The 57,671-nt window shown below is 72.4% G+C and carries 48 protein-coding genes (1 of these 48 only partly in view); 15 read left to right on the forward strand and 33 right to left on the reverse strand.

Going from position 1 to position 57,671, the window contains the following annotated elements; all coding sequences use genetic code 11:
- Positions 1 to 16, reverse strand: partial view of an LVIVD repeat-containing protein gene (locus ACZ6R6_RS03510; protein WP_470089852.1) — the start only. It extends 1,409 nt beyond the left edge of the window; only the first 16 of its 1,425 coding nucleotides appear in the window; it begins with the start codon at positions 14 to 16; its stop codon lies off the left edge, out of view.
- A gap of 181 nt (positions 17 to 197) precedes the next feature.
- Here ACZ6R6_RS03510 and ACZ6R6_RS03515 point away from each other — a divergent pair, with 181 nt between their 5' ends.
- Complete coding sequence (locus ACZ6R6_RS03515; protein ID WP_470089854.1) at positions 198 to 830, forward strand: DUF305 domain-containing protein; 633 nt, start codon at positions 198 to 200, stop codon at positions 828 to 830.
- Between the two features lie 79 nt (positions 831 to 909).
- Here the strand turns inward: ACZ6R6_RS03515 and ACZ6R6_RS03520 are convergent, their stop codons facing one another.
- A complete protein-coding gene (locus ACZ6R6_RS03520) occupies positions 910 to 2,151 on the reverse strand; it encodes an adenosylhomocysteinase (RefSeq protein ID WP_470089856.1) in 1,242 nt (413 codons plus the stop codon).
- A 61-nt stretch (positions 2,152 to 2,212) separates the two neighbouring features.
- The gene (ahcY, locus tag ACZ6R6_RS03525) at positions 2,213 to 3,640 is read right to left on the reverse strand and encodes an adenosylhomocysteinase (protein ID WP_470089858.1); all 1,428 of its coding nucleotides are present in this window, start codon (positions 3,638 to 3,640) and stop codon (positions 2,213 to 2,215) included.
- A 216-nt stretch (positions 3,641 to 3,856) separates the two neighbouring features.
- Between ahcY and ACZ6R6_RS03530 the strand changes: the two genes are divergently transcribed.
- The gene (locus ACZ6R6_RS03530) at positions 3,857 to 4,192 is read left to right on the forward strand and encodes a MerR family DNA-binding transcriptional regulator (protein ID WP_470089860.1); all 336 of its coding nucleotides are present in this window, start codon (positions 3,857 to 3,859) and stop codon (positions 4,190 to 4,192) included.
- Positions 4,193 to 4,385: 193 nt separating this feature from the next.
- On the opposite strand, the gene ACZ6R6_RS03535 is transcribed toward ACZ6R6_RS03530, so the two are convergent.
- Genes ACZ6R6_RS03535 through ACZ6R6_RS03555 form a run of 5 tightly spaced genes read right to left on the reverse strand, consistent with a single transcriptional unit; the run spans position 4,386 to position 8,409 of the window.
- Entirely contained in the window at positions 4,386 to 5,315 is a 930-nt protein-coding gene (locus tag ACZ6R6_RS03535) for a cation diffusion facilitator family transporter (protein WP_470089861.1), read from the reverse strand.
- A 42-nt stretch (positions 5,316 to 5,357) separates the two neighbouring features.
- Positions 5,358 to 6,464, reverse strand: coding sequence for a bifunctional phosphoglucose/phosphomannose isomerase (locus ACZ6R6_RS03540; protein WP_470089863.1), 1,107 nt, complete (start codon positions 6,462 to 6,464; stop codon positions 5,358 to 5,360).
- Entirely contained in the window at positions 6,461 to 6,634 is a 174-nt protein-coding gene (locus ACZ6R6_RS03545; protein WP_012888128.1) for a Trm112 family protein, read from the reverse strand. The genes ACZ6R6_RS03540 and ACZ6R6_RS03545 overlap by 4 nt, the downstream gene beginning before the upstream one ends.
- A gap of 4 nt (positions 6,635 to 6,638) precedes the next feature.
- A complete protein-coding gene (locus ACZ6R6_RS03550; RefSeq protein WP_470089865.1) occupies positions 6,639 to 7,991 on the reverse strand; it encodes a phosphomannomutase/phosphoglucomutase in 1,353 nt (450 codons plus the stop codon).
- 49 nt (positions 7,992 to 8,040) lie between these two features.
- Positions 8,041 to 8,409, reverse strand: a complete 369-nt coding sequence (locus ACZ6R6_RS03555) for a DUF3499 domain-containing protein (RefSeq protein ID WP_043651503.1) — start codon at positions 8,407 to 8,409, stop codon at positions 8,041 to 8,043.
- A gap of 227 nt (positions 8,410 to 8,636) precedes the next feature.
- Between ACZ6R6_RS03555 and ACZ6R6_RS03560 the strand changes: the two genes are divergently transcribed.
- Positions 8,637 to 9,032 (forward strand): metallopeptidase family protein, encoded by a 396-nt coding sequence (locus ACZ6R6_RS03560; RefSeq protein ID WP_470089869.1) that lies wholly within the window; start codon positions 8,637 to 8,639, stop codon positions 9,030 to 9,032.
- A 30-nt stretch (positions 9,033 to 9,062) separates the two neighbouring features.
- Here ACZ6R6_RS03560 and ACZ6R6_RS03565 read toward each other — a convergent pair whose 3' ends face one another.
- The 4 genes from ACZ6R6_RS03565 to ACZ6R6_RS03580 all read right to left on the reverse strand — a co-directional run bounded on the left by ACZ6R6_RS03565 (position 9,063) and on the right by ACZ6R6_RS03580 (position 16,170).
- On the reverse strand, positions 9,063 to 10,478 hold the full coding sequence (locus ACZ6R6_RS03565; protein WP_470089870.1) for a DUF5719 family protein: 1,416 nt from the start codon (positions 10,476 to 10,478) through the stop codon (positions 9,063 to 9,065).
- Positions 10,475 to 13,339, reverse strand: a complete 2,865-nt coding sequence (locus tag ACZ6R6_RS03570; RefSeq protein ID WP_470089872.1) for a glycosyltransferase family 2 protein — start codon at positions 13,337 to 13,339, stop codon at positions 10,475 to 10,477. Before ACZ6R6_RS03570 ends, ACZ6R6_RS03565 begins: the two co-directional genes overlap by 4 nt.
- A gap of 163 nt (positions 13,340 to 13,502) precedes the next feature.
- A complete protein-coding gene (locus ACZ6R6_RS03575) occupies positions 13,503 to 13,763 on the reverse strand; it encodes a WhiB family transcriptional regulator (RefSeq protein ID WP_012888122.1) in 261 nt (86 codons plus the stop codon).
- 223 nt (positions 13,764 to 13,986) lie between these two features.
- Entirely contained in the window at positions 13,987 to 16,170 is a 2,184-nt protein-coding gene (locus ACZ6R6_RS03580) for an ABC transporter permease (RefSeq protein WP_470089873.1), read from the reverse strand.
- Positions 16,171 to 16,408: 238 nt separating this feature from the next.
- Here ACZ6R6_RS03580 and cofD point away from each other — a divergent pair, with 238 nt between their 5' ends.
- Both cofD and ACZ6R6_RS03590 read left to right on the forward strand, forming a co-directional pair.
- On the forward strand, positions 16,409 to 17,389 hold the full coding sequence (gene cofD / locus ACZ6R6_RS03585) for a 2-phospho-L-lactate transferase (RefSeq protein WP_470089874.1): 981 nt from the start codon (positions 16,409 to 16,411) through the stop codon (positions 17,387 to 17,389).
- Entirely contained in the window at positions 17,386 to 18,705 is a 1,320-nt protein-coding gene (locus ACZ6R6_RS03590; RefSeq protein ID WP_470089875.1) for a coenzyme F420-0:L-glutamate ligase, read from the forward strand. The genes cofD and ACZ6R6_RS03590 overlap by 4 nt, the downstream gene beginning before the upstream one ends.
- Positions 18,706 to 18,943: 238 nt before the next feature.
- Here ACZ6R6_RS03590 and ACZ6R6_RS03595 read toward each other — a convergent pair whose 3' ends face one another.
- The 8 genes from ACZ6R6_RS03595 to ACZ6R6_RS03630 all read right to left on the reverse strand — a co-directional run bounded on the left by ACZ6R6_RS03595 (position 18,944) and on the right by ACZ6R6_RS03630 (position 29,320).
- Positions 18,944 to 19,192, reverse strand: a complete 249-nt coding sequence (locus ACZ6R6_RS03595) for a hypothetical protein (protein WP_470089876.1) — start codon at positions 19,190 to 19,192, stop codon at positions 18,944 to 18,946.
- A gap of 299 nt (positions 19,193 to 19,491) precedes the next feature.
- Positions 19,492 to 21,246 (reverse strand): substrate-binding and VWA domain-containing protein, encoded by a 1,755-nt coding sequence (locus ACZ6R6_RS03600; RefSeq protein ID WP_470089878.1) that lies wholly within the window; start codon positions 21,244 to 21,246, stop codon positions 19,492 to 19,494.
- Between the two features lie 77 nt (positions 21,247 to 21,323).
- Positions 21,324 to 23,918 (reverse strand): bifunctional FO biosynthesis protein CofGH, encoded by a 2,595-nt coding sequence (locus tag ACZ6R6_RS03605; RefSeq protein WP_470089879.1) that lies wholly within the window; start codon positions 23,916 to 23,918, stop codon positions 21,324 to 21,326.
- A 368-nt stretch (positions 23,919 to 24,286) separates the two neighbouring features.
- Positions 24,287 to 25,156: a DNA-3-methyladenine glycosylase family protein gene (locus tag ACZ6R6_RS03610; protein ID WP_470089881.1), complete on the reverse strand. Its 870-nt coding sequence runs from the start codon at positions 25,154 to 25,156 to the stop codon at positions 24,287 to 24,289.
- 76 nt (positions 25,157 to 25,232) lie between these two features.
- A complete protein-coding gene (gene manB / locus ACZ6R6_RS03615; RefSeq protein ID WP_470089882.1) occupies positions 25,233 to 26,327 on the reverse strand; it encodes a mannose-1-phosphate guanylyltransferase in 1,095 nt (364 codons plus the stop codon).
- Positions 26,328 to 26,344: 17 nt separating this feature from the next.
- Positions 26,345 to 27,466 (reverse strand): glycosyltransferase family 4 protein, encoded by a 1,122-nt coding sequence (locus ACZ6R6_RS03620; protein ID WP_470089884.1) that lies wholly within the window; start codon positions 27,464 to 27,466, stop codon positions 26,345 to 26,347.
- Between the two features lie 91 nt (positions 27,467 to 27,557).
- Positions 27,558 to 28,484, reverse strand: coding sequence for a lysylphosphatidylglycerol synthase transmembrane domain-containing protein (locus tag ACZ6R6_RS03625; RefSeq protein ID WP_470089885.1), 927 nt, complete (start codon positions 28,482 to 28,484; stop codon positions 27,558 to 27,560).
- Complete coding sequence (locus tag ACZ6R6_RS03630) at positions 28,481 to 29,320, reverse strand: class I SAM-dependent methyltransferase (protein ID WP_470089887.1); 840 nt, start codon at positions 29,318 to 29,320, stop codon at positions 28,481 to 28,483. The genes ACZ6R6_RS03625 and ACZ6R6_RS03630 overlap by 4 nt, the downstream gene beginning before the upstream one ends.
- Positions 29,321 to 29,434: 114 nt before the next feature.
- On the opposite strand from ACZ6R6_RS03630, the gene ACZ6R6_RS03635 reads away from it, so the two are divergent.
- Complete coding sequence (locus ACZ6R6_RS03635) at positions 29,435 to 30,400, forward strand: lysylphosphatidylglycerol synthase transmembrane domain-containing protein (protein ID WP_470089888.1); 966 nt, start codon at positions 29,435 to 29,437, stop codon at positions 30,398 to 30,400.
- Here ACZ6R6_RS03635 and ACZ6R6_RS03640 read toward each other — a convergent pair.
- The 4 genes from ACZ6R6_RS03640 to ACZ6R6_RS03655 form a co-directional block, all read right to left on the reverse strand.
- Entirely contained in the window at positions 30,355 to 31,428 is a 1,074-nt protein-coding gene (locus ACZ6R6_RS03640) for a glycosyltransferase family 4 protein (protein WP_470089890.1), read from the reverse strand. The genes ACZ6R6_RS03635 and ACZ6R6_RS03640 overlap by 46 nt on opposite strands.
- Positions 31,429 to 32,358, reverse strand: coding sequence for a glycosyltransferase family 2 protein (locus ACZ6R6_RS03645; RefSeq protein WP_470089892.1), 930 nt, complete (start codon positions 32,356 to 32,358; stop codon positions 31,429 to 31,431).
- Positions 32,359 to 32,530: 172 nt separating this feature from the next.
- Positions 32,531 to 32,734 (reverse strand): type II toxin-antitoxin system Phd/YefM family antitoxin, encoded by a 204-nt coding sequence (locus ACZ6R6_RS03650; RefSeq protein ID WP_306859104.1) that lies wholly within the window; start codon positions 32,732 to 32,734, stop codon positions 32,531 to 32,533.
- 175 nt (positions 32,735 to 32,909) lie between these two features.
- Complete coding sequence (locus ACZ6R6_RS03655; protein WP_470089894.1) at positions 32,910 to 35,033, reverse strand: hypothetical protein; 2,124 nt, start codon at positions 35,031 to 35,033, stop codon at positions 32,910 to 32,912.
- A gap of 119 nt (positions 35,034 to 35,152) precedes the next feature.
- On the opposite strand from ACZ6R6_RS03655, the gene ACZ6R6_RS03660 reads away from it, so the two are divergent.
- The 4 genes from ACZ6R6_RS03660 to ACZ6R6_RS03675 all read left to right on the forward strand — a co-directional run bounded on the left by ACZ6R6_RS03660 (position 35,153) and on the right by ACZ6R6_RS03675 (position 42,040).
- Positions 35,153 to 36,541: a hypothetical protein gene (locus ACZ6R6_RS03660; RefSeq protein ID WP_470089896.1), complete on the forward strand. Its 1,389-nt coding sequence runs from the start codon at positions 35,153 to 35,155 to the stop codon at positions 36,539 to 36,541.
- 157 nt (positions 36,542 to 36,698) lie between these two features.
- Positions 36,699 to 38,291, forward strand: a complete 1,593-nt coding sequence (locus tag ACZ6R6_RS03665; RefSeq protein WP_470089898.1) for an LCP family protein — start codon at positions 36,699 to 36,701, stop codon at positions 38,289 to 38,291.
- Between the two features lie 457 nt (positions 38,292 to 38,748).
- Positions 38,749 to 40,869: an acyltransferase family protein gene (locus ACZ6R6_RS03670; RefSeq protein WP_470089899.1), complete on the forward strand. Its 2,121-nt coding sequence runs from the start codon at positions 38,749 to 38,751 to the stop codon at positions 40,867 to 40,869.
- A 49-nt stretch (positions 40,870 to 40,918) separates the two neighbouring features.
- Complete coding sequence (locus tag ACZ6R6_RS03675) at positions 40,919 to 42,040, forward strand: glycosyltransferase family 4 protein (protein WP_470089901.1); 1,122 nt, start codon at positions 40,919 to 40,921, stop codon at positions 42,038 to 42,040.
- Between the two features lie 12 nt (positions 42,041 to 42,052).
- Here the strand turns inward: ACZ6R6_RS03675 and ACZ6R6_RS03680 are convergent, their stop codons facing one another.
- Positions 42,053 to 42,631, reverse strand: a complete 579-nt coding sequence (locus ACZ6R6_RS03680) for an RNA polymerase sigma factor (RefSeq protein ID WP_470089984.1) — start codon at positions 42,629 to 42,631, stop codon at positions 42,053 to 42,055.
- 48 nt (positions 42,632 to 42,679) lie between these two features.
- On the opposite strand from ACZ6R6_RS03680, the gene ACZ6R6_RS03685 reads away from it, so the two are divergent.
- Complete coding sequence (locus ACZ6R6_RS03685; protein ID WP_470089903.1) at positions 42,680 to 43,417, forward strand: acetoacetate decarboxylase family protein; 738 nt, start codon at positions 42,680 to 42,682, stop codon at positions 43,415 to 43,417.
- A gap of 86 nt (positions 43,418 to 43,503) precedes the next feature.
- On the opposite strand, the gene ACZ6R6_RS03690 is transcribed toward ACZ6R6_RS03685, so the two are convergent.
- Entirely contained in the window at positions 43,504 to 44,379 is an 876-nt protein-coding gene (locus ACZ6R6_RS03690; RefSeq protein ID WP_470089904.1) for a sugar kinase, read from the reverse strand.
- Between the two features lie 288 nt (positions 44,380 to 44,667).
- On the opposite strand from ACZ6R6_RS03690, the gene ACZ6R6_RS03695 reads away from it, so the two are divergent.
- Complete coding sequence (locus ACZ6R6_RS03695; RefSeq protein ID WP_470089906.1) at positions 44,668 to 45,501, forward strand: aldo/keto reductase; 834 nt, start codon at positions 44,668 to 44,670, stop codon at positions 45,499 to 45,501.
- A 58-nt stretch (positions 45,502 to 45,559) separates the two neighbouring features.
- Here ACZ6R6_RS03695 and ACZ6R6_RS03700 read toward each other — a convergent pair whose 3' ends face one another.
- The 6 genes from ACZ6R6_RS03700 to ACZ6R6_RS03725 all read right to left on the reverse strand — a co-directional run bounded on the left by ACZ6R6_RS03700 (position 45,560) and on the right by ACZ6R6_RS03725 (position 51,608).
- A complete protein-coding gene (locus tag ACZ6R6_RS03700; protein WP_470089986.1) occupies positions 45,560 to 46,441 on the reverse strand; it encodes a glycosyltransferase family 2 protein in 882 nt (293 codons plus the stop codon).
- Positions 46,442 to 46,637: 196 nt separating this feature from the next.
- On the reverse strand, positions 46,638 to 47,405 hold the full coding sequence (locus ACZ6R6_RS03705; RefSeq protein WP_470089908.1) for a CDP-alcohol phosphatidyltransferase family protein: 768 nt from the start codon (positions 47,403 to 47,405) through the stop codon (positions 46,638 to 46,640).
- The gene (locus ACZ6R6_RS03710; protein WP_470089988.1) at positions 47,383 to 48,423 is read right to left on the reverse strand and encodes an iron-containing alcohol dehydrogenase family protein; all 1,041 of its coding nucleotides are present in this window, start codon (positions 48,421 to 48,423) and stop codon (positions 47,383 to 47,385) included. The genes ACZ6R6_RS03705 and ACZ6R6_RS03710 overlap by 23 nt, the downstream gene beginning before the upstream one ends.
- A 5-nt stretch (positions 48,424 to 48,428) precedes the next feature.
- Positions 48,429 to 49,163 carry a phosphocholine cytidylyltransferase family protein gene (locus ACZ6R6_RS03715; protein ID WP_470089910.1) on the reverse strand — a complete coding sequence of 245 codons (735 nt, stop codon included), beginning with the start codon at positions 49,161 to 49,163 and terminating at the stop codon, positions 48,429 to 48,431.
- A gap of 103 nt (positions 49,164 to 49,266) precedes the next feature.
- Complete coding sequence (locus ACZ6R6_RS03720; RefSeq protein WP_470089912.1) at positions 49,267 to 49,890, reverse strand: DUF5941 domain-containing protein; 624 nt, start codon at positions 49,888 to 49,890, stop codon at positions 49,267 to 49,269.
- Positions 49,891 to 49,988: 98 nt separating this feature from the next.
- Positions 49,989 to 51,608, reverse strand: a complete 1,620-nt coding sequence (locus ACZ6R6_RS03725) for a CDP-alcohol phosphatidyltransferase family protein (RefSeq protein WP_470089914.1) — start codon at positions 51,606 to 51,608, stop codon at positions 49,989 to 49,991.
- A gap of 156 nt (positions 51,609 to 51,764) precedes the next feature.
- Between ACZ6R6_RS03725 and ACZ6R6_RS03730 the strand changes: the two genes are divergently transcribed.
- Together ACZ6R6_RS03730 and ACZ6R6_RS03735 are read left to right on the forward strand one after the other, a co-directional pair.
- On the forward strand, positions 51,765 to 53,177 hold the full coding sequence (locus tag ACZ6R6_RS03730) for a bifunctional cytidylyltransferase/SDR family oxidoreductase (protein ID WP_306859130.1): 1,413 nt from the start codon (positions 51,765 to 51,767) through the stop codon (positions 53,175 to 53,177).
- Positions 53,178 to 53,227: 50 nt separating this feature from the next.
- Positions 53,228 to 55,018: a CDP-glycerol glycerophosphotransferase family protein gene (locus ACZ6R6_RS03735; RefSeq protein ID WP_470089916.1), complete on the forward strand. Its 1,791-nt coding sequence runs from the start codon at positions 53,228 to 53,230 to the stop codon at positions 55,016 to 55,018.
- Positions 55,019 to 55,039: 21 nt separating this feature from the next.
- Here ACZ6R6_RS03735 and ACZ6R6_RS03740 read toward each other — a convergent pair whose 3' ends face one another.
- Complete coding sequence (locus ACZ6R6_RS03740; protein ID WP_470089990.1) at positions 55,040 to 56,071, reverse strand: glycosyltransferase family 2 protein; 1,032 nt, start codon at positions 56,069 to 56,071, stop codon at positions 55,040 to 55,042.
- A gap of 65 nt (positions 56,072 to 56,136) precedes the next feature.
- On the opposite strand from ACZ6R6_RS03740, the gene ACZ6R6_RS03745 reads away from it, so the two are divergent.
- Positions 56,137 to 57,657 (forward strand): LCP family protein, encoded by a 1,521-nt coding sequence (locus ACZ6R6_RS03745; RefSeq protein ID WP_470089918.1) that lies wholly within the window; start codon positions 56,137 to 56,139, stop codon positions 57,655 to 57,657.
- Positions 57,658 to 57,671 lie beyond the last annotated feature (14 nt).

Raw genomic sequence — 57,671 nt, forward strand, 5'->3', positions numbered from 1 at the left:
GTAGGGGGGTGAACACTCGGAAACCTCCTTGCCATATGTGCCGTAAAGGGCACATAAGTGACTAGATCGTTCATCCTGAGCGGTCGATCAGGCAAGGTGTCACTGTGTCAGCAAGTTTTTCCGACCTGATGTCTTTACTCGCCTGGCCCGCGAAGATTAGGGTCTCTCGTCACATGCAGCTTGGAAAGGGAGGTCGGGTGCGCGTCGCGCTCGTTGTCGCGGCCGCCGCCGCTCTGTCCCTCACCGCGTGCAGCGCCGACCCTCCGCCGCCGCCCTCCGCCCAGTCGACCGCGCCGGTCATCGCGCCCGGCAGGCCCGGCGAGCCGGCCCGGACGATCAGCCCGAGCGAGGCGGCCACCGCCGTGCCCTCGCCCACCGCCAACGCGGCGGACGTGAAATACATGAAGGACATGATCGCCCACCACCGGCAGGCGATCGACATGGCGGTCCTGGCCCCGTCACGGGCCGACTCCGACAAGCTCAAGGGCCTCGCCTCGCGCATCAAGGACGCCCAGGGGCCGGAGATCCAATACATGACGTCCTGGCTGCAGCAGCAGGGCCTGCAGGCGCCCGGCCACCACGCCGACCACACCGGCATGCCGGGCATGGCCACGCCCGAGCAGCTGGAGGCCCTCAAGAACGCCTCGGGCAAGGACTTCGACCGGCTCTTCCTCACCCTGATGATCGCCCATCACCAGGGGGCGATCACGATGTCCGAGCAGGTGCTGACCGACGGCTCGCACATCAAGGTCGAGGAGCTGGCCAACGACGTCGCCGCCACCCAGAGCGCGGAGATCCGCCGGATGCTGGAGATGCAGGCCGGACGGTGAACCCGTCCCCGGGTGACGCCCGGTCCCGTGAGGGGTGCGGGCAAGATTCCAGCCGGTCCCGCCCCGTCCCCGGGTGACGCTAGGAGCCGAGCCGCCAGGAGTGGAGATACTTCTCCTGCTCGGGGGTCAGGGCGTCCACCTCGATCCCGGCGGCGGCCAGCTTGAGCCGCGCCACCTCGACGTCGACCTCCTGCGGCACGTCGTAGACGCCGGGCGCCAGCCGTACCCGCTCACGGGCCAGCCAGGCGACCGCGAGCGCCTGCGCGGAGAAGGACATGTCCATGACGGCGGCCGGGTGGCCCTCGGCGGCCGCCAGGTTCACCAGCCGGCCCTCGGCGAGCAGCAGGAGCCTGCGGCCGTCGGCGAGGACGTATTCGTCGGTGTTCGGACGTACCCCGTGATGCACGGCCTGGGCCAGCTCGTCCAGGGCACGGACGTCGATCTCGACGTCGAAATGGCCGGCGTTGGCCAGGATCGCGCCGTCCTTCATCACCGTCAGATGCTCGCCCCTGATCACGTCGCGGTTGCCGGTGACCGTGACGAACACGTCTCCGGTCCGGGCGGCGCGGGCCATCGGCTGCACGTCGTAGCCCTGCAGCGAGGCGTCCAGGGCCTTGACCGGGTCGATCTCGGTGACCACCACCCGGGCGCCCAGGCCCCTCGCCCGCTCGGCGACGCCCCGGCCGCAGTAGCCGAACCCGGCGACCACCACGGTCTTGCCCGCCAGCAGGGTGTTGGTGGCGCGCGTGATGCCGTCGATGGTGGACTGGCCGGTGCCGTACCGGTTGTCGAACATCCGCTTGGTCCGGGTGTCGTTGACCGCCACGACCGGGAACCTCAGCGCCTGCTCGGCCGCCATCTGCCGGAGCCGGATGATCCCGGTCGTGGTCTCCTCGCAGCCCCCGGTGACCGTCTCCAGCAGCTCGGTCCGCTCGGTGTGCAGGATGTTGACCAGATCGCAGCCGTCGTCGAGGACGATGTGCGGGCAGATGTCCAGCGCCTGGTGGATGTGCCGGTAGTAGACCTCCCGGGTGACCCCGGCCCGCGCGTGCACGCCGACGCCGTAGTCGCCCAGCGCGGCGGCGACGTCGTCCTGCGTGGACAGCGGGTTCGAGGCGGCCAGTGCGATCTCGGCCCCGCCCGCCTTCAGCGCGCCCATGAGCACCGCGGTCTCGGCGGTCACGTGCAGGCAGGCGGCGATCCGCAGCCCGTCGAGGGGCCGCTCGGCCGCGAAACGCTCCCCGATGGCGGTCAGCACGGGCATCGACCGCGCCGCCCATCCGATCCGCCGCTCGCCCGCGGCCACCAGCGCGCTGTCCACGTTTCTCCCCAGATTGCCCGAAGGCCCCCGCAGCACTGCGGGGGCCCGGTGGAACGGTCGATCAGTAGCGGTAGTGGTCGGCCTTGTAGGGGCCCTCGATGTCCACGCCGATGTATTCCGCCTGCGCCTTGGTGAGCTTGGTGAGCTTCACGCCGAGGGCGTCGAGGTGGAGGCGGGCGACCTTCTCGTCCAGGTGCTTGGGCAGCACGTAGACGCCGACCGGGTACTGCTCGGTCTTGGTGAACAGCTCGATCTGGGCGATCACCTGGTTGGTGAAGGAGTTGGACATGACGAACGAGGGGTGGCCGGTGGCGCAGCCCAGGTTCATCAGGCGGCCCTCGGCGAGCACCAGGATCTGGCGGCCGTCGGGGAAGGTCCAGGTGTGGACCTGCGGCTTGATCTCGGTCTTGACGATGCCCGGGATCTTCGCCAGGCCGGCCATGTCGATCTCGTTGTCGAAGTGACCGATGTTGGACACGATGGCGTTGTGCTTCATCTTCGCCATGTGAGCGGCGGTGATGATGTCGAAGTTGCCGGTCGTGGTGACGAAGATGTCGGCGATGCCGACGACGTCGTCCAGCGTGGTGACCTGGAAGCCGTCCATGGCGGCCTGGAGCGCGCAGATCGGGTCGATCTCGGTGACGATGACGCGGGCGCCCTGACCCCGGAGGGCGTCGGCACAGCCCTTGCCGACGTCGCCGTAGCCGGCCACGACCGCGACCTTGCCGCCGATCAGCACGTCGGTGGCGCGGTTGAGGCCGTCGATGACCGAGTGGCGGCAGCCGTACTTGTTGTCGAACTTCGACTTGGTCACCGAGTCGTTGACGTTGATCGCCGGGAAGAGCAGCGAGCCCGCCTTGAACATCTCGTACAGGCGGTGGACGCCGGTGGTGGTCTCCTCGGTGACGCCCTTGATGCGCGAGGCGATCTCGGTCCACTTCTTCTCGTCGGTGACCGTACGGCGGAGCAGATCAAGGATGATCTTCCACTCCTCCGGGTCGTCCTCGCCGGCGCTGGGGACGGCACCGGCCTTCTCGTACTCGGCGCCCTTGTGCACGAGCAGGGTGGCGTCGCCGCCGTCGTCGAGGATCATGTTGGGGCCGTCACCGCCGGGCCATACCAGCGCCTGCTCGGTGCACCACCAGTATTCCTCCAGGGTCTCGCCCTTCCAGGCGAAGACCGGGACGCCCCTGGGGTCGTCGACGGTGCCCTCCGGGCCGACGACGACCGCGGCGGCCGCGTGGTCCTGGGTGGAGAAGATGTTGCAGCTCACCCAGCGGACCTCGGCGCCGAGCGCGACCAGCGTCTCGATGAGCACGGCGGTCTGGATGGTCATGTGCAGCGAGCCCATGATCTTCGCACCGGCCAGCGGCTGGGCCTCGGCGTACTCCTTGCGGATGGCCATCAGCCCCGGCATCTCGTGCTCGGCGAGCTGGATCTCCTTGCGGCCGAAAGCCGCAAGGGAAAGGTCGGCGACCTTGAAGTCCATGTGTTACCCCTCTGGTAGATGGTCGCGCTTCTGGTTGATGGTCGCGCTCGCCTCGTGGCCCTCGCCGGTCTCGCGACCCTGCTTCGCTCTCGGACCCGGCTCGCCGCTCCACCGGAAAAGTCGACGATGCGAGTTTAGGCGGCCCGGATGCCTCCGCGCACCTTCCAGACGGCTAACCTGACACAAGAATGTAAGACTCTGCGGAAAGGCCCGAGAATGCGGATCACCGAGGCCGCCCGGCGGCTGGGCATGTCCCCCCGCATGCTCCGTTACCGCGAGGCGCTCGGCCTGCTCCCTCCCGTCAGGAGCCAGGGGGCGCACCGGCGCTTCGGCCCCGAGGAGCTGTCGGCCGTCGCCCAGGGCGTGGAGCTGGAGAAACGGTTCGACATCTCCCCCGCCGAGCTGGCCTTCGCCCTCCGGGTGCTGAGCGAGCCCACCGTGGCGCAGGCCGTACGCGATCTGGGCCTGCGGATCGGCCGCCTGCAGGCCCCGCGCCGGGCGCTGGACTTCGAGAAGGAGAAGGCGCTGCGCCTGCTCCAAGGTCGCCCCTAGGCCTCCAAGGTCGCTCCTGGGCGGATCGCCGACGGCGGCCCGGCCCCTCGGAGAGACCTCCAGCGGGCGGACCGCGCCCCCGACAGGGCCCCGGCGCGTCCGGCGGTGCGGGGTGATCCGGCCTGCCGCGCCTCCGGACGCGGAAGGGCCCCGGCGCCGCACGGCGCCGGGGCCCTTCCGCGGGCGCTGCGGCTCAGACCGAACCGTTGACCTTGGACCTGTCGAGGTCCGGCTCAAGGTAGATGACGCGGGCCTCCGGCACGGCGGCGCGGATGCGCTGCTCGGCCTGGTCGATCCCGCGGGCCACCTCGGTGGCCGTGTCGTCGTGGTCCACCGCGATCTTGGCGGCGACCAGGATCTCCTCCGGCCCCAGGTGGAGCGTGCGCATGTGGATGACCCGGGCGACCTCGGGCGTGCCCTCCAGGGCGGCGCAGATCTTCCGCTCGACCTCCGGGCCCGCGCCCTCGCCGATCAGCAGCGACTTGGTCTCGATCGCGAGGATGACCGCGATGACGGCCAGCAGGACGCCGATCGCCATCGTGCCGACGCCGTCCCAGACGCCGTCACCGGTGATCACGGCCATCGTCACGCCGAGCAGCGCGAGGACCAGGCCGACCAGCGCGCCGAGGTCCTCCAGCACGATGACCGGCAGCTCCGGCGACTTGGACCGGCGGATGAACTGCACCCAGGACTGGCTGCCGCGGATCGGGTTGGACTCCTTGATCGCGGTGCGGAAGGAGAACGACTCGGCGATGATCGCGAAGATCAGCACACCGAACGCCACGATGGGCGTCTCCACCGGATGCGGATCACTGATCTTGTGCCAGCCCTCGTAGAGGGAGAACAGCGCACCGATCGTGAACAGCACCACCGCCACGACGAAGGCGTAGAAGTATCGCTCCCGGCCGTAGCCGAAGGGATGCTCCGCCGTCCGCTTCCGCGCCGCCCGCTTCCCGCCGACCAGCAGCAACACCTGGTTGCCCGAGTCGGCGAGGGAGTGGATCGACTCGGCGAGCATCGACGATGAGGTCGTGATCAGGAAGGCGACGAACTTGGCCGCCGCAATCGCGAGATTGGCGGACAGTGCCGCAATGATCGCCTTAGTACCGCCGCCCGCGCTCACGGCAGCCTCCGCTCATTAATTCCGAAAAAGACGGACGGAATCCTAATGGGAAATCCGCGCCTTCAGCTCTGTGATAGCCGACACAGGGGTCGGGTCGATCCCGTACCCCAGCGCGAGGTACGTACTCGCGTAGTCGCCCAATTCAATCAGCGCCGCGAGCCGTTCCAGCGGGTGCAGCCCCTCGGCGGCGAGCTGGGTGACCGGCACGCCCCGGTCCTCGGCCATCCGGACCGACACCTCGCGCCGCCGCGCCACCTGCGGATGCTCCTCCACGTCACGCAGCACGAACAGCCGCAGCGACCGTCCGCCGTCGTCGGCGAAGATGTCGCGGGTGGCCAGCGGACCGTCGAAGGCCACCACCTGGTTGTGGTTCACCTCGGGGATCTCACCCCAGACGGCCGGATATTTGCCGTTCTCGTTGAGCTGGCAGGCCCACCGGTAGGCCGCGACCGCGGCCAGCGAGGAGGATCCCCAGATCATCGGCACGGTCTCGGCCAGCTCCATGGCCAGCGTCTTGCCCGGGTTGATGAACGACTCGCTCGCCGGGCGGCACCGGTGGGCGATGTCCTCCAAGCGCTTGGCCGTGCCCTCGAACACCTCCTCGTCCGCCTGGAGCAGGCCGAGCTCGGCGGCGGCGACGATCAGCGGGATCGACAGCGCCCAGACGGCGGCACGCGGCTGCCCGCCGGTGGTGACGGGCACGAACGGCGCGCCCGCCTGCCTGGCGATCGCCTGCAGCGGCGAGTCGGGCGCGCCCAGCACCAGCAGGCGGCAGCCACGGCGGACGGCCTCCGCCGCCACCGCGAGCGTCTCCTCGGTCCGGCCCGAGCACGACACCACGATCACCAGGTCGGTCGCGCCGACCCAGCCGGGCAGGCGGTAGGACCGCACGGTCGTGATCGGCAGCGGGGCGCCGTGACCGCACACCGCGTTGAGGACGTCACCGGCGATGCCCGAACCGCCCATGCCTGCGACCACGATGCTCCTGGGCCGGCCGTCCGCGCTCAGCGCCGAGAGGTCCGCCTCGCGCGCCGTCCGGTGGGCGGTGCGGACCTGCGCCGCCGATGCCGCCACCGCGCGCAGCATGCCCGACGGATCGCCCTCGGTCAGCAGCGTCTGATCGTCGAGCCGATCGGGCTCCCAGTTCACGACTTCCGCGCCTCGTCGACCAGCAGCACCGGGATGTCGTCCCGGACGGGATAGACCAGGCCGCAGCTGGCGGAGGTGCACGACAGCTCGTCCACCTCGGGCTCGGCGCGCAGCGGGGACTTGCAGTTGGGACAGGCCAGGATCTCAAGCAGCCAGTCGTCGATCTTCACTCGTTCAGCTCCTCACGACAGCGAGAACTTCGTCCCTGATCGCTGCCATCTGAATCTCGTCGGCCGCCTCGGCGTTCAGCCTGAGCAGCGGTTCGGTGTTGGACGGACGAAGATTGAACCACCATCCGGGGCCGGAGACGGTCAGGCCGTCCAGCTCGTCGAAGGTGACGCCGTCGCGGCCGGCGAACGTCTCGCGGACCCGCGCCGCCGCCTTCGCCTGGTCGGCGACCGTGCTGTTGATCTCTCCGGAGGCCGTGTAGCGGGCGTAGTCCGTGAGGATCTCCGACAGCGGCCGGTCCTGCCCGCCCAGCGCGGCCAGCACGTGCAGCGCGGCCAGCATGCCGGAGTCGGCGGACCAGAAGTCCTTGAAGTAGTAGTGCGCGGAGTGCTCGCCGCCGAAGACCGCGCCGGTCCTGGCCATCTCGGCCTTGATGAAGGAGTGTCCGACCCGGGTGCGGACCGGCTCGCCGCCGTGCTCGGCGATGATCTCCGGGACGCCCCGCGAGGTGATCAGGTTATGGATGATCATGGCACCGGGGTTCTTGGCCAGCTCGCGCACCGCGACCAGCGCGGTGATGGCGGAGGGGGAGACCGACTCGCCGCGCTCGTCGACGACCCAGCAGCGGTCGGCGTCGCCGTCGAAGGCCAGGCCGATGTCGGCGCCGGCGTCGATCACGGCCTTCTGCAGGTCGCGCAGGTTCTCCGGCTCGATCGGGTTGGCCTCGTGATTGGGGAAGGTGCCGTCCAGCTCGAAGTAGAGACCGGTCAGCTCCAGCGGGAGCCCCTCGAACACCACCGGGACGGTGTGGCCGCCCATGCCGTTGCCCGCGTCGACCACGACCTTCAGCGGCCGGATGCCGGACAGGTCCACCAGCGTGCGCAGGTGGTCGGCGTAGCCCCGCAGCAGGTCACGCCCGGTCACGGTGCCGCCGCCGGCGCCGCCCACCCCGGACTTCAGCAGCTCGGCCGCCCGGTCGCGGATCTCCGCCAGGCCGCTGTCGCCACCGATCGGGACGGCACCGGCCCGGCACATCTTCATGCCGTTGTATCGGGCCGGGTTGTGGCTGGCGGTGAACATCACGCCGGGTAGGGCGAGGCTGCCGCTGGCGTAGTAGAGCAGGTCGGTGGAGGCCAGCCCGGCGTGGACGACGTCGGCCCCCCGGGAGGTGGCCCCGCGGGCGAAGGCCGCGGCCAGCGGTCCGGACGAGGCGCGCATGTCGTGGGCCACCACGGCGGTCTCGGCGCCGGTCACCTCTACGAAGGCGGCGCCGACCGCCTCCGCGGCCTCCTCGTCGAACTCGTCCGGCACGACGCCTCGAACGTCGTACGCCTTGAAGATCTTGGCGAGGTCGCCCACTCCAGCTCCGCCCTTTTACGTCGTGTCTGCTGACCCCAGCCTAGTCGGGTCAGCGGTCGCGCTGGGGCTGAGCGGAACGGAGCACCCTCAGATGGCCGCGGCGCCCGACCTCGACCCCCTGGCCGACGGGCTCGGTGCCGCCTGTCGGCGCGGGCCTGGCGGCCTCGCGGACCGCGTTGGCGAGGGCTTCGAGGTCGTCCGTGCTCGGCGGTGCGCCGTCGGTGGGGAGGCGGACGACCTCCCAGCCGCGGGGCGCGGTCAACCGCTCGGCATGCTCGGCGCACAGGTCATAACAGTGCGGCTCGGCGTACGTCGCCAAGGGCCCGAGAACGGCGGTCGAATCGGCGTAGACGTACGTGAGCGTGAATACGGCAGGCTGACTGCACGCGGTGCGGGAACAGCGGCGGACGGGGCTCACGGTGGGACCGTATCCGGTAAGCGTCCGAGGCGCCACTATCTGAGCGCTCTTAACGAGCGTGTCGCCACAATTCGGACACGTGTCCCACCTTCCACCCGCCTGTACGGCTTAGGCCCCCTGTCACAACCTCTTCCCTGCCTTCCGCCGGGCGCGTCTAAGCTTGGCCCGTGAGCTCGGCACCCCGTGGACCCCGCCCTCCCCGCAGACGCGACCGGCACGGCCGCGGCATGCGCGGCCCACTGGCCCCCTCCCACGTGCCGATCGCCAAGTCACGCGGCGAGCGCTTCGACGACTTCGTCCTGGACGCGGTGGACCGGCTCAAGCCCCGCTGGAGCAAGCAGCTGGCGGCGGTGGAGTTCGCGGTCGAGGAGGTGCCGCCGATCAGCCAGCTCGGCGACGGGCCCGGCCTGCTCTCGGGCGAGCCGATCCCGTTCGGCCGGGCCGAGCCCGCCGTGGGCAAGCGCCCGGCCGTCGTGATCATCTACCGGCGCCCCCTGGAGGCCCGGGCCCGCGACCGCGACCAGCTCGGCGCGCTGGTGCACGACACCGTGGTGGAGCAGGTCGCCGGGCTCCTGGGCCTGTCCCCCGAGACGGTCGACCCCGGCTACGACGAGCGCGACTGAGCGGGACGGCGCGGACGGAGCACCGGCGCCTCAGGGCAGCACGGCCGCCACGGACTCGGTGATCGGCGGGACCAACGCCCACATGCGGGCCGCCGCCAGCGGCTGCGCGGTCAGCAGCAGGCCGCCCTTGACGCTCTCGTCCATCACCCGCCCGCCGTAGACCGGGCCGGAGCCCGGCAGCGGCAGCACGACCACCGCGAAGGCGCCGTCCACCTTGGGCAGCTTGACCTCCTTGGTGCGCGCGGCGGCGACGTCCACCTCGAACGGCTCCGGCGCCTCGCCCTTGCCCGGCAGCACCTGGACCCGCACCCTGCCGGCCGTGTCCGGCGCGGTCAGCAGCAGCCGGGAGCTCTTCTTCTTGCCCGTGCGGTTGTCGGCGACCACGCTGCCCAGGTCGATCGGGGCGGCCCCGGCGGTGAAGGCCACATCGCCCTTCGCGCCGGTGCCGGTGACGGCCAGCCCGGCCACGATCGGCGTGTCCGAGGTGAGCAGGAGCGCCGAGGGCTGCCCGCTGGCGGCGGCGGACAGGTCGAGGGTGGCGACGGAACCGGCGGGGACCTCGACGAGCTCGCGGTCCTTGAGGGCGTAGGTCCCGTCGGGGGTGAGCGCCTTGACCTCGACCAGGGTGTCGGACTCGGCGATGGAGGCGACGTACAGCTCGCGCTTCCCCCCGCCGCCGGGGATGCCCGGCACCACGACGCGGGTGGCCGGGGCGGCCGAGACCGGCAGCCAGTCGACGCCCCGGCCGCCGTGCATGATCGCCCGCGCCGCGGCGGCGACCCGGCCGGAGCTGGTGCGCACCTCAAGGGCCATGACGAGCGGTGAGGGGGCCAGGTCCTTGACCTTGATCGTACGGCTCTCGCCCGGTTCGAGCACGGACACGCCGCCGGAGTCACTGATCACCGGGCCCTCGCCGGAGTAGACCATGACCTCCACGATGGCCGGGGCGAGGTCGGCGTTGGTGAGGTGGAGCGTGACGTCGGCCGCCGCCGGGCCGGGGCCGACCAGCCAGGTGCTCGCCACCGGCTCCACGCACCGCACTCCCGCCAGCCCGCGCTGCCCGCCCGAGGTCTCCCTCCGGGTCTGCTCCGCCTCCAGGCCGGCGGCCATGCTCCCGGTGGCGGCCACCACGAGCGGCCCCGACTTGGCGGGGACCTTCTCGTGCCAGAGGCTGCCGGGGGTGTCCATGGTGGCGAGGGTCGTGTCGCCGGTGACGAGCGTCGTGGCGCCCTGGCCCCTGCCGCCCGGCGGGGTGATCACGCCGACGCTGGCCTCGGCGGGGGCGGGACAGACGGTCGTCACGGAGGCGACGGGCACCTTCTGCGGGCCGGGAGCGGGCTTGGCAGTGGCCTCCGGCTGGGTCGCGGAGGCCACGCCGTAGAGGGCGAGCAGGGCCACCAGGACCAGGCCGAGCAGGCTGAACCGGTTTTCGATCAGTGATTTCACCGGAGGGTCGGCTCTCTTGAGGGCTCGGACGGGTCCTGGGCGGCGGGGCCGTCGGTCTCGTCGGTCCGCGAGCCGGGCGCGGCCAGGACCGAGACGACCAGCAGCATCACGGCCTGGGCCCAGAGCCAGCGGCCGTGCCAGGGGTCGCCCTGCGGGGCGGGGACCGCGGCGACCGGCTGGGTCAGCCGCCACACGCCGAGGGCCCGGGACAGGCTCATCCTGGCCAGGGCGGGCTGGGAGTCCAGCGCGTGGCCGATCTCCGGGCTCACCGGCGCGGCCACCACGACGTACTGCACGCCGTGGGCGGCCAGCACGCGGGCGTCGTCGCCGCCGCGGCCGGAGACCAGCCCGGCCGCCGCGACGCCGACGCTCTCGCGGACCCCCTGCGGCGTGGGGATGTCGGACTCGCCGATCACCGGGGTACGGCCGCGCAGCACGGTGAAGGTCAGGCCGTTCTCCTTGGTGCGCAGCAGCAGAGTCCGGCTGCCGCCGGTGGAGTTGACCGCGACCAGGGCGGGCATCGCGTCGGGCACGTTCCCGTCGATCGGGCCGGCCACGCCCTTGGTGATCCACATGGCGGCCGCGAGCAGCGGCGTGGAGAAGGCGACCGCCACGACGGCGAACGCGGTGATCCTGCGCAGCCCGCCGGCCGCCCGGAACTCGACGATCCGGTCGGCGGTGAGGGCGGCCACCACGAGCATGCCGGTGGCGGCGAAGGCCAGCGGCACACCCGGCCAGGCCGGCGCCACGACGTCGCCGTTGAGGGAGGTGACGGGGGTCCGGCTGACCAGGATCGCCACCAGCACGCCGAAGAGCGCGACGCCCCAGCCGATCGCGATGACCATCCGGTTGCGGCGCATGAGCAGCGCGGCCAGGCAGGCGGAGATGAGACCGCCGGTCACCCAGAGCGGCGGCATGCCGGGGCCGCCGGGGCTGAGCAGCAGCAGGGACGGGGCGGGCAGGGCGGCGTCGACCAGGGCGAGCTGGTGCAGCCCGGCCTCCAGCAGGAGCTGGCCCGGGTTCCTGAGCACCTGGGCCAGCCAGGGGAACAGCAGCGCCACCGGGACGCCGAAGGCGATCACCACGGAGACGGCCAGGCCCCGGCGGGGGAAGGCCAGCGCGGCCAGCGCGCCGAGGACGAGCGTGAGCGGGTAGACCAGCGGGGCGAAGGCCGTGCCGACGGCCAGGAGGAGTCCCAGCCCCCACGCGGCGCGGCGGGCCCGGCGGCCCTCCCCGGAGAGCAGGGTGGTGGCCAGCGCCGCGTAGACGGGCAGCAGCACGAAGACCACGGCGGTGCCGAGCCGTCCGGCGGCGACCGCGCCGGTGGCCACCGGCAGGAGCGCGTAGGAGGAGGCCAGCCAGACGCGGGTCCACCGGCCCGGGACGATCGAACGGGTCGCCACGTAGGCGGAGAACCCGGCCAGCGGCACGCAGCCCAGCAGCAGCACCGAGACCGCCAGCCAGGTCTTGCCGAACAGCACCGTGGAGAGCGCGGCCAGCACCGCGACGTACGGCGGCGCCCACGCGTCGCTGCCCAGGCCCGCCCGGTGGTAGCTCTCGACGTAGAGGTCCCAGAGGTCGGAGGCCCCGCCGATCACCGGGACGAGGGCGCCGCCGCCCAGCCGGGCGCCGCCGATCAGGCCGCGCTCGGCGACCAGCGTGACCACGGCGAGCGCGAGGAAGAGCAGCACGCCGGGGTTGCCGAAGAAGCGCTGCATCACCCCGGTGTCGGTGAGCAGCTCCTCACCGTCCTCCTGCGAGGGGGTCACGGCGTGGTGCCGCCCGGCGGACTCCACGAAGCCGGTCCCGGCCAGGTAGCTCTGGACCCGGTCCGACAGGCGCCGGTAGCCCGCGCCCGGCGGGGTGAGCAGCCGTTTGATCGCGGCGTGGCTCTGTTTGCGGCCCTTGGCGCGCATCCGGCGGGCCCTGATCAACCGGCCGGGACGGCCGAGCACGGAGCCGAGCGCGGCGATCTCATCCAGCGCGTTGGCGGGCTGCTTGGCCACCAGGAACAGCAGCGTGCGGAAGACCGAGCCGGAGAGGTTGCGGACCAGCGCCCACATCAGCGGCCAGAACGGCAGGTTCGCCATGATCACGAAGATGGCGTTGCGGCGGTCCAGGCGGCGGGGGTGGTCGCCGCTGGCGGTGATGCGGCGCCGCCGCCGGGTGGCGGCCTCGGCGTGCCAGGCCACCGCCTGGGTGACGTTCTGCACCCGGTGCCCGGCGGCCCGCACCCGCCAGCACAGGTCGAGGTCGTCACGGAACAGCGGCAGGTCGGGGTCGAGCCCGCCCACCTCGTCCCAGACGTCCCGGCGGATCAGCATCCCCGCCGTGGAGACCGAGAGCACGTCCCGGACCCCGTCGTACTGTCCCTGGTCGAACTCCCGGGCCTCCAGCCCGGTGTCGCGGCGGCCCGTCCGGTCGACGGTGACGCCGACCTCCAGCAGGAGCCGCCGGTCCAGCCAGTCGCGGAGCTTGGGGCCGAGCACCCCGGCCCTGGGATCCTGTTCGGCGGCCCGGAGCAGGTTCTGCAGCGCGTTGTCGTCCGGCGCGCAGTCGTCGTGCAGCAGCCAGATCCACTCCCGCCCGCCGGCCGGTCCCAGCCGGTCGAGCACCTCGGCGACCGCCTGGCCGAAGCTGGTCGAGCGCGGAAGGGCGAGCACGGCGTTCGGGCCGAGGACGCCGCTCAGCAGCGCGGCGCTGCCGTCCCGGCTGCCGTTGTCCACCCCGACGGCGCGGTCCACCGGCCGGGTCTGTCTGAGCAGCGCGTCGAGGGTCTCCCGCAGCCAGCGGGCGCCGTCGTGGGAGACGACGATCGCGGTGACCGTGTGGTGGAGACGAGGGGAGTCGGTGCTGGACATGCGTCCCGAGTTCAGGAGGGGGTGATGATCGGCGCGACAACGATACGACACCCTATGTCCGACCATGGCGCGCGCATGAAAAAAGGGTCACGTGACCGGCGGCCACGTGACCCGTGGAGATAGATATCGTCAAGCGCTCTCAGCGAGCGCCACGGACTGCCTCTCAGACTGCTTCACGCTTGATCCGGCGGCGTTCCCGCTCGGAAAGCCCACCCCAGATGCCAAACCGCTCATCATGCTCAAGCGCGTACTCAAGGCACTCGGCACGCACCTCGCAGGAGCGGCAAACCTTCTTGGCCTCCCGTGTGGATCCGCCCTTCTCCGGGAAGAACGCCTCCGGGTCGGTCTGCGCACACAAGGCGCGTTCCTGCCAGCCAAGCTGCTCTTCAGCGATGCTGTCCTGTGCGATGACCAGGTCGGCCACTGCACACCTCCCTGCCGCCCGCAAATGGAGCCCCCCTATGAACGCCTCCCTCTTACCCACCCTGAGGAAGGCGTAACAACACGTGTGTAATTACACGCGCGTGCCCGGTGTGGCGTCAAGCGGCATGCCGGTATCCGGGGAAAGACCTGCTCTCCCCGGTTCTGGGCCGTGTGCCTGCCATGACGGCGATCGCGCCAAGAGGTCGTGACGATCGCCTGGCCGTTCAGTGCTCTCGACGGTCGGAACCGTACCAGGACATGTTCTGCTCCTGACCCGGGCCCACCCTCTCTCTATCGGGGGTTTCCTCACCCGTGACCTGAGCCGAGCGCTCCGGCTTGTAGATGGCCGTGGGGTCTATGGCCGGCTGCGAGTCCCAGGGGTTGCGCCCGGCGTTGGGGTCGTTGAGCGGATCCCCCTGGTAGGCGTTCGGGTCGAACCGGAGCGTCGCGTCGGCCGGCGCGTCCCACTGGTGGCCGCCCTGCTGCTGGTACGGCTGCGCGGCCGGCGGCGCCTGCGGGTGGCCGAACGGGTCGTCGTAGGCCCCGCCCGCCTGGGAGGTCCCGTACTCGGGGACCCGCAGCTGCGGCTCGGTCCCCTGGACCTGCTGCTGGTAGCTCTCCGCCTGCTGGTAGGCCTGGGCCATCTGCTGGGAGCGGGGGTCGACCGGGTCGGGCGCCGGGTAGTGCAGGTTCGGCTCGGTCGGCCGGGCGAAATCCGTGCCGGAGTAACCGCTGAACGGCTGGCCGTAGTTCTCCGGGGGCTTCGGGAACGACGGCTGCGCCTGGCTGTCGAAGGAGACGCGCGACTGGCTGTCGGCCGGCGCGTACGGCGCGGGCGCCTCGGGCTGGGCCTGGTAAGTCTCGGGCTGGGCCTGGTAGAAGGGGGCCTGCTGCTGCTCGGGCTGCGGGGCGTAGGCCGGAGGCTGGGCGTCGGCCTGCTGGGCGTACCCCGGGAACTGGGGTTCGGCGGCCGGCGCGTAGCCCGGCAGCGGCTGCTCGGGCTGCGGGGCGTAGCCCGGGAGCTGGGCGTCGGCGGCCGGCGCGTAGCTCGGGAGCTGGGGTTCGGCGTAGTGCGGGGCCTGGGGCTGCTGCTCCACGGGCGAGGCGTAGACCGGCGGGTCGTAGGCCGTCGCCGGCGGCTCGTACGGCTTGGCCGGGGCCGGGGGCTGGACGTCCGCGGCGACGTACGGGCTCGGGGTGTAGGTCTCGGCCGGGGCGGCGGGCAGCGGCTGCGGCGCGGGCAGCGCCTGCGGGACCGGCTGCGCCGGAGCGTAGGGGGCGGCCTGCTGGCCGTACTGCCGGTTGTCGGCCGGCGGCGCGTAGGCGGCCTGGGAGTATCCGTCCGCGGCCGGCGGGGGGTAACCGTGCGCCTGCTGCTGGCCGTACCCGTCGGAGGCGGCCTGCTGGCCGTACCCCTCGGAGGCGGAGCTGCGCGCGGGCGGGAGCGCCGGCTGGCTGTAGGACGGCTGGGGCGCGGGCGGGACCTGCTGGGCGTGACCGCCCTGGGAGTAGCCCTGCTGCTCCTGGGGCTGGAAGCCCTGCTGCGGGCCCTGGTCCTGCGGGAAACCCTGCTGCGGGCCCTGGTCCTGGGGCTGGAAGCCCTGCGGATAACCCTGCCCGCCCTGCTGACCCTGGTCCTGGGGCTGGAACCCCTGCTGGGCGTGACCGCCCTGGGAGTAGCCCTGCTGCTCCTGGGGCTGGAAGCCCTGCTGCGGGCCCTGATCCTGCGGGAAACCCTGCCGCGGGCCCTGGTCCTGCGGGGAGAAACCCTGGTCCTGGGGCTGGAACCCCTGCTGCGAGCTCTGGTCCTGGGGCTGGAAGCCCTGCGGATAACCCTGCCCGCCCTGCTGACCCTGGTCCTGGGGCTGGAACCCCTGCTGGGCGTGACCACCCTGGGAGTACGCCTGGCCGCCCTGCGGGACGTGGTGCTCCTGGGGGCGGCCGGAGCCGGCTGTCCGGGGGGCGGCCGAGACCGCCTTCGGCAGCAGGTAGAGCAGCGCGAGCACGGCCAGCGCGAGGCTGGGGAGGCCGACGAGGAGAAACTCGATCTTCATCCCGAAGCCCACGTCACCGCTGAACAGCCCGCCGAGCAGCCCGACCACGCCGAACAGCGCGGCCAGTCCCAGCGTGGCCACCGCCACGTAGACCATCACCTTCAGCCGCGCGATCACCGGACCGAGGTGGCTGGCCAGCAGCACGGCACCGACGGACAGCGCCGCGACGACCGGCGAGGTGAAGTCGTCGACGTATCCGGCGGCGCGCAGGCCGAAGGACGATCCGAAGGCGGATCCTCCGAACAGCAGGCGCTCGACGCCGACGAGAACGCTCGTGGACGCGATGGCGATCATGAGCCACGCGGCCGGTTCTCGGAGCCGGCCCGCCTCGACGTTGGTCACAGCTACCCCCATTGGGTCCTAGGTAAACCCGGGCCAGTTTTGCACATGGCTGACTTTGGTGTTGGTAGACCCATGAACCCCATGAATCCCATATGTGCTCTATTGCACCCTATTGGCGTATATTTCGGGAACCCCCACAGCCAACTCTGCCAGCGAAGACAGCCCTCGTAACGATCACGACAAGGTGGCCGCCGCCCCGGCGGCAGGCCCTTCGGACCGACGTACAGGGCTCAATGGAAGACTGGACGGCATGCGCATTGTGTCCCTCGCCGGCGGAATCGGCGGCGCCCGTTTCCTGCGCGGCCTGCTCGCCGCGACCCCCGACTCGGAGATCACCGTCATCGGCAACACCGGTGACGACATCACCCTTTACGGCCTGCAGGTCTGTCCCGACCTCGACACCGTGATGTACACCCTGGGCGGCGGCATCGACGAGGAGCAGGGGTGGGGCCGACAGAAGGAGACCCACGTCGTCAAGGAGGAGCTGGCCGCCTACGGCGTCGAACCGCAGTGGTTCGGCCTGGGTGACCGCGACTTCGCCACCCACATCGTGCGCACCCAGATGCTCAAGGCCGGATACCCGCTGTCGGCGGTCACCGAGGCGCTGTGCGCCCGCTGGGAGCCGGGCGTACGGCTGATCCCGATGAGCGACGACCGGACCGAGACCCACGTGGTCATCTCCGACGGGCAGGGCCGCAGAGCCGTCCACTTCCAGGAGTGGTGGGTGCGGATGCGCGCCTCCGTCCCGGCCGAGCAGATCATCCTGGTCGGCGCCGACCAGGCCCGTCCCGCCCCCGGCGTGCTCCAGGCCATCGCCGACGCCGACGTGGTGATCCTGCCGCCGTCCAACCCGGTCGTCAGCATCGGCACGATCCTGCAGATCAAGGGCATCCGCGAGGCCCTGGAGACCAAGACTGTCGTCGGCGTCTCCCCCATCGTCGGCGGCGCCCCGGTCCGCGGCATGGCCGACGCCTGCCTCACCGCGATCGGCGTGGAGACCACCGCCCAGGCGGTCCTGGAGCTGTACGGCTCGCCGCTGGTCGACGGCTGGCTGGTCGCCGAGGAGGACGCCGGGGTCCGCCTCGACGGCGTCCGCGTCGAGGCCCGTCCCCTGATCATGCACGACGTCGAGGCCGCCGCCGCCATCGCCCGGGCGGCCCTCGACCTGGCCACCGAGCTCGCCGCCCGCCCCGGCGGGCCCGCGGCGCCGCAGAGCGGGGGCACGCGATGAGCAGGGTCCGGCGCAGGCAGGACGGACGGGCCGAAGCCAGACTGGAGATCTTCCCGGCCCCCGGGATGCCCGAGGTGCGGGAGGGTGACGACATCGGCGAGCTGATCGCCGCCGCCGTCCCCGACCTGCGCGACGGCGACATCCTCGTGGTCACCTCGAAGATCTCCAGCAAGGCCGAGGGCCGGGTCCGCCGGGAGACCGGCCGGGGCGAGGCGATCGCCGCGGAGACCACCCGGGTCGTCGCCCGCCGGGGCGAGACGGTGATCGCGCAGACCTCGCACGGGTTCGTCATGGCCGCCGCCGGGGTCGACGCCTCCAACACCGAGCCCGGCACCGTCGTGCTGCTGCCCGTCGACCCGGACGCCTCCGCCGCGGCCGTCCGGGCGAGCGTCCGCCGGCGGCTCGGCGTGTCGGTCGGCGTGGTCGTCTCCGACACCTTCGGCCGCCCCTGGCGCAACGGCCAGACCGACCTCGCCATCGGCGTGGCCGGCGTGACCCCCGCGCTCGACTACCGGGGCCTGTCCGACGACCACGGCAACGCGCTGGAGGTCACCCTGACCGCCGTCGCCGACGAGCTCGCCGCGGCCGGCGACCTGGTCAAGGGCAAGCTCGCGCAGACCCCGGTGGCGGTGGTCCGGGGCATGGCGGAATACACCACCGAGGAGGACGGCCCGGGAGTCCGCGAGCTCGTCCGCCAGTCCGAGGACGACATGTTCCGCTACGGCTCGCGCGACGTGGTCTTCGCCCGCAGGACCGTCCGCGAGTTCTCCGGCGAGCCGGTCGACGGGGCCAAGGTCCGCCGGGCGGTGGACGCCGCGATCGCCGCACCCGCCCCGCACCACACGACCCCCTGGCGGTTCGTCCTGCTGGAGTCGGCCGGCGTCCGGGAGAAACTGCTCGACGCCATGCGCGAGGCGTGGATCGCCGACCTGCGCGGCGACGGCTTCTCCGAGGAGGCGGTCGCCAGACGGATCCGGCGCGGAGACGTGCTGCGCGCGGCGCCGTATCTCGCGGTGCCCTGCCTGGTCATGGACGGCTCGCACACCTACCGCGACGGCCGGCGCAACGCGGCCGAGCGGGAGATGTTCGTGGTCGCCATGGGCGCCGGGGTCCAGAACTTCCTGGTCCAGCTCGCGATGGAGGGGCTGGGCTCGGCCTGGGTGTCGTCCACCATGTTCTGCCGCGACGTGGTCCGCGAGGTGCTCGACCTGCCCCCGGGCTGGGACCCGATGGGCGCCGTGGCGATCGGCCACCCGGCCGCCCCGCCGCGTGACCGCGCCCCCAGGCAGGCTGCCGACTTCGTCGTCGTCCGCTAGTGCGACGTTCCTCGACGGGAGTCGCGGACAGGCGGTCGAGCACCCGGGACCGCCAGGGGCGGCCTTCCCCGCTCCCGACACCCCGGGTCAGCGGGGATCCGCGCTCCCGATGAGGAACGGAGCACCGGCCTCCGGCCCCGTGGACCGCTGACCGTCGAGCGCGGCCCTGGCCCCGGGCCCGCGCGGTCGGGGCCCCGCCCCGGACGCGGGGCCGCCGGGCGCCGCCGGCGGCCCGTCCTCACCGGATCGCGTTGGCCACCACCGCGAACAGGATCAGCGCCCCCAGACCGACCACGACCATGCCGCGGACCGCCGCCCAGGCCGCCGACTTCGCGCCGGGGATCTTCTCCGCCGCCTCGGCCGCCGCCTGGATCGCCTTACCCCACCCCGCCCACGTGTCCAGCGTCCGCTGGAAGCGCCGCCCGACGAAGAACACGATCGTCGCGATCACGATGAGGATCAGGATCCGGCCGTCCGGGTTTTCCATCGGCGCACTCCTACCTAGGGGGAAGCAGGATTCGTGACTGAGGGCGGGTGGGCCGCTATGAGAGACGGGCGATGGCGAACACGATCGTCGCGATGACGATGAGCATCAGGATCCGGCCGTCCGAGCTTTCCATCGGCGCACTCCTACCTAAGGGGAGCAGGACTTCGTCACTAAGAGTATGCCAATGACTACAGAAACGCTAGGAACTATCTCCTTCGGCCCGCCCGGCGGGGGCCACCGGGCCGGCGGGGGCATCTCCCGGCCGGGCCCTCACGGGCCCGGCACGCGGCCGGGCGCGGTCACGGGGAGGCGGGACAGGTGGGGTGGCACAGGCGGCGGGCCAGCGCGGACAGGAAGACGTCGATGATCTCGCCGGGCGCCTGGGCGACGTGCAGGGAACCGTTGGTGACGGCAGTCACCTGGCCGAGGGCGGCGCGGTCGAGGTCGTCGCCGAAGGCGAGCACGACGATCTGGACCGGATGCTCCGGGTCCCACTCGTCCTTGAGCCTGTCGACCAGCCCGCCGCTCGACACGCCCTTGCCGTCGTCCTTGCCCGCGGTGATGACCAGCAGGGTGTTGTTCATCCCCTCGTCGTAGGAGTCGGCCACCTCGCGGAACCCGGCGAGGATCGAGTCGTAGAGGGAGCTGGACAGCCCGGGGTCGGCGCGCAGGGTCCGGGTCAGCTCCTCCAGGCGGCTGCGCCGGATGACCTGGCCGCCGTCGGGCTCCAGGATCGGGCCGAGCCGTACCCGCTCGCGGTGGTCGCCGCCCTTGGCCGCGGCGAACTCCCACATGCCCATGTGCGTCGAGTTGGGGAAGAGCTGCAGGCCCAGCCGGGCCGCTTCGAGCGCGACGGTGAGCTTGGTCCTGCCCTTCTCCCCCTTGATCGGCTGGGCCATGTGCCTGCCGGTGTCGGCCAGGACCAGGATGTTGGTCGGCGGGGCCAGCCTGCTCCACGCCTCCAGCGCCTCGTCGATCATCGCGGGCAGGATGGTCGGGCGGGTGCGGGGCGCCTCGGTGGGGATCTCCGGTCCGGGCGAGTAGGGCCCCTGGGTGCCGTCGGCCGAGCGGAAGCCCGCCCGCCGTACGGCGTCCTGGGTCTCCGGGGAGCGCAGCCAGGCGGCGAAGGCCCGCGATCCGCCCGCCACCGTCCGGTCCGCGGAGGTGACCACGTAGGGATAGTCCAGGTTGATGGTCCCCTCGCGGGGGTGCAGCGCGACCACCGGGTCGTCGGAGGGCAGGCGGTTGTGCGCCCACACCGACTGTTCCGGGACGATCACCACCGGGCGCTGCCAGAAGGAGCGGTCGTCGACCGCGGCGAGCATGCTCCGGTAGTCGGGCGCCGCCCCCGCCTGGGCCCAGCGGACGAAGGCGGTGAGCGAGCGGTCGGCGTCCGCGCCGGTGCCGACGACGTCTCTGGCCGCGGCCACCGTGGCGATCCCGGCCCCGGCGAGCGAGGGGTCCGGGACGCGGACCACGTCGGGCTCGTCGGCGTTGGGCCGGATCCGGCCCCGGGTGGTCGCCGGGAAGACCATCCGCCAGTTCATGTCGGTCTTGCCGACCGCGAAGCGCCGGGCGAGGGACCTGCGGGTGGCGAAGACCAGGGGCGAGGTCGCCATCACGGTCTCGGTGCCCGCCATGCTCCCGGCGCCCTGCTTGCGCGCGAGCCGGATCCAGGCCGAGGAGTCGGCGATCCAGCCGTCGGGGCGCTCGCTGAGCACCCCGGCGGTGCCCCCGATCAGGGTGCGCAGCACGGTGGCGGGCGGCTGTTCTGTAACTTGTACCAGTACGCACCGGCCGTCGACGTCCGCCCCGCTCCGGTTGAACCGCCCGGCGGCCTCCATGACGGTCGGCGCGATGTCCACCGCGGCGGCGACGTCGACCAGCACCGGGTCCCGGCCCGAACACCCGCCCTCCGCCGGTCCGAGCACCAGGACCATGCTCCCGGCCAGGGCGGTCAGGATCGCGACCGCCGCCAGCGACAGGCGCAGACGTGCCTGCCGCCGGCGCGTCTCGGCGCCGGCGGCCGCACGGTGTCGACCGGAGGAGGGCACGCGGGGACCTCTCGCTTCAGGGAAATGACGATTGTCCCAATGAACCCCGCAGGTCGCGCAAGTCAATAGAGAACTTGTTATCGACGCCCCAGCGGGACGAAGTTACGCACACTTTGACAAACTCCGTCGCTCGCCGCCGCCGCGGCCAGCCGCTCCTCCCCCGGCACGCCGTAGGAGGTGGTCCGCTGCCGGAGCGGCCGGCCGGTCGGGGCGACCATGGCCGCGATGTCGCTGATCGTCTTGAAGGAGCCGTTCTCCGACCCCGCCATCCGGCTGATCGTCTCCTCCATCAGCGTGCCGCCGAGGTCGTTGACCCCGCCCTGCAGCACCTGGCGGCACAGGTCGTCCTGGAGCTTGACCCAGGAGCACTGGATGTTGCCGATCGCGCCGTGCAGCAGGACGCGGGCCAGCGCGTGCACGGCCCGGTTCTCCCGCGCCGTCGGCCCGGGCCGGGCGATCCCGGCCAGGTAGATGGGCGCGCTGTGGTGGACGAACGGCAGCAGCACGAACTCGGAGAACCCGCCGGTCTCCTCCTGGATGCGGCGGATCAGCCGGATGTGCTGGACCCAGTGGGCGTGGGTGTCCACGTGGCCGTACATCATCGTGGAGGTCGTCGGGATGCCGACCCGGTGCGCAGTGGAGATGACCTCCACCCACTCCTTGGTGGGCAGCTTGCCCTTGGTGAGCACCCAGCGCACGTCGTCGTCGAGGATCTCGGCCGCGGTGCCGGGGAGCGAGTCGACGCCCGCCTCCCTGGCCGCGATCAGCCACTCCTCGATGGACAGGTTGGTACGGCTGGCGCCGTTGATGACCTCCATCGGGGAGAAGGCGTGGACGTGCATCTCCGGCACCCGGGCCTTGACCGCCCTGGCGATGTCGAAGTAGGCGCTGCCGGGCATGTCCGGATGGATGCCGCCCTGCATGCACACCTCGGTCGCCCCCGCCTGCCACCCCTCCCAGGCCCGGTCGGCGACCTGCTCCAGGCTCAGGGTGTAGGCGTCGGCGTCGGTACGGCGCTGCGCGAAGGCGCAGAAGCGGCAGCCGGTGTAGCAGACGTTGGTGAAGTTGATGTTGCGGTTCACCACGTAGGTCACCTCGTCGCCGGCCGCCTCCCTGCGGAGGTCGTCGGCGATCCGGCACAGCTCCTCCAGCGCCGCGTCGTCGGCGCCCGCGCCGCCGGGGTCGCCGGCGACGTCGAGGAGGGCCAGCGCCTGCGCGTCGGTCAGGCGGGCCGGGTCGGCGGCGGCCTGCCGCAGCGCCTGGCGGACCTCTCCGAGCCGCACCGCGGGCGCGGCGGGCGCGGGGAGCCGCTCCCTGAGGGCGTCCCAGTCACCGTAGACGTGGTCGAAGTCGGCGCGGCGGTCGCCGGTGCGGCCCTCGGTGTCGACGGCCGTGTGCAGGTCGGTCCGGCCCAGGGAGACGAATCCGCCGTCCGGCTCCTGCCAGGGACGGCCGGTGACGACGGCGTCCTCACGGGCCAGGCCCGTCTCCGGATCGGCCAGGGCTGCCACGTGGGCCTGGAGCCGGGGATCGAGCCAGGGCTCGCCGGCCAGCACGTACTCGGGGTAGATCGTCAGCCGCTCCCGCAGGGCGAACCCGGTGGCGGCCGTGCGGGCGGCCAGGTCGTCGATCTGGGGCCAGGGGCGCTCGGGGTTGACGTGGTCGGGCGTCAGCGGGGAGATCCCGCCCCAGTCGTCGATGCCGGCCCTGATCATCAGGGCGTACTCGGAGTCGACCAGGTTCGGCGGGGCCTGCACCCTCATCCGGGGCCCCAGCACCAGCCGGGTCACCGCGATGGTCGCGGCCAGCTCCTGCAGGTCGGCGTCCGGCATGCCGCGCATCGCGGTGTCCGGCTTGGCGCGGAAGTTCTGGACGATGATCTCCTGGAGCCCGCCGTACTCGCGTGCCACCCTGCGCAGCGCGAACAGCGACTCGGCCCGCTCCTCCACCGTCTCGCCGATGCCGATGAGGATGCCGCTGGTGAAGGGCACGTTCGTCCGCCCCGCGTCCTCCAGGACGCGCAGCCGTACCGCGGGGTCCTTGTCCGGCGAGCCGTAGTGCGGCTGCCCCTTCTCCTCGAACAGCCGCCGCGAGGTCGTCTCCAGCATCATGCCCATCGACGGCGCGACCGGCTTGAGACGCTGCAGGTCCTGCCAGGTCATGACCCCGGGGTTCAGGTGCGGCAGCAGCCCGGTCTCCTCCAGCACCCGGATGGCCATCGCGCGGACGTAGGACAGCGTGTCGTCGTAGCCGTGCGCGTGCAGCCACTCACGGGCCTGGGGCCAGCGCTCCTCCGGCCGGTCGCCCAGGGTGAACAGCGCCTCCTTGCACCCCATCGCCGCCCCCTGCCGGGCGATCTCCAGCACCTCGTCGGGGCTGAGATACATGCTCTCCAGCTTGTGCGGAGCGGTGGCGAAGGTGCAGTAGCCGCACCGGTCACGGCAGAGCCGGGTGAGCGGGATGAAGACCTTGCGGCTGTATGTGATGATCCCTTGCCGCCCGACGGCCTCCAGCCCCGCGTCCCTTACCCGTCCGGCGTGTTCGAGCAGGGTGTCGAGGTGGGCGTCTCTGGCGTGCAGCAGGACGGTCGCTTCGGTGAGGTCGAGAGCTTTTCCGTCGCGGGCGCGGGCCAGGGCCCTGCGCATCGCGGTATCGGTGGGGTTCACGCTCATGCCCGCACATTACGGCGCACCGGCGGGGAAACCGGAGGCCGGGTACCACTACGCGGTCTCTTCAGTTCTCCTAAAGCGTGCAGTCAAGCAACTCTCGATAGACGTAAATGCTTGTAGCTACATATATTGGAGGCATCCAACCAGGACATCCCCCAGAGCCCCCAAGGAGCCGAAAATGATCTGGTTTCTCCTCGTCCTCGCCGCGATCGCCGTCCTCGCCCCGCTGGTCGGAGCCGACACTCGCGACAGCCGCGACTGGCGGACCGCGACCCGCCCCTCGTGACCGGCCCGGTCCAGAAGAAGCGGTGGTCACGCACCGGCACCGGCCCGATCCAGGAGCGGCGCTCACGCACCGAGACCGGCCCGGTTCAGAAGGAGCGGTAGTCGCGCACCGGCATCCGCGGTCCCCGGGCGGGCGGCCGCTCACCGCCCAGCCCCAGCAGCCGGCCGACCCGGTGCCGGTGCCCCCGGTAGGGCGCGAGCAGCCGCAGCATCTCCGCGTCGTCGGCCTTCTCGCCGGTCAGCGACCAGCCGACCAGCGAGGGCAGGTGATAGTCGCCCACCGAGACCGCGTCCGCGTCACCGTGCGATCGCTGCCGCACCTCGGCGGAGGTCCACACCCCCACCCCGGGCAGCGCCCGCAGCAGCCGGTCCGCCTCGGCACTGCCCTCGGCCGCCTCCAGCTTGTCCGCGTGCCACACGGCGTTGACGATGGTCCGCGCCCGTACGGCCTCCGCCCCCGCCCGGTGCCAGTCCCACGACGGGATCGACCGCCACACCTCGGGCTCGGGGAAGACCCTCATCCCCTCCGGGGCGGGCCCCGGCGCGGGCTCGCCGTAGCGGCCCAGCAGCCACCGCCACGCCCGCCACGCCTCGGTGGAGACGACCTTCTGTTCGAGCACGGCGGGCACGAGAGCCTCCAGCACCCGGAAGGTCCGGCCGATCCGGAGCCCTTCGTGGCGCCTGGCCGCGTCGCGGACCACGGCGTGTCCGGGGACGAACCCCGAGAGGTCGTCGCCGGCGCCGAGCATCGCGGGCAGCCTCTCCAGCAGCCAGCCGGCCCCCGGGCCCCAGGCGGCGCCGTCGACCTGCCCGTGCCGGGCGAGCACCCGTAACGTCCCGGGACCGTCCGGTGTCCGCGAGGTCCGCCAGATCGCCCCGTCGGGCGTCTTCCGCCAGGCGGGATCGCCCGTCCCGCGCCGGTGCGGGGCAAGGGTCAGCTCAAGGTCGAGCGGCATCTCCGAACGCCATCGCCGCTCCCTCACGATATCCCGCGCAGCCCTGTCATCGCGCCGTGCACACCCGCGATCGGGCTCAGACGTCGCTGGAGAAGCGGACGGCGCACTCGGGGAGCACGACACCGGGCCAGATGCGGCTGCCCGCCATGAGCTCGTTGCCGGGCCCCACGATCGCGCCGTCGCCGATGACGACGTCGCGCAGGACCGCCCCGGAGGCGACGCGGGCGCCGATGCCGACCACCGAGTCGACCACGGTCGCCCCCGAGTGGATCACGCAGCCGTCGCCGAGCACGCTGCCGGAGACCTGCGCGCCGGACTCCACGACCGCGCGGGCGCCGGCCACCGAACCACCGTCGATCTTGGCCTCGGCCGAGATCCGGGCCCCGGGCAGCGCGAGGAACTCGCCGGTGGGGCCGGGCAGGGCGGGCGAGACGAGGCGGCCGAGCACCAGGTCGCGGGAGCCCTTGATGAAGGCCGCGGGCGTGCCCACGTCGAGCCAGTAGGAGGCGTCGGCGTATCCCAGCACCAGGGCGCCGGAGTCGATCAGGCCGGGGAAGGTCTCGCGCTCGACCGAGACGACCTGCCCGGCCGGGATCGAGTCGATCACCGAGCGGGTGAAGACGTAGCAGCCGGCGTTGATCCGGTTGGTGACCGGGTTGGGGGTCTTCTCCAGGAAGGCGGTTACCCGCCCCTCCGCGTCGGTCGGCACGCAGCCGAAGCGCGTGGGATCGTCGACCTCGGTCAGGTGCAGGGTGAGGGCGGCCTGCCGGTCGACGTGCCGGGCGACCTGGTCTCCGATGTCGTGGCCGGACAGGATGTCGCCGTTGAGCACCAGCACCGGCGCGTCGGGGCCGCAGGTCAGCGCCTCGGCGGCGTTGCGGATGGCGCCGCCGGTGCCGAGCGGGGTCTCCTCGGTCATGTATTCGAGCGAGAGCCCGAACGCCGAGCCGTCACCGAACGCCTCGGAGAACATCTCCGCCCGGTAGGAGGTGGCGAACACGATGCGCCGCACGCCGAACGCGCGGGCCCGGGCGAGCTGGTGGGCGAGGAAGGGAACCCCAGCGGTGGGCAGCAGCGGCTTGGGCGTGCCGAGCGTCAGCGGACGCAGACGCGTCCCCTGTCCTCCGACAAGGAGAATCGCCTCGAGCTCCGGCAAAGGGGTCTCCGTCATCCCGCGAGGTTAGCTCACTATTCGACAGCACGTTGATACGAGAGCAGATGGGCCTCGGCCGAGGCCTCCCAGGTGAACTCCCTGGAGCGGGCGAGTCCCGCCGCGGACAGGGCCTCGCGGCGCTCCGGCGAGGCCAGCAGCGCGCGCAGCGCCTCGGCGATGCTGACGTCGTCGGGCTCGGTGTAGGCGACCGCGTCCCCGCCCACCTCGGGCAGCGAGGTGCGGTGCGTGGTGAGCACCGGCGCGCCGCAGGCCATCGCCTCCAGCACCGGGAGCCCGAAACCCTCGCCACGCGAGGGGAAGGCCGCCACGAGCGCGCCGCCGAGGAACCCCGCCAGGTCGGTGAAGGCCAGATAGCCCGGGCGCAGCACCCTCACCCGGGAGGGGACCTCCTCGACCGCGGCGTCCACGTCGGCGTCGCGCAGGCCCCCGGCCAGCACCAGGGCAGGGGGGTCGGGGAGGTGCTCGACGGCCCGGACGAAGCCGCGGATCAGGTTGGGGACGTTCTTGCGCGGGTCCAGCGGGCCGAGGAAGGCGACGTAGGGGGTGCCGTGCAGGCCGAGCCGGTCGGCGGCGTGCCTGACCTCCCGCTCGGAGGGCCGGTGGAACAGCGCCGGGTCCACGCCGTGGTAGGCGACGTCGATCCGGGTGGGGTCGGCGGCGAGCACCCGGATCAGCTCATCCCTGGTCGCCTTGGAGGGCACGACCACCCGGGAGGCGTGCCGGACGGCCGTGCGGGTCGCCGAGCGGAAGAAGGACGCCTTGACCGCGCCGTGCTGCGCGGGCTCGGTGAACCAGGTGACGTCGTGCACGGTCACCACGGTGGGCAGGCCCGAGCGCAGCGGCATCGAGTAATAGGGGGCGTGGATCACCTGGGCGCCGGCCTGCTGGGCCAGGACCGGGAGCCCGGTCTGCTCCCAGGCGAGCCGGGCCGCCCGGTTGGTGATGCCGAGGGGGCCGGACAGGATCCGGGCGGAGGGCGCGAGCGCGGCGTAACGGCCGGCCTCGGCCCGCTGACAGACGACCGCCAGGTCGGCGCCGGCCCTGTCCAGCGCGGCGACGAGGCCGTCGACATATCTGATCAACGCACCGCGATCGGCCGGAACGGCGGCCGCGTCGACGAGCACTCGGGGCGTCAAGAAGGATCGCTCCCCTCAAGATCCACGCGGGACGGTCGTCCCTCTTCTCCCGTTCACTCTATTGCCACCGCCTCCGAAATCGTGGGGTAAATCACACGGCTTTTCCGGGGTCGGGGTCCCGCCGGGGATCGGCGGCGCGGCGCGCCGACAGACCCGCGGCGCCGGCGCAGACGAGGTCGCCGGCGATGATGACGATCCTGGAGCAGAGCGCCACGGCGATCGCCGATCCCTGGTTCAGGACGGGCGCCAGCACGGCGACCATGGCCACCTCCCGCACCCCGGCCCCGGCGGGGACCACGAACGTCATGATCCCCAGGCACCAGGACAGCGCGAACGCCCCGATGGAGAACACCGCCACCGAGACGCCCGAGGGTCCGAAGTCGTGGACGACCGCCGCCAGGTGCAGGCCGTAGGCGGTCCAGCCGAGCAGCGCCCAGCCCAGCGCGGTGAGCATGCCCCGGCGGGAGAGCGGGCGCTCCAGCGGCTCGCGCTTCAGCTTCCGCAGCCCGAACCCGAGGACCGCGTTGATCACCCGCGGCTCGAACACCACCGCGAGCACCGGGATCAGCAGGAACGCCCAGGCGTACGGCGCGGCCGACCCCGGCAGGGCGGCCGGCAGCGTCACCCCCGAGATCACCAGCCCGCTGCCGAGCTGCACCGGCATCGTCAGGAAGAAGGCCGCCGCGCTCCGCGACCTGGGCACCCCCAGCTCGCGGCCCATCTCCATCTGGGCGAGCATCGGCCAGATGGAGCCGGGGATGTATTTCCCCAGCTGACCGACGAAGAAGACCTTCGCCGCCGGGCGGAACGGCAACGGCGAGCCGAGGTCGGCCAGCAGCGCCCGCCACGTCATCATCCCGCCGCACAGCGCCGCGACCACGGCGACCAGCGACAGCGCGAGCGCCTGCCAGGACAGCCGGGCGAACCCGGCCAGGATCTCCTCCCACTGCCTGGCCACCACCCACGTGCCGAACCCCAGCGCCACGAGCAGGAAGGCGGCGCGGACCAGGCGTTTCAAAGGGGGCGGACCGGGTCGGGCGGCTGGGGCAGGGACGCCCCGGCCGGGCGGCGGGCGCTCTTGGTGGCCACCCACAGGTAGGTCGGCACGACCGGCAGCAGCCCCCGCAGGACGGAGCGGGGCAGCCGGGCCAGCACGCCCCCGGCCACGCGGCCGACCACGCCGGGGAACAGCTCGGAGCCGGCGAAGGCCGCCGGGGTGGCCAGCACCGGGAAGGTGTAGTCCCACACCCGCAGGCCGCGCACCATTTTCCGCAGGCCGCGGCGGGTGCGGTAGCGCTCGTAGTAGCTGTCGGCCCGGCCGGACAGCCGGACGTAGCGGTCGGCCAGCGCGGGCGGCAGGTAGGACAGGAACGGCAGCTTGTAGTGCGGCTCCATCACCCCGAGCCGGTTGCCCAGCCCCAGGTAGAGCACGCCGTCGTCGGCGAGCACCCGGCGCATCTCGGCCATGATCGCGTCGGGGTCCACCACGTGCTCGTAGATGTGGTTGAAGACCAGCACGTCGATGGAGCCGTCGGGGAAGGGCAGCGCGGTGCCGTCGGCGCAGACGAACTCGACCCGCTCGCCGAAGCGCTCGGCCGCCTTGCGCAGGCCGGGCACGTCGATGTCGACGCCGAAGGTGCGGCCCGCGCCCGCGCCGGCGAGCTCGTCGGCGATGAACCCCGCCGAGCAGCCGATGTCGGCGACCGTCAGGCCGTGCAGGACGTCCTTGTCACGGCCGAGGAAGTGGCCGAGCACCGCCACGATCTTCGCCGCCTTGCGGCGGCGCTTCTCCTCGTCCAGCATCGCCGCCTGGAACTCGGAGTACGCCAGCTGTGCCTGCCGTTTCCCGCTCATCGCCCGCCCACCGCTCCTCGCTCCATCACGCGGCCCAGCTCCGCCACGCCGCCCAAGAGTACCGGCGGGCCGGGACCCTACCGCCGGGTAAGGTCCACGGCATACCCTTGGCGGGTGCTCAGCCGACTGCGGTCAAGCCGCCTCCTCCGGGTCCTGCTCGCCCTGGTCGCGCTGGCCTTCGTCGGCTACGGCCTGTCCCGCAACTGGCAGGGCACGCTCGAAGCGCTCGCCCGGCTGTCCTGGTGGTCGGTGGCCGGGTCCTGCGCGGCGGTGATGGCCGGAGCGGGATGCATGCTCCTGGCCTGGCGCAGCGTGGTCGCCGGGCTGGGCTCCGCGCTGTCGCCGCGCGTGGCCGCGCGCGTGCTGTTCGTCGGCCAGCTCGGCAAATACGTCCCGGGATCGGTCTGGGCCTACGCCGCGATGATGGAGCTGGGCCGCGACCACGGCTGCCCGCCCCGGCGCACCTTCAGCGCCACCTCCCTGGCCCTGGTGATCTCCCTGGGCTGCGCGGTCGGCCTGGCCGCCGCCACACTTCCGTTCACCGCCCGCTCGGTGGCCGAGCGGGCGTGGTACCTCGCCCTGGTCATCCCGGTGATCGTCCTGTGCCTGCACCCGAGGGTCCTCACCTGGGGCCTGAACCTGGCGCTGCGGATCGCCCGCAAGGACCCCGTCGAGCGGGTGCTGCCCGGCCGCGCCCTGCTGGCCGCCGTCGCCTGGACCGTCCTGGGCTGGCTGGTCTACGGCCTGCACACCTGGCTCATCCTCGGCGACCTGACCGGCGACTTCTCGCTCTATCCGCTCGGCGCCGGGGCCTACGCCTTCGCCTGGGCGACCGGCCTGCTGATCGCGGTCGTCCCGGCCGGGGTGGGCGTGCGCGAGGCCGCGATGGTCGCGGTCATCGCGCCGGCGATCGACACGCACGGCGCCACCGCGGCCGTGGTCACCGCCGGGGTCGTCGCCCTGATCTCCCGGCTGGCCTTCACCTTCACCGACGTGGCCTGGGCCGGGATCGGCTGGCTGCTCGGCCGCGGCGCTCAGGCCCCCGCCGAGACCAGGGCGTCCACATACGTCGCCCAGTAGGGCTCGGGGTCGACGGCCTTGACCCCGGCGCGCAGCCGTTCGGGCTCGCCCGGCCGGTAGAAGGCGGTCAGCGCCGCGCGGAGCGCCTCCACCGAGCCGGGCTCGACGAGCAGCCCGTCGACGCCGTCGGTGACGTGGTCACCGAGCGTCCCCACCCGGGTGGCGATCACCGGCACCCCGTGCTCGTGCCCGAACCACACCTGCTGGCTGGCCGTCCCGCTCCGGTAGGGCAGGACGAGCGCGTCGACGTCGGCGAACAGCCCCGGCACGTCCCCGTCGGCCACGTAACCCGGCCGCAGCTCCACCCTGGCGGTCAGGCCGAGCTCGGTGACCAGCGCCTCCGTCTGCTCCAGGCAGCCCCAGAACTCCCCCGCGACCCGGAGCGAGACGCCCTCGGGCAGCGCGCGGATCAGCAGGTCGAGCCCCTTGTACGGGCGGACCAGGCCGAAGAACAGCAGCCTGTTGGTCACGCCCTCGACATGGGGGTGCTCCTGGAGCCCGGCCGGCAGGTGCGGCGCCATCTCGGCCACCGTCACCGGGGCGGGGCCGAGCTCGCGGGCCGGCACGGCCTGCTGCTCGGAGTGGACGAGCACCCCGTCCACCCGGCGCAGCAGCGCCCTCATCAGCGGGACGTCGTAGGGCTTGCGCTCGTGGGGCAGGACGTTGTGGCAGAGCGCGACGGTCCGGGTCCGGCGGCCCAGGCCGTACAGGATGCCCAGGTAGGGCGGGACCTGCACGGGGCTGAGCACGGCGAGGATCACCAGGTCGGCCTCCGCCAGCCGGCGTCCGCAGCGGACCCAGCCGTCCGGGCGGCGCCAGTCGAGGTCACGGCGGACGTCGGGGTAGGGCGCGCCCGCGGGGGTGTCCACGGTCTGCTGCCCCGGATAGAGGAAGGAGGGGTACTGCGCCTTCCACGACTCGATCACCACCTCGTGCCCGGCGGCCCGCAGGCGGTGCGCCAGCTCGGTGGTGTGCGCGGCCCCGCCGCCCTTGTAGGGGTGGGTCGGCCCGACGATCGCGATCCGCATCTACTCGCTCCTGGAGCGCACGATGAGGTCGGCCAGCAGCGCCAGCGAGCCGATGAGCAGCCCGGACAGGAAGATCACGATGGTGTTGCTGGTCAGGTAGAAGCCGTAGCGGATCATGTCGACGACGCCCTTGACCAGGCCGATGCCGACCAGCCAGAGCGCGGGCGGCATGAGCACCTTGAGCGGGTTGAAGTACATGACCATCCGCAGCACCTGCAGGATGTAGCGGTAGGCGTCGGAGACGAAGCTGAACTTCGACTTACCTGCCCGCTTGCTGTATTCGATCGGCAGGTAGTAGACGTCGTGCTGGTTGGACAGGAACGACAGCGTGATCGTGGTGACGCAGGAGAATCCGGGCGGCAGCAGCCGTAGATACGGGCGGGCGACCGACTTGCGGAAGGCCCGCAGCCCGCTGTTGAGGTCGGGGATCTTCTGGCCCGCCAGCCGCTCGGCCACCTTGCGGATGAACCACTTCGCCGGCACCCGCAGGAACTTGTGCGAGCCCTCCTCGGTGGTCCGCGCGCCCACGACCTGGTCGATCGTGTGGTCCTTGTCCAGGATCTCGACGAGCTCGGGGATGCGCTCGTTGGGGTAGGTCATGTCGGCGTCGGTCCACACGACGATCTCGCCGCGCGCCTCCTGGCTGCCGATCCGGCGTACCGTGCCCGACCCGCCGTTGCGGTGGAAGGCCCGGATCCGCATGTTGGGGAAACGCGGCGCGGCCTCCTGCAGCCTGGCCAGCGTCCGGTCGCTGGAGCAGTCGTCCACGGCCACGAGCTCGTAGGTGTAACCGCTGCGGTCCATGGCCCCGCAGATGCGCTCGACCTCGTCGATGACATGGTCCTGCTCGTTGTAACAGGGCAGAACGATCGTGACGTACGGCGTTGCGTCCACAGCTGGTCCACTCTCGGAGGTCTCGGGCGTGCTCACGTCGGGCGAGGATACTCTGCCCCGCTGGGAGCCGGACGCACATCACCCCGTTCGGACGGTCACGCTCGCCCGTCCGGACGGCCGCGCGCCCCGGCGCGTCGCCCCGTCCGGACGGCCGCGCGGCACGTCGGGCGCACCCGGCCGGTCCGTCGCGCCCCTCAGCGGGGGAGGCTCACACGGGATCCTCGCCCGTCGCGTGCCCCCCGGCGGGCACGGCCGGCTCCGGCTGCCGGAACGGCACGACCATGGCGACGGGCTCACCGTTCTGGGTGACGGTCAGCGTCTCTCCCGCCTTGACCCGCGCGAGAACCTGGCTGGTCTTATGGGCGAGGTCACGGACGGCTACCGTGGGCTTGCTGTGCAACTGCTGACTCATGTGGCAATCATGCCCTCCACGTGGCCCGCACCGGGGGGAAAGCGGCCAGGAAGCAGGCGTTCGTCATGGCTCGGTGGCCGACTCCGCGCACTCCCACCCCCACATAGCCGGGCATTCCCCACCAAGCCAGACCGGCCCCCTCCACGCCGGCCCGGCGACCACGGGGACGACCGGCCTAGGCGACGGCCATCCAGACGTCCATGGACAGCGACCAGGTGCCGTCCGGGGGGCCGGTCAGCGATCTCTCGTCCTGGCGGACGGCGAGCTTCAGCACCTGGACCGCCTCGCCGTACGGGAGGAGCTGGTCCCGCTTGGCGGCGAGCAGGACGGGGACGCGGCCGGCGGCGCGGACGCGGCCGACCAGGCGCTCGACGTCGGACCTGACGGGGATGTCGGCGCCCACCCGGAAGGCGACCCGGGCGGTGGGCACGCCGCAGGTGCCCCGGACGACCTGGGTGAGGCGGTCGCCGGTGACCCGCTCCACGATCAGCACCGAGGCCCGTTCCGGCAGGGCCGCGCACATCGCCTCGACCGCCGCGCGCTCGCCGCGCTCGACGGGGGTGAAGGCCGTCCCGATGGAGGTGATCGCCGGGGGGACGAGCAGGAGCACCGCGCCGCCGACGGCCAGGCCCCGCTGTACGGCCTGGCCGTATCCCATCCTGCGGGCCTTGTCCCGCACCCAGCGCAGCCCCCAGACGGCCAGCAGGACGAGGCCGGGGATGACGACGGGGACCAGCCGCCGGGCGGCCCACGGGTGGTCGGGGGTGATGCCCGGCCGGTAGAGCGTGGTGACCGTGGTCCAGCCGACCACGGCCAGCGGCAGCAGCCAGCCGAACCCCCGCCCCCTGGCCATCCGGCGCGTGAGCACCGCCCCGGCCAGCGTCGCCAGCACCACCACGGGCACCCCGACGTACCAGATCACCCAGTACAGCGACTCCTCGTAGTAGAGCCGGGCGCCGTCGGCCGGCAGCCCGTTGGCCAGCTGGGTCCGCTCGATGAACTCGTAGTTCAGCCGGTCCTCCCGCGTGGCCGGCCACCGGATCACGGTCTGCAGCCACGGCCGGGCCGCGAAGGCCGTCATGACCAGCGCCACCAGGGCGCCGGCGAACTCGGGCAGCCGGCGGATCCCCGCCGCCCGGCGCAGGAGGGCCGCCAGCCGCGGCGCCAGCAGCGCGACGACCAGGGTGAGGACCAGCACCGCTCCGCAGATGCCCAGCAGCGGCTCGAAGGAGCCGGACAGGTAGTCCAGGTAGGGCTTGGACAGGATGTATCCGGCCGCGACCCCCGTCCCGGCCCCGGCCGCCAGCCCGAACAGCAGCGGCACGCCGAGCCGCCCCTCGTCGCGGACGCCCGCCCGCCGCAGGGCGATCAGCAGCCCGGCGTAGGCGAGCACGGGCAGCACGTCGCGCAATCCGTCGATCCTGACCAGGACGGCCAGCCCGAAGACCAGGCCGGCCAGCTCCGCCCCGATCACGGCGCCGTCGGACTGGGCCCGGCGGATCCGCCCCGGCTGCTCGCCGGAGGGCAGGGACGGCAGGTAGCCCAGACCCGTGATGCCGGAGCGGAGCCTGACCTGGGCGTCGTGCAGCAGGGCGAGGCCGCCGAAGAGCAGGATCAGGGAGGGGATCTCGCTGAAGGTGGTGCGCGAGGTGTAGAGGATCGGCAGGCTGACCGCGAACACCAGCGCGGCCAGCGGGGCCCAGCGGGCGCCGACCAGCCGGGCGACGACTCCCGCCAGCACGAGCACCGCCAGCGCGCCCAGCAGCGGCGCCGTCAGCAGGAGCCCGGGCAGGCCGCCCAGCCAGTGGCCCAGCGCGTCGATCAGCGGCGCCCCCGGCATGAACTGCGGCACGACCGCGCCGCCGGAGGGGTAGAAGCCCGGGCTGTCGAAGCGGAGCGCCTGGTCCGCCCCGCCGAAGGCCGCCTGCTGGTGGGGGATGGGCAGCGAGCCGTGGCCGGCCAGCCAGACGGCGTACTGGGCGTAGGTGGCGGGGTCGCGGCGGACGATGAGCTGCTCGCTGTGGAGCAGCCCGTTGAAGACCCCCGAGGCCAGGGCCACGGCGATGACCCCGGCCGTCTGCCAGGCGGTCGCCTCGACGGTCTCGGGCAGGCGGCGCAGGCCGTAGCGGCACAGCAGCGCGGCGATCACCAGGCCCAGCGGCAGGGCGGCGAGCGGCCGGAACCAGCCGAACAGCAGCAGCGACAGCCCGGCCAGCAGCCAGCCGGCCAGCACGAGCGCGGGCGCGGCCGAGACCACGGCGAGCACCCTGCCCGCCGAGGGCCTGCGCGTGCGATCCAACCAGGTGATCCTCATAGCTGGTCCCGAGCGTAGTGGCAGCCTCCGGCTGCGGCGATGGGTGCGCGCGGCGGGCCGGTGAAAGCCGGTAGCGTACGCGCAGCGCGCGAAGGGGGCGGGGAGTGGTCGGCTGGGCTCGGGGGCACCGGTGGTTCCTGGGGGTGCTGGGTCTCGGCGTCGTCCTGCGGGCGGTCACCATGCTGGGATACCGGCCCGCGATCTGGTTCCCCGACTCCTACACCTATGTCGTGACCGCGCTGAAGCCCCGGCCCGACCTGGTCCGCCCGGCCGGATACTCGATGTTCCTGCGGCTGCTCGAACCGTTCCACAGCTTCGCCTCCGTCGCGCTGGTCCAGCATCTGCTGGGGCTGCTGGTCGGCGTGCTCGTCTATCTCACCGCCCGGCGGCTGGGCACCCCCGGCTGGGCCGCGGTGCTCGCGTCCGCCCCTTCCCTACTGGACGCCTACCAGATCGAACTGGAGCACCTGCTGGTCTCCGACACCCTGTTCGCCGCGCTGGTGATGTCGGCGGTCTGCCTGGCCCTGTCCCGGACCGTCGGGTGGCGTACGGCGTGCGGGATCGGGCTGCTGGTCGCGGCGGCGACGCTGACCAGGACCGTCGGGCTGCCGCTGGTCGTGATCTTCGCGGGCTGGCTGATCTACCGGGCGCGGGGGCGGGTGCTGACGGCCGGGGTGATGCTGGCGGCCGCGGCCCTGCCGATCCTGGGCTACGGGGTCTGGTTCCACGCGACCCACGGCCGGATCGGGATCGTGGGCGCCAACGGCGTCTTCCTCTACGCCAAGACGATGACCTTCGCCGACTGCGCGGTGATGAGGCCGCCCGCGGACCTGGCCGTGCTCTGCGACCCCCGCCCGCCCGCCCGGCGGCCCCCCGCGCAGGAATACGTCTGGAGCCCCGACTCGCCGCTGGTCAAGCTGCCCGGCATCACCTTCACCGAGGAGAACGACGCCCTGGCCGGCCGGTTCGCCTCACTGGCCATCCGCAGCCAGCCGCTGGGCTATCTCGGCTCGGTCGCCTCCGAGCTGGCCCGCTCCTTCACCCTGGGCCGTCCGGTCTACCCGGACCAGGAGGTCTACGACTACTACGAGTTCCCGGCGGCGCCGCCGGCGCCGCCCGGCCGCTACCCGGCCACGGTGGGCGCCGAGCGCGCCGAGCGCGACTACGAGCGGGGGCCGATCGCCACCCGGATCGTCGAGCCCTACGCGGGCTGGATGCGGGCCTATCAGGACGTCGTCCGGCTGCCCGGCGCGGCGGTGCTGGTGATCCTGCTGATCCCCCCGGTGGCGGCGGCCGTGCGGCGCCTGCGCCCGGACTCCACGCTGTGGGTGCTGCCGTGGACGACGGCGGTGGTGCTGCTCGTCATGCCCCCGGCGGTCGCGGAATTCGACTACCGCTATGTGCTGCCCGCCGTACCGGCAGCGTGTCTGGCAGCGGCTTTTGTGGCGAGCAAACCTTCTTTCCATAACATTCCAAGAAATGTCCGTATTTGAGTATGCTGGGCGCCCGGATCACCACGGGAGCGGCAAGGGGCGGTCATGACCAAGTTCACGTCATCATGGCGCCCGGCACTCACCTCATGACCTACCCTTTGGGCGCAATGAGCGAGCTGAAGCAGCACCGGGCGTTGCCGCCAGGCGAGGAGATCGCATGAGCGACCATCGGCACGTCTCCGTGAAGGACCGCCGGGCCGAGCCGGCCGGCCACGGCCGCCGGGCCTCCCGCCGCGCGGGCGGGGACGGCGGCCCGCCCCCCGAGCCCCCCGGCGACTACGCCGGGCCGCCCCGCGACCCGCGCCGCAAGGCCGGACGGCTGGGCGTGGGCGGCTGGGTCAGCATCGCGATGACGGGCGTCCTGGTGGCCGGCACCCTCGGCGGCTACAAGTTCTACCGCGACCTCGACGACAGCATCACCCGCGAGAGCGTCGTGGACAAGCTCGGCGCCAACCGCCCCCCGGAGACCGGAGCGCTCAACGTGCTCGTCGTGGGCTCCGACACCCGCGACGGCGCCGGGAACAAGAGATACGGCCAGCACATGCAGGGTCAGGGCGAGCGGACCGACACGATCATCCTGCTCCACATCTCCCCCAACCGTGACAAGGCCACCCTGGTCAGCTTCCCCCGCGACTCCATGGTCCAGGTGCCCGCCTGCGAGAACCCGGTGACGAAGGCGGCCATTCCCGCCGGCCTCAAGCAGATCAACTCAGCCTTCAACGACGGCGGCATCGTCTGCACGTGGAAGACGATCGAGGCGCTGACCCAGATCCACGTCGACCACTTCGTCAAGGTCGACTTCGCCGGGTTCACCAACATCGTCGACGCGCTGGGCGGCATCGAGATCTGCCTGCCCGAGGACGTGATGGACAAGAAGGCCAAGCTGGAGCTGACCAAGGGCAAGCACAACGTGATGGGCAAGACCGCCCTCGCCTACGTCCGCGCCCGCTACGCGCTCGGCGACGGCAGCGACCTCAGCCGGATCAAGCGCCAGCAGGTCTTCCTCCAGCAGGTGATGAAGAAGGCCACCAGCTCCGACCTGCTGACCGACCTCGGCAAGCTGAACAACTTCCTGAAGGCCGCCGCCTCGTCGGTGACGATGGACAGCAACCTCGACACCGGGCGCCTGCTGGAGATCGCCCAGAGCGCGAAGTCCCTCACCTCCTCCGGCCTGAAGGCCATCACCGTGCCGTGGATGCCGGACCCCGCCGACAAGAACCGGGTCGTCTGGCGGCAGCCCGCCGCCACCGAGCTGTTCGACGCGATCCGCAGCGACACCGAGGTGACCAAGAGCCCGGCCCCCAACGCCTCCGCCAAACCGGCCGTCAAGCACGAGCAGGTCCAGGTCCAGGTCTTCAACGGCACCGGCACGTTCGGCCTGGCCAAGGAGGTGGCCGCCAAGCTGGCCGCCCAGGGCTTCCGGGTGACCCAGGTCGGCAACGCCCGCCCGGCCACCGGCGACGTGCCCACCACCGTGCTGCGCTACGGCAAGCGGGACGCCGAGGGCGCCTCCTACGCCGACGCGCTGGCCGCCAGGCTCTCCGGCGACAAGCTCACCCCCGTCGCGGGCAAGGTGAAGCCCGCCAGCATGGAGAACTACGCCGCGACCATCCCGGCCACCCCGCTGCCCACCGGCCCGGTCGTCCAGCTGATCATCGGCACCGACTGGAAGGGCGTCCGGGTCCCCACCAAGATCCCCGACTCCCTCAAGGACTCCGTCGTCGACAGCAAGACCAACCCTTGCCAGTAGGCCCCGCCCCCGGCGGCCCACCGAACGGCGCGGGCCGTACGGCGGGCGGCGCGGGCGCGAGGGCCACCTCAGGCCGCACGGCACGCACCATGAGCTGCGCGGACCGCACGGCGGACCCCATGGACGGCGCAGGCCGCACGGCACGCACCATGAGCTGCGCGGACCGCACGGCGGACCCCATGGACGGCGCGGACCGTATGGCGGACATCGCGGGCCGTACGGCGTGCCGGCGGCTGTCCGGCGGGCGGTGTGGGCGGGCGGCCTCCGGAAGATCACGATTCACCGGGAACCCCCGCCGCCCCCGGGCGCTCGTGCGACAGACCCCGCGCGCTCGGTTTAGGGTGGTCGGGTCGGCGAGCCGGACCCCATTCGGCCGCATCCTCCGGCGGTCCCCGGGCGTCTTAACAGTGTGTCCGACCACCTCCCAGTCTCCGACAGATAGCTGAGCGTTTTCCCCGTGAGCGACACCCGATCTCCCTTCCACATGCCGGCCCCCCGTGACGACGGCGCCCCCGACGCCGGCACCGGCGGGTCCGGCGGACAGGGCCGGACCTCCGCCTCGTGGCCGATGCCCGAGCACGCGCAGCCGTCTCCGGCCTCCCGGGCCTCCTGGCCCGAGCCCCCGGACCTCGGTCCCGCCCCGTCCACCCGCGACGGCCACCGCGAGGAGCAGGGCTGGGACGAGGGGGCCGGCGAGGTCACCGCCTGGGGCTACCCGGCCTACCAGGAGCCGCCCGCCCCCTCCGAGGACGCCTGGGCGAACTGGGACACCCAGACGCCCCCCGGCGAGCAGGAGCCGACCTCCCGCCGGGACGCCCGGGCATCCTCCGGGTCGCGGGGACGGACCCCGCAGCGGGAGACCCCGCCGTCCTCCCCGCCGCAGCCGCGGGGATCGCGGGAGGACACCCGGCAGAGCCCCGCTCCGCAGGGATGGGGATCGCCCGAGGACGCCCGCCCGTCCTCCCCTCCGGAGTCATGGGGGTCACGGGGAGAGGCCCGGCAGGACTCCACTCCGCAGGGATGGGGATCATCCGACGACGCCCGGCAGGGCTCCGGGCTGGAATCATGGGGATCGCCCGAGGACCTCCGCCCGTCCTCCCCTCCGGAGTCATGGGGATCACGGGGAGACGCCCGACAGGACTCCACTCCGCAGGGATGGGGATCATCCGACGACGCCCGCCGTCCCTCCGGCCGGGAGGCGCGGACACCATACCCGGACGCCCGGACGCCCGCCCGCAGGAGCCCGCTGGACATCACGCCCGCCACCGCGCCCGCCGGCAACCTGCTGGACCCGCTGGATCCCGCGTGGTCGTCGGAGCACGACACCGCCCGGGCCCCGGCGGCCCCGCACCGGCCGCAGCCGCAGGACGCGCCGGCCGCCGAGCGGCCGTTCTCCTACTGGGAGAACTCCAGCCGCGGGACCGCCCCCTCCCCCTGGGACCGGTCCGCGGAGCAGCAGGAGCAGGAGCCGCGCCCGGAGGAGGAGCCCGCCGCTCCGCCCGCCAGGAAGAAGCGCGAGCCGTATCTCGACAACGTGAAGTTCGTCCTGATCGCCCTGGTGGTGACCGGGCACTCGCTGGTGCCCACCCTGGCCACGCACTCGGCCAAGTCGGCCTACCTGTTCATCTACACCTTCCACATGCCGGCGTTCGTGCTGATCAGCGGTTATCTCGGCCGGAACTTCTGGAACTCCAACGCCAAGATCAACAAGCTGGTCGACACCATGCTGGTGCCGTACGTGGTCGTGGAGATCGGCTACGCGCTGCTCCGCTTCGGGCTGGGCCAGAAATGGACCCTGACGATCATCGACCCGGCCTGGCTGAACTGGTACCTGCTGGCGCTGGTGCTCTGGCGGATCTCCACGCCCATCTGGAACCGGATGCGGCAGCCGCTGCTGGTCGCGGTGATCATCTACATGGTCGCCGGCTTCTCGGAGATCTCCGGCGACTTCAGCATCGACCGCTTCTTCGGCCTGCTCCCCTTCTACGTGCTCGGCCTGGTGCTCAAGCCCGAGCACTTCGACCTGCTCAAGCCGGTGTGGGTCAGGATCCTGGGCGGGCTCACGCTGGCCGGGGGCGCCGCAGTGGCGATCTTCATCGCCCCGCACGTCAACCTCAAGCCGATCTACTTCCGCTACAGCTTCAAGTCCATGGACATGAGCTGGTGGATCGGGCTCGGCGTGCGCGGCGCGCTGCTGGTCGCGGCGCTGGCCATGTCGGTCGCGCTGCTGGCGGTGGTGCCGCGGCGGGAGACCTGGTTCTCCGACCTCGGCACCCGCACGCTCTACGCCTACCTGCTCCACGGCGTCGTGGTGCTCATCGCCAAGGACCAGGGGTGGCTGAGCTTCCCCTGGCTGTACGGCCCGCTGGGGGTGATGGCGATCGCGTCGAGCTCGCTGGCGCTGGCCATCGTGCTGTCCCTGCCGGAGACCCGCACGCTCTTCAAGTGGCTGCTCGAACCCCGCCTGGTCTGGCTCTACCGCCGGCCGTCGGCGGCCTCCCCCGCCAGAGCGCCGGAGCCCGCCGGCACCACGCCGGAGCCCGCCGGCAGGGAGAGTTCAGCGGCAGTTACCCGGTAATTAACGCAACACATCCGGTGATGACGGAACCGGCACTCAGCATCGGGATATGCGGGTATGTGTCGGGACTATCGTTCATCGCCCCGAAGACGCCCGGATCATGCATCGGCAGATCCGGGCGCTCCTCGACGCGGGGCACGAGATCACCTATGTCGCGCCCTTCACCGACTGCAACGTCACCCCCGACCCCCGGGTCCGGGCGATCGACGTCCCCCGCGCGGTGGGCCGCCGGCGCAGACGCGCCCTCAAGGCCGCCCGCGGGGCCCTCAAGCGCGGCGTCGAGGGGGCCGATCTGCTGGTCGTCCATGACATCGAGCTGCTGTTCCGGCTGCCCAGGAGCCGCCCCGTCACGGTCTGGGACGTCCACGAGGACACCGCCGCCGCCCTGGAGACCAAGCCATACCTCCCCGGGCACCTGCGCCGGACCCTGCCGCCGCTGATCCGCCGGGTCGAGGCCCGCGCGGAGAGCCGCCTGCACCTCATCCTGGCCGAGGAGTCCTACCGGGAGCGCTTCTCCCGCCCCCACCCGGTGGTGCCCAACACCACCTACGTGCCCCCACGACCGCCCGCGCCGCCCGGCCGGAACCGGGTGGTCTACGTGGGCCACCTGTCCCGGGCCAGGGGCGCGGTGGAGCTGATCGAGCTGGCCCGGCGGCTGCACCCGCACGGGATCAGGACGGACCTGGTGGGCGCCGCCGACGCCGAGATCAGGCCGCTGCTGCGGGACGCGCAGCGGGAGGGCCTGCTCGACTGGTACGGATACGTGCCCAACCGGCACGCGCTGCGGATGGCCGAGGGGGCGATCGCCGGGCTGTCGCTCCTGCACGACGTGCCCAACTACCGGCGGTCGATGCCGACCAAGGTCGTCGAGTACATGTCCCGCGGGCTCCCGGTGATCACCACACCGCTGCCGACCGCCTCCTCGCTGGTCGAGCGGGCCGGCTGCGGCGTCGTCACGCCCTTCGGGGACGTGGACGCGGCGCTGCGCGCCGTACTGGCGCTGCGCGACGACCCCGAGGGGGCCGCGGCGATGGGCGCGCACGGTCACCGGGAGGCGCTGAGCCGCTACCACTGGCCCGACCAGGCGGGCGAGTTCGTGGGGCTGCTGGAGGGGTGGGCGGCGGCGAGCGCCGCCCCCGCGCGCGTCCACCGCCGTCCCCTCGTGGTCTGACCCTCCGCGCGGTCACCGGGGCCGCTCCAGGTCGAAGGCGACGTCGGCCACCCGCACCGTCGCGACCCGGGGGTCCTCGATCAGCTCGCGCGGCGACGAGATCGTGACCAGGGAGTCGACGTAGGCGTAGGCCGTGCCCGCGCCGGCCGCCTTCCGCAGCCGGGCCAGGTCCAGCCCGAAGCGCCTGAGGTTGGGCTCGTCGTGCTCGCGCAGCATGCCCACCCAGCCCCGGAAGCCCTCCAGCGTCTCCGGGGGCGAGTCGCTGGTCCCACCGAACTCGATCCGGTCCGGATCGGGCAGGGGCAGTTCGGTACGGCTGCGCCACAGGTGGTCGACGAGCACGTTGCGGGCGATGCTGAGCAGCCACGCGACGGGCGGCTCCCCACGCCGGCCGAGCAGCGCCCTGGTGGCCTTGACGAAGGTCTCCTGGGCTAGGTCCTCGGCGAGATGGGGATCGCGCGTGCGGCGCAGGAGGTAACCGCAGACCAGCGGCCAGTGCTCCCGGTAGAGCTGCTCAATGCGGGCGCCGATGGCCGCCTCCGCGTCGGGGGTTGATTCATCACGGACCAGGAGACGGATCCGGCAGAGGATTGGTCACACACCGGTGACGTGAGGGCCGGGGATTGGTGTACTGGAGGCATGGCACGCCATCTGATCCAGGGACGCGAGATCGCCATGCCGGTGCGGATCCGGGACGCCACGGTCTGCAGCGCCTCCTACCTGGTCCGGGCCGACGCCGCCCGGGCCGTGATCGCCTACTCCAGGCTGGACGTCGCCGAGGTGCTGCCCGGCAGGGCCCTGTGCACGCTGGTGTTCGTCGACTACGCCGACGGCGACCTCGACGCCTACCGGGAGTTCGGCGTGGCCTTCCTGGTCCGGCCCCCCGACGGGGGCCCGACGCCGCCCCGGGGGCTGCGCGCGGGGCTGGCCGAGCTGCGCAGCGCCGGCGCCGGGGCGTTCGTCCACTGGCTCCCGGTCGACCAGGGCTTCACCCTGGAGGCGGGCCGCGCCATCTGGGGCTTCCCCAAGGAACTGGCCGACATCGACCTGCGCCTGACCTCCCCCTACAAGCGGTGCATCCTGCGCAAGGACGGCCGCCTGGTGTTGGACCTGCTGATCAGACCCGGCGCCCCGGTCCCCGCGGGCGGGACGATGGCCCCCGCCGACGCCTACAGCCATCTGGAGGGCGTCACCCGCCGCATCCCCTGGTCGATGACCCCCCGGGGGGTCCGCGTGCGTCCCGGCGGCGCGCTGATCCGCCTGGGCAACCACCCCGTCGCCAAGGAGCTGAGCGAGCTCGGGCTGCCCAAACGCGCCCTGATGACCAGCACGGTCTCCCACCTCACCATGACCTTCGGCGAGGCGAAGGAGCTCTGAGCCGCCGGTCTCCGCAGGAGGGGCCGCGGGTTCCGCGCCTCCGGCCCACGCGCCGGGCGCCGGTCCCGGCGGGCGGGCGGCGGCGCTCAGCCGTCGTGCTCCAGCAGCGGCAGCTCGGCCCTGGTGGGCAGCCCCTGCCATTCGCTGGTGCTGGACACCGCGAAAGCCGTCAGCAGGGCGCCCCGGCGCAGCCGGTCGGCGGGGTGCAGTCCCTCCAGCAGCGCGCTGAGATAGCCCGCGGCGAAGGCGTCCGCCGAACCGGTGGGGTCGACCACGGGCGCGGCCAGGCTCGGGGCGTCGTGGCGGACGCCGTTCACCCGGACACTCGCGCCCCGGGTGCCCCGGATCACGATGACCTCCCGGTCCCCGGTGAGCGCCGGCTTGACCAGGTCCAGCTCGCTCTGCCGGACGAACAGCACGTCGGCCGAGCAGGCCAGCGCACTGAGGACCTCCTCGGCCTCCCGCAGATCCGGCCAGAGCTGGTCGCGGTAGTTGACGGACACCGAGACGGTGACCCCCGCCATCCGCGCGGCCCGGACCGCGGCGTGCATGGCCTCGCGCGCGTCCAGGGCGGCGGTGATCCCGCTGACGTGCAGGATCCGGGAGGCCGCGATCCGGTCGATGGGGACGTTCCCCTGGGTGAGCCGGGTCCCCGTCCGGTAGTAGGTGACCCGGGCCGCCTGCCCGGGCCTGGACTCCTTCAGGAGCATCGCGGTCGGGGAGGCGTCGTCCACCCGGGCGTCCGCGACGTCGACGCCCTCCCCGCGCAGCGCCGTGAGGATCCGCACGCCGAGTTCGTCGCCCCCCACCTTGCCCAGCCAGGCGGCCGTGTGGCCGAGCCTGGCCAGCCCGACCGCGACGGTGAACTCCGCCCCGGCCACGTCCAGCCTGGCCTCGTGCTCGTGCCGGATCCGGCCGCTGGTGACGACGGCGAACGCCTCGCCGAGGGTGTAGACGTCCACGCCGGAACCCTTTCGCGGCGCCGTGCGACGCCGATGGAGCCATCGTTCGTATCCGGCCGGAGACCCGTTCGGGAAGGGCCGGAACCCGAACTCTAGCGACATGTCCCGTACGGCCTCCGCCGAGGACCGGAACAGAGATCCGGTGGTGACATTCCCGGTGGCCGGGCGGCTCGGAGCGGGCCCGCCGGACGGGCCCGCCGGACGGTCGGACGGGTCTGTTAAACGGCGCCGGCCCGGGTACCGGCCCTCAAGGGGCTAAAAATGCCACGACTATAAAGGGGGAATCGGATGACCGAGATACCCGACATCAGGCTGGACAACGGCGTCGAGATCCCGCAGTTGGGCTTCGGGACCTACCAGATCGAGCCGGACAAGACGGAGGAGGCGGTCCGCACCGCGCTCGACGTCGGCTACCGGCACATCGACACCGCCGAGATGTACGGCAACGAGAAGCAGGTCGGCGCGGCGGTCCGGGCGTCCGGCCTCGACCGGGGCGACGTCTTCGTCACGAGCAAGCTGAGCAACGGCTTCCACGCCTACGACGACGTGCCGAGGGCGTTCGACCGGTCGCTGGAGGATCTGGGCTCCGACTACCTGGACCTGTTCCTCATCCACTGGCCGCTGCCCGACGTCGGCGACTACGTCGAGACCTGGAGGGCGATGGAGGAGATCCACCGCTCCGGCCGCGCCAAGGCCGTCGGCGTCTCCAACTTCCAGCCGCACCACCTGCGCAGGCTGCTGGAGGAGACCGGGACCGTGCCCGCGGTCAACCAGATCGAGGCGCACCCGTACCTCACCCAGGACGACGTCCGGGCCTTCAACGCCGAGCACGGCATCGCCACCGAGGCGTGGTCGCCGATCGCGCAGGGCAAGGTGCTCGGCGACCCGGTCATCACGCGGATCGCCGCGCGGCACGGCAGGACGCCCGCCCAGGTGACGCTGCGCTGGCACCTCCAGCGCGGCGACATCGTCTTCCCGAAGTCGGTCCACCGCGCCCGGATGGAGGAGAACCTCGACATCTTCGGCTTCGAACTGAGCGAGGACGAGATGGAGGAGATCTCGCGGCTGAACCGCGACGAGCGGGTCGGACCGGACCCGGACACCTTCAACTGGATCCCGTGAGCGACCGGATCCCGCGAGCGGCCCGGTCCGGGACACACCCGGCCGGGCCGTACCGAGGTCAGACGATCGGCGGACGGCCCAGGCGGAGCATGCGCCAGGCGGTCTTCCAGCCCATGGGGCGGCGCTCCCCGGCGGGCTCGCGCAGGCCCTCGGTGAAGCCCTTGAACCAGGCGCGCAGGGCGGCGCCGGAGCGCTCGCGGATCAGGGTGAGGGCGACCCAGTTGAGGAGGTAGAACACGGCCAGGGGCCAGGGGAGGTTGCGACGGGCCAGCCAGACGCGGTTGCGCGCGTTGAGGCGGTAGAAGTCGGCGTGCCGGGTCGGCGGGACCTGCGGGTGGTACATGACGGTCTGGGCGTCGTATTCGATGCGGTAGCCCTCGCCGAGCAGCCGCCAGGCCAGGTCGGTCTCCTCGTGGGCGTAGAAGAAACGCTCGGGGAGGCCGCCGACCTGGAGGAAGGCGGAGCGGCGGATGGCGCAGGCGCCGCCCAGGAAGGTGGTGACCGGAGAGGAGCGCTCCGGGTCCCCCGCGCGCAGGCGGGGGACATGGCGGCGCTGGCCGGTGCCGCCGTCGGGGTCCATCACCCGGAAGGAGACGACGGCCAGGTCGTGCTCGGTGGAGAAGCGCTCACGCAGGTGGGAGACGACGTCCATCGCGCCGTACCAGCCGTCGTCGTCCAGGAAGAGCACCACGTCGCCCGAGCACTCCTCGACGCCGCGGTTGCGGCCCGCCGGGATGCCCGTGTTGTGGCTGAGCCGGACGATCTTGATCGAGGCGGACGAGCCCGGGGGCACGCCGACCGACAGCTCGGGGACGTCCGCGCCGTTGCCGACGATGACCACCTCGACGTCGCCGTCGGTCTGGTGCAGCGCGGACTCGACAGCCCGGCCCAGCTCGGGGACCCGGTTGCCCATGGTGAGGATGACGCACGAGATCTTCAACGGGTCATCGCCCTGACGCGTCGAGAGCACGTACGGAGCATACTTTCATGATCACCGAGTCTGCTGGGTCGGGCACATATGGCGTGACTGGACGTTTCTGATTTACCGGAAAGCAAGCGTATCGGAACCGTCGGCGAACACCCACCAAACAGCGGGGTGTCCGCACCTACGACGTACCGGGACGCTGTCCGGTTCCTCATGAAAGCCGCCTGGAGGCCAGGATGCTGACCAGGTGCAGCGCCATCTGCAGCACGGCGACCACGACGCAGGCCACCATGAGCACCCGGGTGGCGGCCAGGCCGCCGCTGAGCAGGTCCCACACCGCGGCGACCACCACGATGAGGGACAGCTCGACGGCCTGGACGAGCCGGTGGAACTTCAGGGCGGCGGCGGCCTTGCGGGCCAGGCCCAGGCCCCGCGACCGGAACTGCTCGGCCGAGCTCTCGGTGGCCGCGACCAGGCCGGACCTGGCGCGGGCCACGTCGACCAGGTCGGTCTCCGCCTTGATCAGGATGGCGCCGAGCGCGGCGGCGAAGCCCATCACGGTGTACCAGTCGGGGAGGGTCTGCGACGCCCGGAAGCCCAGCCCGATGAGCAGGGCGGCCTCGGCGAAGTAGTGGCCGACCCGGTCCAGGTAGACGCCGGTGATGGAGGTCCGCTTGGTCCACCGCGCCAGCTCGCCGTCGGAGCAGTCGAGCAGCAGGTAGAGCTGGATCAGCAGGGCGGCGCCGACCGCGGCCCACAGACCGGGCAGCGCGAGGACCACGCCGGCCAGCAGCCCGGACAGGATCATCAGCCAGGTGGTCTGGTTGGGGGTGATCGGCGTCTTGGCCAGGAACCAGGTGACGTAGATCGACAGCTTGCGCATGTAGAGCGCGCCGGCCCAGTGCTCGCCGCTGTTGCGGTCCATGGTCGAGTGCGGCTGGGCCACCGCACGGAACTCAGCGACCGACGGCCCGGACATAGTCCTCCACCCGCTCCCGAATCTCCGGCTCCGACAGGCGCAGGTGCTCCAGGATCGTGTAGCGCCCCGGACGGGTCGACGGCGCCAGCATGACCGCCTGGGTGAACTGGTCGGCGCTCAGGCCCAGGTCGACGGGGGTGACCGGCAGCTCGTGCGTGCGCAGGCAGTCGACGACCTGGTCCAGCCTCCGCGCGTCCTCGCGGAGGAAGAAGCAGAAGGCGGCCCCTACCCCGGCGAGCTCGCCGTGGTTGGAGGTGCCGGGAAAAAGCTGATCCACGGCATGAAGGATCTCATGGTCTCCGCCACTGGAGGGACGGGACGACCCGGCGATCACCATCGACATCCCCGAGAGGATGAGCGCCTCGGCCAGCACGGTCAGGAAGGCGTCGGACTCGATCGAGTCGCTCCTGCCGATCACCGCCTCCGCCGCGGTGCGGGCCATCGCGCAGGCCACGCCGTCGATCGGCTCGCCGCGCTCGGCGTTGCCGAGCTGCCAGTCCTCGATCGCCGACAGGTTGCTCACCACGTCGCCGACCCCGGAGCGGACCAGCGACGGGGGCGCGTCGTGGACGAAGTCGAGATCCACCATGATGGCCAGCGGCATGGGCACGCCGAAGGAGCCCTTGCCGCCGTCGTGCGTCAGCGACGCCACCGGCGAGCAGATCCCGTCGTGCGACAGGTTGGTCGCCACCGCCACCATGGGGATGCCGGCGAGCGAGGCGGCGTATTTGGTCGCGTCGATGGTCTTGCCGCCGCCGATCCCGACAAGGGCCTCGTAGGCGCCCTTGCGCAGGTCGGCGCCGAGCGAGACCGCCGCGTCCACCGAGCCGTCGGCCACCCGGAAGACCTGGGCCTCGCCGAGCGAGGGGGCGATCACCGAGGCGATCCGGTCGCCCTGGCCCGCGCCCACCGCCACCGCCACCCGCCCGGAGGTCGCCACCCGGCTGTCGGCCAGCAGTGAGCCGAGCTGGGCGATCGCGCCCCGCCGAACCTCCATGGTCAGCGGGGCGGGCAGCATCCTGGCTAGTATCGGCACGCGATCTCCCGCGCCTTCGCGAGGTCGTCGTGGTTGTCGACCTCGACCCACGAGACCTCACCGATCGGGGCGACCGCGATCTTCTCACCGCGGGCGACCAGCTCCTGGTAGCCGTCCTCGTAGTAGAGCTGCGGGTCGCGCTCGAAGGTGGCCTGCAGGGCGTCGGCGAGGCGCTCGCCGATGCCCGGGCGGATCAGCGTCGCGCCGATGTATTCGCCGGCGGCGTCGGCCGGGTCCATCAGCTTGGTGATCAGCTTGAGGTGGCCGTCGCCGTCGAGGGTGACCTTCATCTCCTCGTCGGCGAGCTTCTTGACGTCGTCGACCGCGAGCAGGATGTCGCTGGTGGCCGGCGCCGACAGCAGCGTGTGCTCCACGGAGACCGGGTGCACGGTGTCGCCGTTGACCAGCAGCACGCCCTGGTCGAAGTAGTCGCGCGCGCACCACAGGGAGTAGGCGTTGTTCCACTCCTCGGCCTTGTCGTTGTGCACGAGGGTGAGCTTCACACCGTGCCGCCGCTCCAGCTCGGCCTTCCGCTCGTGTACGGCCTGCGCCTGGTAGCCGACGACGACCACGACGTCACGGAGGTCCGCCGCCGCGAGGTTCCGCAGCGAGATGTCCATGATCGTGGTCTCGCCGTCGACCGGCACCAGCGCCTTGGGCAGCGTGTCCGTGTACGGCCGCAGGCGTCGTCCGGCCCCGGCGGCCAGCACCATTCCCAGCAACGTGCACTCCTCATCCAAGTGAGCCCCTCGGCGGGCACTCCTGGCCCCAAAGGTTAGTTGGCTTTGGGCCCTGATCGTGTAATCCGGGGTTTGCCAGGCGTTCTCAATCGTGAGCGCCCAGATCGTCGGCGTCCACCCCCGAGCGCGGCGCGACCGCCCAGCAGGTGACGCTCTCCCACCCGAAGAACCCCCACAGGTAGAGCGCGAGCAGCGCGAAGACCAGCGTGACCTGCCCGGCGAGGGCGCCCAGCGCGATCAGCAGCATGCGGCCGTCCCAGCCCAGGCCGGCGGTGGCCAGCCAGGGCGGCGGGTAGACCCGCTGGCGCACCCGGTAGACCACGTCGTAGTGGTGGAAGGCCATCGCGCCGAGCAGCAGGAAGATCAGCCACGGCGGCACGTCGTGCGCGAACCCGACCGAGGCCACGAACCCGTATTCGGTCAGGCGCAGGATCGGCGGGACCAGCCAGTCGAGCCTGCCGTCGTGCGGGTGGGAGCTGCCGGGACCGGCCAGCAGCAGCGCCACCGCCGGGGCGAAGACCGCCAGTCCGTCGGCGCCGGCCACGCCCACCATCAGCAGCACCCCGGTCACGAACATCCCGACGAGCGCGGGCGGCAGCGGCGGGAGCTGCCCGGCCACCAGCGTGCCCATCGCCCGTGACAGCGCCCCGTCGTCCCGGTAGGCCGTCACGGTGCTGTGCGGCACCGGTGTCATGTGGACCGAAACCATGGGCGTACCCGTCTCCTCGCTCGCTCCGCGCGAGGCCCGCCGGACCCCGCCTCCCGATCCGCCTCGCACCGCGCCGGTCGCGGCGCCCACGTGTCCGGTCATCGGCTGAGGGACCTGCCGACCCGGCCGGCGAGCGTGTAGAGGGCGGCGACGCCGCCCCAGGCCAGCAGCGCGACGAAGGTCACCCGGGCGTTGAACACCGCGGCGGTCACCGCGATCAGCGCCATCCGCTCCCCGATGGGGAGCACGATGATCTTCTTCAGCCAGCGGGTGGGAGCGCTCCGCTCCAGGCGGCGCGAGAGCCTCACGACCACGTTCCCCCGGCCGGCCGCGGGCTCCCGCCGCTCCCGCAGGTATCGCTCGGCGGCGGCTATCCCGTCGGCGACCTCGGTCTTGCGCTCCAGCGCCGCCGGCCGCGAGGCCGGCCGCATGGACGCGTCGGCCGGGACGGTCAGCTCCGCGGCCGTCCCGGCGGGGGCCGGCCTCAACCGGTCGGCGTCGGCGCGGGCCCCCGCGTAGGAGAAGTCGATCATGTGACGGAGCATCTGCAGGATCATCGCCGAGACCGCCAGCGCCCAGATGCCGTGCGGGCCGCCGTGGGAGTCGTCCAGCCCCGTCGCGTAGCCGATGGCGAGGCCCACGTAGACGGCGTACTCCTTGACCCGGTCGAAGGTGGCGTCCAGCCACGCGCCGAGCGGGGAGAACGCGCGGGTGTAGCGGGCGAGCTGGCCGTCGACGCAGTCGAGCACGAACGACAGGTAGAGGAGGACGGCCCCGGCGATCTGCCCCTCGCGGGTGCCCGCGGTGAACCAGACCGCGGCGAGCAGGGCCAGGCCGACGGAGATCCCGGTGACCGCGTTCGGCGTCAGGTGCAGGTCGGCCGCCGCCTTGACCAGGTGCGTGGACCAGGAGCTCACGAAGTGGGTGGTGAAGAAGCCGTCGCCGGACTTGACCGCGGCCTCCAGCCGGGCGGTGTCCTCGTCCACCTCCTCCAGCCGCCGCACGGCCGAGTCGGCGGCCGCCTGCCCGGCCACCCGGTCGCAGTGCAGCGCCCCGACGTCGCGGGCGCGCACCGGGACGCCGGAGCGGACCAGGCCGACCAGGAGGAGGTCGCCGACCTCGCCGCCCCCCATCGGGCCGAACCCGCCGGCCTCGGCCAGCTCGGCCAGCGTCCGCGCGGTCTCGGCGAGGCCGGCGAGATCGGCCACGCCCACCTGGAGCACGCCCCTGAAGGTGCCGCCGGCGTCGGCGACGCCGTGGAAGGAGGTGCCCGCGGCGACCACCCGGCCGCCCTCGACCCGGACCGGCGGGCGCAGCGGCCCGGGGCCCTCGCCGCCGGTGGCCACCAGCGCGCCCGTGTCACGCGCGGGGTGCTCCAGGAGCATGGCCAGCGCCTCGGTGTGGGCCACCAGGTCGCCCGCGACCACGGCCACCGGGCCGGCGGCCCCGCGGGCCACCTCCGCGACCCTGCGCAGGTCGTCGGCGAGCCCTCGCGAGCCCTCCGAGCCGATCATGTAGGTGCCGCCGGGGGCGTGGATGACGCCGCTGGAGCGGCCGACCACGTGCACGTCCCCCACCGGCAGCCGGGCGAGCTGGCCGGTCAGCCGGTCGAGCAGCGTGCCGTCGGCGCAGCGCAGGGCCGCCGCCTCCGTGGTGGCGAGCACCACGGCGGCCGTCTGGGAGAGGCCGGGGGGCGCGGGGACGTGAGGATCATGCAAACCGGGCTCCTTCGTATCCGACGGGGTCACCGTACGAATCGGGGAGTGCGCACTTAGCGTAGCGAGATCTTGACTGGATAGCACGGGAGCGCGACCTGCGATCGGGTACGCACCCATTACGCTCGCCGTATCCAGCCCCGTCGAAGGAAGCAGAACTTGGCCGCTCTCGAACCACGTCTCCGCACCGTCGGGGTCGTCCTTGCCGGCGGAGTCGGCCAGCGCGTCGGTCTCAACACTCCCAAGCAGCTCGTCAAAATCGCCGGGAAGACGATCCTGGAGCACACCCTCGCCCTGTTCAACGGCGCGCCGGAGGTCGACGAGATCATCGTCATGATGACCCCGGGCTTCACCGACGAGGTGGAGCGGATCGTCGCCCGCAACGGCTTCGGGAAGGTCAGCAAGGTCCTGGAGGGCGGCGCGAGCCGTCCCGAGACCACCTGGCGGGCGCTGCGGGCCCTGGGCGCGCAGGAGTGCGACGTGCTCCTGCACGACGCCGTGCGGCCGCTGCTGGAACCGCGGATCATCACCGAGTGCGTGGAGGCCCTGAAGACCTACTCGGCCGTCGACGTGGCGATCCCGAGCTCCGACACGATCCTGGTGGCCGCCCCGGGGCCGCGCGGGGAGATCGTCCGTGACATCCCGGACCGCTCCAGGCTGCGGCGCGGCCAGACGCCGCAGTGCTTCCGGCTCTCGGTGATCCGCGAGGCCTACGAGCGGGCCTTCGCCGACCCCGGCTTCGACCGGCAGCCGCCCACCGACGACTGCGGCGTGGTGCTGCGCTACCTGCCCGACGTGCCGATCTACGTCGTGCCGGGCAGCGAGCACAACATGAAGGTCACCCACCCGGTCGACGTGTTCATCGCCGACAAGCTCTTCCAGCTGGCCGCGGGCAGCGCCCCGGAGCGCTCCGCCTACGCCTACCGGGAGGCCATGGAGGGCAGGACCATGGTGGTCTTCGGCGGCAGCTACGGCATCGGCGCCGACGTGGTCGACCTGGCCCGGCGCCACGGCGCCGAGGTCTTCTCCTTCTCCCGGTCGCTGAACGGGGTGCGCGTGGAGGACGCCCAGGCGGTGAGCGACGCGCTCGACCACGCGGCCAAGGAGACCGGCAGGATCGACTACGTGGTCAACACCGCCGGCGTGCTGCACATGGGCAAGCTCGGCGAGGTCAACGACGCCACGATCGCCGAGACCGTGGGCGTGAACTACCTCGGCCCCGTCAACATCGCCAGGGCCGCCATCGGCCACCTCCGCGACACCCGGGGCCACCTGCTGCTGTACACCTCCTCCTCCTACACGCGGGGCCGGGCCGACTACAGCCTCTACTCCTCGACGAAGGCCGCCGTGGTGAACCTGACCCAGGCCCTCGCCGACGAGTGGGCCGAGTACGGCGTCCGGGTCAACTGCGTCAACCCGGAACGGACCAGCACCCCGATGCGGATCCGGGCCTTCGGTGAGGAACCGGCGCACACCCTGCTCTCGCCGCGCGCCGTGGCGCAGACCTCCATGGACGTGCTCATCTCCGACCTCACCGGGCACGTGATCGACGTCCGCCTCGACGGAACCTGACACAGCGCGTCTACCAGGGCAAACACCACCACTCGGGTTAGCGTCGGAAGATGAAGCGTGATCCTCGCGCCCTGATGGCGTGCGCCGCCGTACTCGGCCCGTACCCACCGCTCGTCGTCACCGCCCTGTGGCCCCTGCCGTGGCCGTTCCTGGCGCTGTGCGCGCTGTCGTACGCGACCGAGATCGCCGTCAGGCGGCGGGCCCGCCGCCTGACGGACCTGCTGAACAGGGTGCACCTGGGCCTCACACTGCGGTTCGCCTTCCGCGAGATGGCCGTGGTCCTCCTGGTCGCGCGTACGGCGGGCACCGACTCGCCCTGGTTGGCGGCCCTGGTCCTGGGGCTGACCGCCCTGCACGGCGTACGGGCCCTGCAGACCGGGCTGGCGATCGCCTACACCCGCGTCCTCAGCCAGCTGCCGGTGCTGACCCGCAACATCGACGGCGTGCCGGAGATCCCGGCGCCCCCGGCCGACATCCTGGTCGGCCACCGGAGCATGCGGACGCTCTACCTCGACGCGCTCCCCGTCGGGGGCGCCGCCCTGGGCGCGGTCCTCGGCACCGACCGCCTGGGCGCGGCCGGGGCGGCGCTCGCGCTGGGCCTCGGGGGCGCGGGCGTGCTCGGCGTCCTGCCCCACCTGCGCCGGGTCCGGCCGCTGCGCAACCGGCGCGCCGTGCTGAAGGCGGCCGGCAGGCGCCTGGCCCGATACCGGCCGGAGGTGATCCTCTACTTCTCCGGGCCGAACGACTCCGCCTACCAGGTCAGCATGTGGCTGCGCCCGCTGGAGCGGATCGACCGGCGGGTCGTGGTGGTCCTGCGGGAGCGGGGGATGCTCCGGACGCTGGGAGAGACCTCGCTGCCGGTGGTCTGCATCCCGTCGGCGGCCGACCTGATGAGCTTCCGGGCGCTCGGTTCGGCCCGGGTGTGCCTGTATCCGTCCAACGTCGGCAAGAACATCCACATGCTGCGCATCCAGGGGATGCGCAGCGTCTTCGTGGGTCACGGGGACAGCGACAAGGAGGCGTCGTTCAACCCGTTCACCAAGGTCTACGACGAGGTCTGGGTGGCCGGGCGGGCCGGGCGCGACCGCTACCTCCGCGCCCGGGTGGGCGTGCGCGACGAGGACATCCACGAGGTGGGCCGCCCGCAGCTCACCGGCGTCCGCACCGCCGGGCCCGGCCTGCCGTACCGTACCGTGCTCTACGCCCCCACCTGGGAGGGGTGGACCGACGACCTGTTCCACACCTCGATCGTCACGATGGGGCCGGCGATCGTCCGGGCCCTGCTCGCCCGCTCCCCCGCGCTCCGGGTGATCTACAAGCCGCATCCGCTGACCGGCCACCGCAACCCCGCCGCCGACCGCGCCCACCGGGAGATCCTCGCGATCCTGGAGAGGGCGGAGCTGTCGCGGTCGATCGCCCGCCACCCCGCCGGCACGGCCCGCGCCGAGCCGATCAGGCACCAGGCCGTCACCGGGCCCCGGCCGCCCCTCTACGAATGCTTCAACCAGGCCGACCTGATGATCGCCGACATCTCCAGCGTGGTGGCGGACTTCATCGCCAGCGGCAAGCCGTACATGGTGACCAACGTGGCGGGGCTGCCGGAGCGGACCTTCCGCGAGCGGTATCCCAGCGCGGAGGCCGGCTATCTGCTCACCGAGGGCCTGAGTGAGCTGCCCGCCGTCCTGGCGGGCCTGGAGCACGCCGAGGAGGACGCCCTGGCGGCCGCCAGGCGCGCGCTGAAGACCTATCTGCTCGGTTCGGGCCCGGACGCCATGGCCCGCTTCAACGGGGCGGTGAACGGCGCCTACGGCCGCGCCGTGCACGGCGGCGGAGACGGCTGAGGCCGTCTCCGCCCGCGCGGATCAGCCCCGCGTCCTCACGGGCCTGCTCAGGCTCTTCGGACTCGTCAGGAAGCCCCAGCCCCATGACATGTGCATGGTGACGTAGGCCAGGGGCAGCCGGAGGAGCGAGGCGGCGGGCAGGCCGCTGCCGGTCACCGCCGAGCCGGCCAGGATCGCCGCCAGGTAGGCGCCGGGGACCAGCAGGCCCGGCCAGAAGAACGGGGAGACGACCAGACCGGCGAGAATGGCCAGCACCGCCGCCGGGGGCGCCAGGTAGCGCAGGTTGATCGTGCCCTCGTGGGTGCGGGCGACGACCCTCCGCCAGCGGCCGTAGTGGAAGTATTGCTTGGCGAGGGCCTTGACCGTGGGCCTGGGCCGGTAGGAGACGCGCATCCGGGGCTGGAACCAGACCAGGCCGCCGGTCTCGCGGATGCGGTGGTTCATCTCCCAGTCCTGCGCCCGCTGGAAGTGCTCGTCGTAGCCGCCGACCCGGTCCAGCGCCTCACGGCGGAAGACGCCGAGGTAGACCGTGTCGGCCGGGCCCGCGGTGCCGCCGGTGTGGAACCGGGCCCCGCCGACGCCGATCTTGGAGGTCATGGCCCGGGCCACGGCCTTCTCGAACGGTGTGACGCCCTCGGCGGCCATGACGCCGCCGACGTTGTCGGCGCCGGTCTCCTCAAGCGTCTCGACCGCGACCTGGAGATAGTCCTCCGGGAGCATGGCGTGGCCGTCCACGCGGGCGATGATCCCGCTGCGGGAGGCGCCGATGGCGGCGTTGAGGGCGTTGGGGGTGCGTCCGGTCGGGTTCGGGACCACGGTCACCCGGGGGTCCTCGGCCGCGATCGCGTCGGCGACCTCCTGGGTCCGGTCCTTGGAGGGGCCGATGGCGAGCACGACCTCGATCGGTCCCGCGTATCGCTGCGCGAGGACCTGGCGCACCGCCTCCCGCAGATGGCGCTCCTCGTTCAGCACCGGGATGACGATGGAGATGGGGGGCCAGACACGTGTCTCGGGAGACGACGCCGGCGCGGGCGAGTCGGGGAACTGCTTCATGGCGTCGCTCACGCTACTGTACGGACGGGTACCTCATCGACCCAGCCGAGCCTAGGGGGCCACGCATGCGCGACCCGGAAGAGGACGACTCGGGTGTGCAGGTGGGCGGTGACGCCTACGGCACCGTCCGGGTCAATCCGCGGCGTGAGCGCAGGTCCGTGCGGGGAGCCCGCTCCCGGCGCCGCGGCCTGTTCGTCGCCGGCGCGCTCTCGTGTCTGGTCCTGAGCAGCTCCGGGGTGACGTGGGCGCTGACGAACTACGCCGAGCGGAAGATCGAGGCGGTCGACGCGGGGGTGCCCGGCTCGCAGTCCACCGGTGCGATGAACATCCTGGTGGTCGGCGTGGACCGGCGCGACAACCTCTCCCGGCAGAAGCAGAACCAGCTCAAACTCGGCCGCGAGAGCGGCGAGCGGACCGACACCATGATGGTGCTCCATCTTTCGGAGGACCACACCAGGGCGACCGTGGTCAGCCTCCCCCGCGACACCTGGACGACGATCCCCGGCAAGGGCGACCACAAGATCAACGCCGCCTACCAGCTCGGCGGCCCGAAGCTCGCCGTGCGGACCGTGCAGAACGCCACCGGGCTGACCATCCACCACTACGTCGAGGTCAACGTGCTCGGCTTCATCGAGGTGGTCGACGCGCTGGGGGGCGTCTCGGTGTGCACCCCGGTCGCGATCAACGACCCGAAGACCGCGCTCACGCTCCAGCCGGGCACCTACTCCCTCGACGGCGTCAAGGCCCTCGCCTACGCCCGCACCCGGGCCACCGCCCGCTCCGACCTCGACCGCATCGACCGCCAGCAGCAGGTGATCTCCGCCATGCTGCACCAGGCGCTCAGCGGCGACACGCTCACCAACCCGGTCAGGCTCGCCTCCTTCGTCGACACCGCCCTCGGCACGCTCCGGGTGGACGACGCCCTCCGCAAGGACCTGCTCGGCCTGGCCAACCAGCTCAAGGACGTCTCCACCGACGACGTGGCCTTCGCCACGGTCCCGCTCGCCGACGTCGACTACAGGACGCCGACCAACGAGTCCGCCGTGCTCTGGGACAAGGACGCGGCCAAAGACCTGTTCCGCCGGATCGCCGCCGACGAGCCGCTCGTCAAGCCCGCCAAGCCCGCCAAGCCCGCCGAGTCCACGGCGAGCCCGGCCGCGACGCCGAGCGCGACGCCGTCCCCCTCGGCCACCGCGCTGACCGTGCCGCCCTCGCGGATCGCGGTCAAGGTGCTCAACGGCACCCCGATCACCGGCCTCGGCGCGCGGACCCGGACGGACCTGCTGAAAGCCGGGTTCCTGGTCCCCGAGGAGGCCGGCGACACCAAGGACAGGGACCACGACAAGACGGTCATCCGATATGGCCCGGGCCGCGAAGACTCGGCGCGGACCCTGGCCGCCGCGCTGTCCGGCGCGGAGACGCGCCTGGTGGAGAACCTCGGCGACCGGATCGAGGTGATCGTCGGCCGGAAGTATCCGGGGGCCAAGAAGGTCACCGTCGACGATGCCGTCAAGCCGTCCGCGACCCCCTCCGCCACCCCCGCCCCCACGGCCAGGACCGCCACCCAGAACATCTGCAAGAAATGAGCCGGGGGCATCAC

The sequence above is a fragment of the Streptosporangium sp. NPDC048886 genome (assembly GCF_055586905.1).

Bases quoted from the DNA above. Each gene is read 5' to 3' on its own strand.
- ahcY (WP_470089858.1), bottom strand. From the start codon at position 3,640: ATGGACTTCAAGGTCGCCGACCTTTCCCTTGCGGCTTTCGGCCGCAAG.
- ACZ6R6_RS03530 (WP_470089860.1), top strand. From the start codon at position 3,857: ATGCGGATCACCGAGGCCGCCCGGCGGCTGGGCATGTCCCCCCGCATG.
- ACZ6R6_RS03560 (WP_470089869.1), top strand. From the start codon at position 8,637: ATGCGCGGCCCACTGGCCCCCTCCCACGTGCCGATCGCCAAGTCACGC.
- ACZ6R6_RS03570 (WP_470089872.1), bottom strand. From the start codon at position 13,339: ATGTCCAGCACCGACTCCCCTCGTCTCCACCACACGGTCACCGCGATC.
- ACZ6R6_RS03580 (WP_470089873.1), bottom strand. From the start codon at position 16,170: ATGGGGGTAGCTGTGACCAACGTCGAGGCGGGCCGGCTCCGAGAACCG.
- cofD (WP_470089874.1), top strand. From the start codon at position 16,409: ATGCGCATTGTGTCCCTCGCCGGCGGAATCGGCGGCGCCCGTTTCCTG.
- ACZ6R6_RS03590 (WP_470089875.1), top strand. From the start codon at position 17,386: ATGAGCAGGGTCCGGCGCAGGCAGGACGGACGGGCCGAAGCCAGACTG.
- ACZ6R6_RS03595 (WP_470089876.1), bottom strand. From the start codon at position 19,192: ATGGAAAACCCGGACGGCCGGATCCTGATCCTCATCGTGATCGCGACG.
- ACZ6R6_RS03605 (WP_470089879.1), bottom strand. From the start codon at position 23,918: ATGAGCGTGAACCCCACCGATACCGCGATGCGCAGGGCCCTGGCCCGC.
- ACZ6R6_RS03610 (WP_470089881.1), bottom strand. From the start codon at position 25,156: ATGCCGCTCGACCTTGAGCTGACCCTTGCCCCGCACCGGCGCGGGACG.
- manB (WP_470089882.1), bottom strand. From the start codon at position 26,327: ATGACGGAGACCCCTTTGCCGGAGCTCGAGGCGATTCTCCTTGTCGGA.
- ACZ6R6_RS03630 (WP_470089887.1), bottom strand. From the start codon at position 29,320: ATGAGCGGGAAACGGCAGGCACAGCTGGCGTACTCCGAGTTCCAGGCG.
- ACZ6R6_RS03640 (WP_470089890.1), bottom strand. From the start codon at position 31,428: ATGCGGATCGCGATCGTCGGGCCGACCCACCCCTACAAGGGCGGCGGG.
- ACZ6R6_RS03650 (WP_306859104.1), bottom strand. From the start codon at position 32,734: ATGAGTCAGCAGTTGCACAGCAAGCCCACGGTAGCCGTCCGTGACCTC.
- ACZ6R6_RS03665 (WP_470089898.1), top strand. From the start codon at position 36,699: ATGAGCGACCATCGGCACGTCTCCGTGAAGGACCGCCGGGCCGAGCCG.
- ACZ6R6_RS03675 (WP_470089901.1), top strand. From the start codon at position 40,919: ATGCGGGTATGTGTCGGGACTATCGTTCATCGCCCCGAAGACGCCCGG.
- ACZ6R6_RS03685 (WP_470089903.1), top strand. From the start codon at position 42,680: ATGGCACGCCATCTGATCCAGGGACGCGAGATCGCCATGCCGGTGCGG.
- ACZ6R6_RS03695 (WP_470089906.1), top strand. From the start codon at position 44,668: ATGACCGAGATACCCGACATCAGGCTGGACAACGGCGTCGAGATCCCG.
- ACZ6R6_RS03705 (WP_470089908.1), bottom strand. From the start codon at position 47,405: ATGTCCGGGCCGTCGGTCGCTGAGTTCCGTGCGGTGGCCCAGCCGCAC.
- ACZ6R6_RS03710 (WP_470089988.1), bottom strand. From the start codon at position 48,423: ATGCTGCCCGCCCCGCTGACCATGGAGGTTCGGCGGGGCGCGATCGCC.
- ACZ6R6_RS03720 (WP_470089912.1), bottom strand. From the start codon at position 49,890: ATGGTTTCGGTCCACATGACACCGGTGCCGCACAGCACCGTGACGGCC.
- ACZ6R6_RS03735 (WP_470089916.1), top strand. From the start codon at position 53,228: ATGAAGCGTGATCCTCGCGCCCTGATGGCGTGCGCCGCCGTACTCGGC.
- ACZ6R6_RS03740 (WP_470089990.1), bottom strand. From the start codon at position 56,071: ATGAAGCAGTTCCCCGACTCGCCCGCGCCGGCGTCGTCTCCCGAGACA.
- ACZ6R6_RS03745 (WP_470089918.1), top strand. From the start codon at position 56,137: ATGCGCGACCCGGAAGAGGACGACTCGGGTGTGCAGGTGGGCGGTGAC.